Annotated in this window: 52 protein-coding genes and 2 tRNA genes (1 of these 54 running past the window's edge); 34 read left to right on the top strand and 20 right to left on the bottom strand. The window is 60.7% G+C overall.

Going from position 1 to position 57,212, the window contains the following annotated elements; all coding sequences use genetic code 11:
- A protein-coding gene (gene radA / locus AC07NR_RS26290) for a DNA repair protein RadA (protein WP_085712215.1) crosses the window boundary here: on the top strand, positions 1-268 show its 3' end. The gene continues 1,100 nt to the left of window position 1, outside the view; the window shows 268 of its 1,368 coding nt (coding positions 1,101-1,368); the start codon falls outside the window, past its left edge; its stop codon occupies positions 266-268.
- Here radA and AC07NR_RS26285 read toward each other — a convergent pair whose 3' ends face one another.
- On the bottom strand, positions 269-637 hold the full coding sequence (locus tag AC07NR_RS26285) for a PilZ domain-containing protein (protein WP_085712214.1): 369 nt from the start codon (positions 635-637) through the stop codon (positions 269-271). It abuts the gene before it with no gap.
- Between the two features lie 158 nt (positions 638-795).
- On the opposite strand from AC07NR_RS26285, the gene AC07NR_RS26280 reads away from it, so the two are divergent.
- From AC07NR_RS26280 to yjiA, 3 genes are all read left to right on the top strand, one after another.
- Positions 796-2,862: a carbon starvation CstA family protein gene (locus tag AC07NR_RS26280; protein ID WP_114885654.1), complete on the top strand. Its 2,067-nt coding sequence runs from the start codon at positions 796-798 to the stop codon at positions 2,860-2,862.
- A gap of 15 nt (positions 2,863-2,877) precedes the next feature.
- Positions 2,878-3,075: a YbdD/YjiX family protein gene (locus AC07NR_RS26275; protein ID WP_003228401.1), complete on the top strand. Its 198-nt coding sequence runs from the start codon at positions 2,878-2,880 to the stop codon at positions 3,073-3,075.
- A gap of 89 nt (positions 3,076-3,164) precedes the next feature.
- Positions 3,165-4,136, top strand: a complete 972-nt coding sequence (gene yjiA, locus AC07NR_RS26270) for a GTPase (RefSeq protein ID WP_495079789.1) — start codon at positions 3,165-3,167, stop codon at positions 4,134-4,136.
- Positions 4,137-4,149: 13 nt separating this feature from the next.
- On the opposite strand, the gene AC07NR_RS26265 is transcribed toward yjiA, so the two are convergent.
- The 5 genes from AC07NR_RS26265 to AC07NR_RS26245 all read right to left on the bottom strand — a co-directional run bounded on the left by AC07NR_RS26265 (position 4,150) and on the right by AC07NR_RS26245 (position 12,541).
- Entirely contained in the window at positions 4,150-4,845 is a 696-nt protein-coding gene (locus AC07NR_RS26265) for a GntR family transcriptional regulator (protein WP_495079788.1), read from the bottom strand.
- Positions 4,846-4,869: 24 nt separating this feature from the next.
- The gene (locus AC07NR_RS26260; RefSeq protein ID WP_305835581.1) at positions 4,870-5,574 is read right to left on the bottom strand and encodes a FadR/GntR family transcriptional regulator; all 705 of its coding nucleotides are present in this window, start codon (positions 5,572-5,574) and stop codon (positions 4,870-4,872) included.
- Between the two features lie 49 nt (positions 5,575-5,623).
- The gene (locus tag AC07NR_RS26255) at positions 5,624-6,937 is read right to left on the bottom strand and encodes a C4-dicarboxylate transporter DctA (RefSeq protein ID WP_085732867.1); all 1,314 of its coding nucleotides are present in this window, start codon (positions 6,935-6,937) and stop codon (positions 5,624-5,626) included.
- Between the two features lie 276 nt (positions 6,938-7,213).
- Positions 7,214-8,467, bottom strand: a complete 1,254-nt coding sequence (glyA, locus tag AC07NR_RS26250) for a serine hydroxymethyltransferase (protein WP_007950978.1) — start codon at positions 8,465-8,467, stop codon at positions 7,214-7,216.
- Positions 8,468-8,692: 225 nt separating this feature from the next.
- Positions 8,693-12,541, bottom strand: a complete 3,849-nt coding sequence (locus AC07NR_RS26245; RefSeq protein WP_495079787.1) for a bifunctional diguanylate cyclase/phosphodiesterase — start codon at positions 12,539-12,541, stop codon at positions 8,693-8,695.
- Positions 12,542-12,835: 294 nt separating this feature from the next.
- Here AC07NR_RS26245 and ettA point away from each other — a divergent pair, with 294 nt between their 5' ends.
- A complete protein-coding gene (ettA, locus tag AC07NR_RS26240; RefSeq protein WP_007950976.1) occupies positions 12,836-14,500 on the top strand; it encodes an energy-dependent translational throttle protein EttA in 1,665 nt (554 codons plus the stop codon).
- Positions 14,501-14,693: 193 nt separating this feature from the next.
- On the top strand, positions 14,694-16,031 hold the full coding sequence (gdhA, locus tag AC07NR_RS26235; protein WP_134828165.1) for an NADP-specific glutamate dehydrogenase: 1,338 nt from the start codon (positions 14,694-14,696) through the stop codon (positions 16,029-16,031).
- Positions 16,032-16,041: 10 nt separating this feature from the next.
- On the opposite strand, the gene AC07NR_RS26230 is transcribed toward gdhA, so the two are convergent.
- From AC07NR_RS26230 to AC07NR_RS26215, 4 genes are all read right to left on the bottom strand, one after another.
- Positions 16,042-16,536, bottom strand: a complete 495-nt coding sequence (locus AC07NR_RS26230) for a GreA/GreB family elongation factor (protein WP_495079786.1) — start codon at positions 16,534-16,536, stop codon at positions 16,042-16,044.
- 70 nt (positions 16,537-16,606) lie between these two features.
- Positions 16,607-16,963, bottom strand: a complete 357-nt coding sequence (locus AC07NR_RS26225) for a hypothetical protein (protein ID WP_114885642.1) — start codon at positions 16,961-16,963, stop codon at positions 16,607-16,609.
- A gap of 84 nt (positions 16,964-17,047) precedes the next feature.
- Entirely contained in the window at positions 17,048-18,901 is a 1,854-nt protein-coding gene (locus tag AC07NR_RS26220; RefSeq protein ID WP_495079785.1) for an Lnb N-terminal periplasmic domain-containing protein, read from the bottom strand.
- 94 nt (positions 18,902-18,995) lie between these two features.
- Positions 18,996-19,484: a DUF3015 domain-containing protein gene (locus tag AC07NR_RS26215; protein WP_007950971.1), complete on the bottom strand. Its 489-nt coding sequence runs from the start codon at positions 19,482-19,484 to the stop codon at positions 18,996-18,998.
- A gap of 322 nt (positions 19,485-19,806) precedes the next feature.
- Here AC07NR_RS26215 and AC07NR_RS26210 point away from each other — a divergent pair, with 322 nt between their 5' ends.
- A complete protein-coding gene (locus AC07NR_RS26210; protein ID WP_119430135.1) occupies positions 19,807-22,245 on the top strand; it encodes a Lon protease family protein in 2,439 nt (812 codons plus the stop codon).
- Between the two features lie 243 nt (positions 22,246-22,488).
- On the top strand, positions 22,489-22,818 hold the full coding sequence (locus tag AC07NR_RS26205; RefSeq protein ID WP_085712201.1) for a PA4575 family protein: 330 nt from the start codon (positions 22,489-22,491) through the stop codon (positions 22,816-22,818).
- Between the two features lie 6 nt (positions 22,819-22,824).
- Here the strand turns inward: AC07NR_RS26205 and AC07NR_RS26200 are convergent, their stop codons facing one another.
- Positions 22,825-24,657, bottom strand: a complete 1,833-nt coding sequence (locus AC07NR_RS26200) for a hypothetical protein (protein ID WP_495079784.1) — start codon at positions 24,655-24,657, stop codon at positions 22,825-22,827.
- A 164-nt stretch (positions 24,658-24,821) separates the two neighbouring features.
- Between AC07NR_RS26200 and AC07NR_RS26195 the strand changes: the two genes are divergently transcribed.
- From AC07NR_RS26195 to bamJ, 3 genes are all read left to right on the top strand, one after another.
- Positions 24,822-25,310, top strand: coding sequence for a TIGR00645 family protein (locus tag AC07NR_RS26195; RefSeq protein ID WP_065257512.1), 489 nt, complete (start codon positions 24,822-24,824; stop codon positions 25,308-25,310).
- A 135-nt stretch (positions 25,311-25,445) separates the two neighbouring features.
- Positions 25,446-25,751: a DUF6482 family protein gene (locus AC07NR_RS26190; protein WP_085712199.1), complete on the top strand. Its 306-nt coding sequence runs from the start codon at positions 25,446-25,448 to the stop codon at positions 25,749-25,751.
- A gap of 126 nt (positions 25,752-25,877) precedes the next feature.
- Positions 25,878-26,495 carry a BamJ family beta-barrel-assembly machinery protein gene (gene bamJ, locus AC07NR_RS26185; RefSeq protein WP_085712198.1) on the top strand — a complete coding sequence of 206 codons (618 nt, stop codon included), beginning with the start codon at positions 25,878-25,880 and terminating at the stop codon, positions 26,493-26,495.
- A 49-nt stretch (positions 26,496-26,544) separates the two neighbouring features.
- Here bamJ and AC07NR_RS26180 read toward each other — a convergent pair whose 3' ends face one another.
- The 3 genes from AC07NR_RS26180 to AC07NR_RS26170 form a co-directional block, all read right to left on the bottom strand.
- Complete coding sequence (locus AC07NR_RS26180) at positions 26,545-26,802, bottom strand: PA4570 family protein (protein WP_085712197.1); 258 nt, start codon at positions 26,800-26,802, stop codon at positions 26,545-26,547.
- A 207-nt stretch (positions 26,803-27,009) separates the two neighbouring features.
- Entirely contained in the window at positions 27,010-27,351 is a 342-nt protein-coding gene (locus tag AC07NR_RS26175) for a zinc ribbon domain-containing protein YjdM (RefSeq protein ID WP_007950963.1), read from the bottom strand.
- 125 nt (positions 27,352-27,476) lie between these two features.
- Positions 27,477-28,445 carry a polyprenyl synthetase family protein gene (locus tag AC07NR_RS26170; RefSeq protein WP_085712196.1) on the bottom strand — a complete coding sequence of 323 codons (969 nt, stop codon included), beginning with the start codon at positions 28,443-28,445 and terminating at the stop codon, positions 27,477-27,479.
- A gap of 241 nt (positions 28,446-28,686) precedes the next feature.
- Between AC07NR_RS26170 and rplU the strand changes: the two genes are divergently transcribed.
- The 5 genes from rplU to AC07NR_RS26145 all read left to right on the top strand — a co-directional run bounded on the left by rplU (position 28,687) and on the right by AC07NR_RS26145 (position 32,440).
- Positions 28,687-28,998: a 50S ribosomal protein L21 gene (rplU, locus tag AC07NR_RS26165; RefSeq protein WP_003228361.1), complete on the top strand. Its 312-nt coding sequence runs from the start codon at positions 28,687-28,689 to the stop codon at positions 28,996-28,998.
- A gap of 35 nt (positions 28,999-29,033) precedes the next feature.
- A complete protein-coding gene (gene rpmA, locus AC07NR_RS26160) occupies positions 29,034-29,291 on the top strand; it encodes a 50S ribosomal protein L27 (RefSeq protein WP_003228360.1) in 258 nt (85 codons plus the stop codon).
- A gap of 193 nt (positions 29,292-29,484) precedes the next feature.
- Entirely contained in the window at positions 29,485-30,708 is a 1,224-nt protein-coding gene (gene cgtA / locus AC07NR_RS26155; RefSeq protein ID WP_085712195.1) for an Obg family GTPase CgtA, read from the top strand.
- Between the two features lie 137 nt (positions 30,709-30,845).
- Positions 30,846-31,964, top strand: coding sequence for a glutamate 5-kinase (proB, locus tag AC07NR_RS26150; RefSeq protein ID WP_085712194.1), 1,119 nt, complete (start codon positions 30,846-30,848; stop codon positions 31,962-31,964).
- An 11-nt stretch (positions 31,965-31,975) separates the two neighbouring features.
- Positions 31,976-32,440 (top strand): CreA family protein, encoded by a 465-nt coding sequence (locus AC07NR_RS26145; protein WP_085712193.1) that lies wholly within the window; start codon positions 31,976-31,978, stop codon positions 32,438-32,440.
- Between the two features lie 115 nt (positions 32,441-32,555).
- On the opposite strand, the gene rpsT is transcribed toward AC07NR_RS26145, so the two are convergent.
- Positions 32,556-32,828, bottom strand: coding sequence for a 30S ribosomal protein S20 (rpsT, locus tag AC07NR_RS26140; protein ID WP_003228351.1), 273 nt, complete (start codon positions 32,826-32,828; stop codon positions 32,556-32,558).
- 252 nt (positions 32,829-33,080) lie between these two features.
- Here rpsT and murJ point away from each other — a divergent pair, with 252 nt between their 5' ends.
- The 6 genes from murJ to ispH all read left to right on the top strand — a co-directional run bounded on the left by murJ (position 33,081) and on the right by ispH (position 40,500).
- Positions 33,081-34,619, top strand: coding sequence for a murein biosynthesis integral membrane protein MurJ (murJ, locus tag AC07NR_RS26135; RefSeq protein ID WP_248740451.1), 1,539 nt, complete (start codon positions 33,081-33,083; stop codon positions 34,617-34,619).
- Between the two features lie 129 nt (positions 34,620-34,748).
- A complete protein-coding gene (gene ribF, locus AC07NR_RS26130) occupies positions 34,749-35,687 on the top strand; it encodes a bifunctional riboflavin kinase/FAD synthetase (protein WP_007959537.1) in 939 nt (312 codons plus the stop codon).
- Between the two features lie 13 nt (positions 35,688-35,700).
- On the top strand, positions 35,701-38,532 hold the full coding sequence (gene ileS / locus AC07NR_RS26125; protein WP_495079783.1) for an isoleucine--tRNA ligase: 2,832 nt from the start codon (positions 35,701-35,703) through the stop codon (positions 38,530-38,532).
- Positions 38,525-39,037 carry a signal peptidase II gene (gene lspA / locus AC07NR_RS26120; protein ID WP_085712189.1) on the top strand — a complete coding sequence of 171 codons (513 nt, stop codon included), beginning with the start codon at positions 38,525-38,527 and terminating at the stop codon, positions 39,035-39,037. Before ileS ends, lspA begins: the two co-directional genes overlap by 8 nt.
- A gap of 7 nt (positions 39,038-39,044) precedes the next feature.
- Positions 39,045-39,482, top strand: coding sequence for an FKBP-type peptidyl-prolyl cis-trans isomerase (gene fkpB, locus AC07NR_RS26115; RefSeq protein WP_170931652.1), 438 nt, complete (start codon positions 39,045-39,047; stop codon positions 39,480-39,482).
- A gap of 73 nt (positions 39,483-39,555) precedes the next feature.
- Positions 39,556-40,500 (top strand): 4-hydroxy-3-methylbut-2-enyl diphosphate reductase, encoded by a 945-nt coding sequence (gene ispH, locus AC07NR_RS26110; RefSeq protein ID WP_495079782.1) that lies wholly within the window; start codon positions 39,556-39,558, stop codon positions 40,498-40,500.
- Here the strand turns inward: ispH and AC07NR_RS26105 are convergent.
- Positions 40,472-41,026, bottom strand: a complete 555-nt coding sequence (locus AC07NR_RS26105) for a GspH/FimT family pseudopilin (RefSeq protein WP_495079781.1) — start codon at positions 41,024-41,026, stop codon at positions 40,472-40,474. The two genes, ispH and AC07NR_RS26105, sit on opposite strands and share 29 nt — an antisense overlap.
- A gap of 130 nt (positions 41,027-41,156) precedes the next feature.
- On the opposite strand from AC07NR_RS26105, the gene AC07NR_RS26100 reads away from it, so the two are divergent.
- From AC07NR_RS26100 to thiO, 7 genes are read left to right on the top strand one after another with little or no spacing between them, the layout of a single operon-like run.
- Complete coding sequence (locus AC07NR_RS26100; protein ID WP_495079780.1) at positions 41,157-41,630, top strand: GspH/FimT family pseudopilin; 474 nt, start codon at positions 41,157-41,159, stop codon at positions 41,628-41,630.
- Positions 41,627-42,076, top strand: coding sequence for a type IV pilus modification protein PilV (gene pilV, locus AC07NR_RS26095; protein ID WP_305835569.1), 450 nt, complete (start codon positions 41,627-41,629; stop codon positions 42,074-42,076). Before AC07NR_RS26100 ends, pilV begins: the two co-directional genes overlap by 4 nt.
- Positions 42,073-42,786 carry a PilW family protein gene (locus AC07NR_RS26090; protein WP_305835568.1) on the top strand — a complete coding sequence of 238 codons (714 nt, stop codon included), beginning with the start codon at positions 42,073-42,075 and terminating at the stop codon, positions 42,784-42,786. The genes pilV and AC07NR_RS26090 overlap by 4 nt, the downstream gene beginning before the upstream one ends.
- A gap of 10 nt (positions 42,787-42,796) precedes the next feature.
- On the top strand, positions 42,797-43,276 hold the full coding sequence (locus AC07NR_RS26085; RefSeq protein WP_495079779.1) for a pilus assembly PilX family protein: 480 nt from the start codon (positions 42,797-42,799) through the stop codon (positions 43,274-43,276).
- Complete coding sequence (locus AC07NR_RS26080; RefSeq protein ID WP_495079778.1) at positions 43,263-46,355, top strand: pilus assembly protein; 3,093 nt, start codon at positions 43,263-43,265, stop codon at positions 46,353-46,355. Before AC07NR_RS26085 ends, AC07NR_RS26080 begins: the two co-directional genes overlap by 14 nt.
- Positions 46,356-46,369: 14 nt before the next feature.
- Positions 46,370-46,771, top strand: a complete 402-nt coding sequence (locus tag AC07NR_RS26075; RefSeq protein ID WP_085712180.1) for a type IV pilin protein — start codon at positions 46,370-46,372, stop codon at positions 46,769-46,771.
- A 57-nt stretch (positions 46,772-46,828) separates the two neighbouring features.
- A complete protein-coding gene (gene thiO / locus AC07NR_RS26070) occupies positions 46,829-47,929 on the top strand; it encodes a glycine oxidase ThiO (RefSeq protein WP_495079777.1) in 1,101 nt (366 codons plus the stop codon).
- On the opposite strand, the gene AC07NR_RS26065 is transcribed toward thiO, so the two are convergent.
- The 4 genes from AC07NR_RS26065 to AC07NR_RS26050 form a co-directional block, all read right to left on the bottom strand.
- Positions 47,926-49,272 carry a sigma-54-dependent transcriptional regulator gene (locus tag AC07NR_RS26065; protein WP_495079776.1) on the bottom strand — a complete coding sequence of 449 codons (1,347 nt, stop codon included), beginning with the start codon at positions 49,270-49,272 and terminating at the stop codon, positions 47,926-47,928. The genes thiO and AC07NR_RS26065 overlap by 4 nt on opposite strands.
- The gene (locus tag AC07NR_RS26060) at positions 49,269-50,858 is read right to left on the bottom strand and encodes a sensor histidine kinase (RefSeq protein WP_495079775.1); all 1,590 of its coding nucleotides are present in this window, start codon (positions 50,856-50,858) and stop codon (positions 49,269-49,271) included. Before AC07NR_RS26060 ends, AC07NR_RS26065 begins: the two co-directional genes overlap by 4 nt.
- Positions 50,848-51,081, bottom strand: coding sequence for a PP0621 family protein (locus AC07NR_RS26055; protein WP_085712176.1), 234 nt, complete (start codon positions 51,079-51,081; stop codon positions 50,848-50,850). The genes AC07NR_RS26060 and AC07NR_RS26055 overlap by 11 nt, the downstream gene beginning before the upstream one ends.
- A 126-nt stretch (positions 51,082-51,207) precedes the next feature.
- Complete coding sequence (locus tag AC07NR_RS26050; protein WP_085712175.1) at positions 51,208-52,224, bottom strand: outer membrane protein assembly factor BamD; 1,017 nt, start codon at positions 52,222-52,224, stop codon at positions 51,208-51,210.
- Positions 52,225-52,376: 152 nt separating this feature from the next.
- Here AC07NR_RS26050 and rluD point away from each other — a divergent pair, with 152 nt between their 5' ends.
- The 5 genes from rluD (at position 52,377) to AC07NR_RS26025 (ending at position 57,210) form a co-directional block, all read left to right on the top strand.
- Positions 52,377-53,339: a 23S rRNA pseudouridine(1911/1915/1917) synthase RluD gene (rluD, locus tag AC07NR_RS26045; RefSeq protein ID WP_085712174.1), complete on the top strand. Its 963-nt coding sequence runs from the start codon at positions 52,377-52,379 to the stop codon at positions 53,337-53,339.
- A complete protein-coding gene (gene pgeF / locus AC07NR_RS26040) occupies positions 53,336-54,058 on the top strand; it encodes a peptidoglycan editing factor PgeF (RefSeq protein WP_495079774.1) in 723 nt (240 codons plus the stop codon). The genes rluD and pgeF overlap by 4 nt, the downstream gene beginning before the upstream one ends.
- A gap of 130 nt (positions 54,059-54,188) precedes the next feature.
- Positions 54,189-56,753 carry an ATP-dependent chaperone ClpB gene (gene clpB, locus AC07NR_RS26035; protein ID WP_114885605.1) on the top strand — a complete coding sequence of 855 codons (2,565 nt, stop codon included), beginning with the start codon at positions 54,189-54,191 and terminating at the stop codon, positions 56,751-56,753.
- Positions 56,754-57,051: 298 nt separating this feature from the next.
- Positions 57,052-57,127: transfer RNA gene (locus AC07NR_RS26030), tRNA-Asn, on the top strand.
- A gap of 9 nt (positions 57,128-57,136) precedes the next feature.
- A tRNA-Pro gene (locus tag AC07NR_RS26025) sits at positions 57,137-57,210 on the top strand.
- Positions 57,211-57,212: the final 2 nt, after the last annotated feature.

The following is a 57,212-nucleotide window of genomic DNA, read 5'->3' as shown; positions in this document are numbered from 1 at the left end:
CGCGTCCGACCTGGCATTGATGGCTGCCGTCATGTCGAGCCTGCGCAATCGGCCGTTGCCTCATGACTTGCTGGTGTTCGGTGAAGTCGGCCTGTCCGGCGAAGTACGCCCGGTGCCGAGCGGTCAGGAGCGTTTGAAAGAAGCCGCCAAGCACGGCTTCAAGCGCGCGATCGTGCCCAAGGGCAACGCGCCAAAAGAAGCGCCGGCAGGGTTGCAGATCATTGCGGTGACGCGTCTGGAGCAGGCGCTGGATTCACTCTTCGAGTAATCAGAGTTCCATCAATGCCCCAAGCTCCCGTTCGAGCTCGGCCTCATCCCCGAGGTTGAGTTCGATCAGGCGGCGCAGGCGCTGGATCGATTCCAGGCTGATGTGCCGGCACTGGAAGCCCAGTTGGCCGTGATCGTCGTGCGCCAGTTGCACGTCCATCTGGATGTCGGTGTCGTCGCTCAGGTGAATGTCGACGTTGAAGTCCTGCGTTTCATCTCCCAGCCACGGCTCCGGCCGTTCGATCAACAGCCCCTTGAGCGACAGGTCGATCAGCTTCACCGGCCAGATGTACTCGCCCTGGCTCAATTCGGTTCTGGCGTCGAACGCGATACGTTTGAAGCGGCGACGCTCGGACGGGTGCTCGCTCATGGCGCGATCCTCTTGACGGTACGCTGACTATAGACCCGCCACGTTAAACGCTGCCAGTCGGGCAGGGCGTCAGACCAATGTCGGGTATGGTCTTTGCCGCCAACAGCGCTAAACTCGAGGTGGCTGTCTTTCTTGTCCACCCTGGCTGGAATAATAAAATGAAAAATAATAATAGCCCGCTGCGCCACTTACCCTGGCTAGTGCTGGCAATCGTAGGAGCGTGCGCCCTGGGCGTAGTGGCATTGCGCCGAGGCGAGGCGATCAACGCCTTGTGGATCGTGGTCGCCGCCGTGGCCATTTATCTGGTTGCGTACCGTTACTACAGCCTGTTCATCGCAAACAATGTGATGCAACTCGATCCACGCCGGGCCACCCCCGCCGTGCTCAACAACGACGGTCTGGACTACGTTCCGACCAACAAACACATTCTCTTCGGACACCACTTCGCGGCCATCGCCGGCGCGGGACCACTGGTCGGCCCGGTACTGGCGGCGCAGATGGGTTACCTGCCCGGCACGCTGTGGCTGATCGCCGGCGTGGTGCTGGCGGGTGCGGTGCAGGACTTCATGGTCCTGTTCATGTCCACCCGTCGCAACGGCCGTTCCCTGGGCGACATGGTGCGTGAAGAAATGGGTCGCATCCCCGGCACCATCGCGCTGTTCGGCTGCTTCCTGATCATGATCATCATCCTCGCGGTGCTGGCGCTGATCGTCGTCAAAGCCCTGGCCGAAAGTCCGTGGGGCATCTTCACCGTGATGGCGACCATCCCGATCGCGATGTTCATGGGCATCTACATGCGCTACATCCGCCCGGGCCGCATCGGCGAGATCTCGGTGATCGGCGTGATTCTGCTGCTCGGTTCGATCTGGCTCGGTGGCCAGATTGCCGCTGACCCGGTGTGGGCCAAGGCCTTCAGCTTCACCGGCGTGCAAATCACCTGGATGCTGATCGGTTACGGTTTTGTCGCGGCCGTACTGCCGGTCTGGCTGATTCTCGCCCCGCGCGACTATCTGTCCACGTTCCTGAAGATCGGTACCATCATCGCCCTGGCGATCGGCATCCTGGTCACCATGCCCGAGCTGAAAATGCCGGCGCTGACCCAGTTCGTCGACGGCACCGGCCCGGTATGGAAGGGCGGTCTGTTCCCGTTCCTGTTCATCACCATCGCTTGCGGTGCGGTATCGGGCTTCCACGCGCTGATCTCGTCCGGCACCACGCCGAAACTGCTGGATAACGAAACCAACGCCCGCTACATCGGTTACGGCGGCATGCTGATGGAATCGTTCGTGGCGATCATGGCCATGGTTGCCGCTTCGGTGATCGAGCCGGGCGTGTACTTCGCCATGAACAGCCCGGCCGCCGTGGTCGGCGGTGATGTGGTGGCGGTGGCGACTGCGGTCAGCAACTGGGGCTTTGCAATTACCCCGGATGCGCTGCAAGCCGTGGCCCATGACATCGGCGAAACCACCATCCTGGCCCGTGCCGGTGGTGCACCGACCCTGGCGGTCGGTATCGCGCAGATCCTGCACAGTGTCCTGCCGGGTGAAAACACCATGGCGTTCTGGTACCACTTCGCGATCCTGTTCGAAGCGCTGTTCATCCTGACCGCAGTGGACGCCGGCACCCGTGCCGGGCGCTTCATGCTGCAGGATCTGCTCGGTTCCTTCGTGCCGGCGTTGCAGCGTACCGAATCCTGGACCGCCAACCTGATCGCCACCGCCGGTTGTGTGGCGATGTGGGGCTGGCTGCTGTATCAGGGCGTGATCGATCCGCTGGGTGGCATCAACACCTTGTGGCCGCTGTTCGGTATCTCCAACCAGATGCTGGCCGGTATCGCGCTGATGCTCGGCACCGTGGTCCTGATCAAGATGAAGCGCCAGCGCTACATCTGGGTCACCCTGCTGCCGGCGGCCTGGCTGCTGATCTGCACCACGACCGCAGGCTTCATCAAACTGTTCGACGCCAACCCGGCCGTGGGCTTCCTGTCGCTGGCCAAGAAGTACAGCGATGCACTGGCCGCAGGGCAAGTGATCGCACCGGCCAAGAGCGTCGAACAGATGCAGCACGTGATCTTCAACGCTTACACCAACGCAACGCTGACCGCGCTGTTCCTGTTCGTGGTATTCAGCATCCTGTTCTATGCGCTCAAGGTCGGTATCGCCGCCTGGGGCAAAAAAGAGCGTACGGATAAAGAATCGCCATTCCAGGCCCTGCCGGACGCGTAACCAGAGGATTGCACCATGTTCAATGACCTGAGTCGCCTCGGTAAATACCTCGGTCAGGCCGCGCGCCTGATGGTCGGCATGCCCGACTACGACACGTACGTCGAGCATATGCAAACCAAACACCCGGACAAACCGGTGATGAGCTACGAGATGTTCTTTCGCGAACGTCAGGAAGCCCGTTACGGTGGCAAGGGTGGGCCGAAGTGCTGTTGAGCCGCTGATCGCGGTTCACCAGACGTGAGGTGGGAGCAGGTCTTTCGGCCTGCTCCCATTTTTATTTGTGCAATTGAAGGAGATCGAGTTTGTCTTCTCCCATCCCGGTCACGGTGCTCAGCGGTTTCCTCGGCGCCGGCAAGACCACTTTGCTGCGTCATCTGTTGAAAGCCGAACACGGCCTGAAAATCGCCGTGATCGAAAACGAATTCAGCGACGCCGGCATCGACACCCAATTGCTGGGCGACGAGCCGGTGCAAGTCATGACCCTGGCCAACGGCTGCGTCTGCTGCACCATCCACACCGACCTGACCAAAGCCCTGTACCTGTTGCTAGAACGCCTGGACAGCGGTGAAATCGCTTTCGATCGGCTGGTCATCGAGTGCACCGGCCTGGCCGATCCGGCCCCGGTGGCGCAGACGTTTTTCATCGACGAAGAACTGCGCGAGCGTTACCTGCTCGACGGCATCATTACCCTCGTCGACGCGGCCCACGCCGAGTTGCACCTGACCCAGACCATCGCCCAGGCGCAGATCGGTTTCGCCGACCGCTTGCTGGTGAGCAAGACCGATCTGGTGGACGAGGCCGCGTTCTCCGCGCTCAGCGAACGCCTGACCCGCATCAACCGCCGCGCGCCGATTCGTGTGGTTGAACACGGCAATATCGATCTGGCTGAATTGCTCGATGTGCGAGGTTTCAACCTGAATGCCGATCTGGGCGGCGGGGTGAGTCTGCGCCCGGTTAGCAAGGCTCCGTCCATCGACCGGATTTCCAGTCTGGTGCTGCGTACCGATCAGCCGCTGGATATCGATCAGCTCAGCGAATTCATGAGTGAGTTGCTGGAAGAGCACGGCAAGCAATTGCTGCGCTACAAAGGCGTGCTGAACATTGCGGGCGAGGATCGGCGCCTGGTGTTTCAGGGCGTGCTGAAGCTTTACGGCTTCGACTGGGACACCGAGTGGGCCGAGGGCGAGGCGCGGGAAAGCGTGATCGTGTTTATCGCCGATGACTTGCCGGAAGAGAAGATCCGGGCGGGGTTTGCCAGGGTGGCGGCGAACTGAGTCCGCCGCTGTCTCAATGCGTGGAACCGCTGAGAATCGTCTGCTCCAGAAGATCCAGATGACGGTTCATCAGCGACACGGCCTCGACGGCGTCATCACGCTCGATCGCCTCGACGATCCGGGCGTGATCCTGCCAGCCGCAACAGCTGTGCGTGGTTTCAGTGCATCGCGCAATCGCCAGTGAGGTCAGCGGCACCAACGTGCCGAGAAAATGCGCCAACGGTGCATTCCCCGCCATTTTCGCCAACTGCAAATGAAACTCCCCGGACAGACGAATTGCCGCACCGCGTCGGTCTTTATCCACAGCCTGGCGCTCACGCTCGATCAGGGCGCGCAGGCGTTTCAGATCTTCAGCCTGCGCATGCTGACAAGCCAGCCGCACCAGCGTGTTCTCGGCCAGACGCCGGGCGTGCAAGGCCTGACGCGTCTGTTCGACGTCCGGCGCGGCAACGCGCGGTCGATGGTTGGCCCGCAGCACGATGATCTGCTCATGGGACAGTTGGGTCAGCACCCGGCGCACATCGGCGCGGCTGACACCGAACATGTGCTTCAGGCTCTCCTCGGTAAAGCGGCTGGCGGCATCGAGGCGCTGTTCGAGGATCGCGTCGAACAGTCGCGGATACAGATCCTCTACCGGCGCCTGCAGGCGGGAGAAGGGCAGGGCCGCCGAGGTCTGGCGAGGGTGCGACGGCGTGGCAAGACTGTTCATGGCCGGTCTCCAGTGTGAGGCGTTTCAGGTGTTCAGGTTGTCATCCGGAATGTTCAGTTCGATGCCCATGCGCTGGCCTTCACGCAGGATGTGTCGACGCATTTCGGCACTGGCCTGAGCGCTGTTCTTGCTGCGGATCGCGCGCACCACGGCTTCGTTTTCCTCAAGGCGTTCGGCCAGATGCTCCGGCGAATTGCGCAGCACTTCGGCGCTCTGCTTGAGGGCGTTGCTGGTCTGCTGCACCACGCTCTGGAAAATCGGGTTCGAGGTCAGGGTGAACAGTTCTTCGTGGAAGGCGATATAGGCGCTGACCCCGGCCTCGCTGTCACCCGCTTCGAGGGCTTCGCGCATGTCCATCAAGGTCAGGCGCAGTTGCCCGACTTCCTTGCTGCTGATCGACTGTGCCACCAGACCAACGATGAATGGCTCGAGGGTGTAGCGCAGTTGCAGCACGTCTTCGAGGCTGGCACCGGCCACGGCGCTGTCGTGGTTTTGGTTGTCGCTGGCCTGGGCGTCGAGCACCACCACGCCTTTGCCCGGCATCGAACGCACCAGACCGAGGGTTTCCAGCACGATCACCGCTTCACGCAGGCTCGGACGGCTGATGCCCAGTTGTTCGGCCAGTTCGCGCTGGCCCGGCAGCATCTCGCCGGAGCGCCACTGGCCACGGGCGAGGGCGGCCCGAAGTTTTTCTACCACTGAGTTGACGACGGTTGATGTAGTAATCACGTGTTCGCTCCATGCGCCGTGCCTGCATTTGCGCAGGCACGGCGGTCATTCAGAATTCTTTGGCCGCTGCTTGAGCGGCCGTTTTTCTCGGCTGAAAGTTATAGCCCTGCTCGCCGTTGAGCACCTTGTTCGCCCGCTGCACGTCGATGTCCTTTTCCCAGCGGGCGATGGCCACGGTGGCGACGCAGTTGCCAATCAGATTGGTCAGCGCCCGGCCGATGCCCATGAACCAGTCCACCGCCAGCACCAGCACCAGACCGACTACCGGAATTGCCGGGATCGCAGTCAGCGTGGCCGCCAGAATCACCAGCGCCGAGCCCGGAATGCCGTGGGCGCCTTTGGAGGTAATCAGCGACACCAGCAGAATCGTCAGCAGATCGGTCATGGCCAGCGGCGTGCCGGTGGCGTTGGCGATGAACACGATGGCCAGAGTCAGGTAGATCGAAAAGCCGTCGAGGTTGAACGAGTAACCGGTCGGAATCACCAGCCCGACGGTGGAGCTGCCGATGCCCAGATGTTCCAGCTTGCGCATGATCTGCGGCAGCACGGCGTCGGAGGAGGCGGTGCCCATGACGATCAGCAGTTCTTCGCGCAGGTACTTGAGCAGCGGCCACATACGCAGGCCGGAGGCACGCATCACCAGACCCAGAATCACGCTGACGAAAGCGATGCACGTCAGATAAAACAGGCCGACCAGACTGCCCAGGTGTTGCAGCGAATCGAGGCCATATTTGCTGGTGGTGAAGGCGATGGCGCCGAACACACCGATCGGTGCCAGACGCACGATCATGCCCATGATGCGGAAGATCACATGGCTCAGCTCGTTGATCAGCCGCGAGATCCCGGAAGCCGCTTCGCCCACCAGATTCAACGCGCTGCCGAACAGCACCGAGAACAACAGCACCTGGAGGATGTTGTTGTCGGCAAAGGCGCCAAGTACCGAGGTCGGGATCAGGTCCATCAGGAACTGGGTGGTGGTGTGCATGTGCTGGCCGCGTTCGGCGATGTCGCCCATGTCGGCGGCGGACAGCTGCTCCAGATGGATGTTGGCGCCGCTGCCGATCCCGGTGCTGAAGGCGAACACCAGACCGATCACCAGGGCGATGGTGGTCAGCACTTCGAAGTAGATCACCGACTTGAGGCCGATGCGTCCGACCTTCTTCAGGTCGCCGGCGCCGCTGATGCCGCTGACCACCACGCAGAACACAATCAGGCCGATAAGCATCTTGATCAGTTTGATGAAACCGTCGCCGAGCGGTTTGAGCTGGGCCGAGTATTCAGGAAGGGTCAGCCCGCAGACGATGCCGAGCACCAGTCCGAGAACCACTTGGAGGAAGATTGAACGCGAGCACCATCTGAGCATGGGAGGAATCCTGGTCGGTGTCCTGGCTGCCGTGCGCGGGGCGCATCAGATTCAGGACTTAATTATTGTGGTCTTACCGGTATGTCCAGTGCGGGTGCAGTCTAGGCGCTGTTTTTTACGGATCGCAAGTGAAAAATGACGAATTGGCATGACCGGTCTGACCAGTTGGGCGCAATGCCCCGACCTTGAGCCATTCGCAGTCCGAAACTTTTTTACGGGCGAAAAAAAACCGGCCATCACTGGCCGGTTTTTCATGCTGCGGTTTTAACGTCGCAATTAAGCGCCGTATACCGGCAGTTTCTTGCAGATGGCTTTGACTTTCTCACGAACGGCGTCGATCACCGCTTCGTTGTTCAGGTCAGCCAGGATGTCGCAGATCCAGCCGGCCAGCTCTTTGCACTCTGCTTCCTTGAAGCCGCGAGTGGTCACAGCCGGAGTACCGAAGCGCAGGCCGGAGGTGACGAACGGGGAGCGTGGGTCGTTTGGCACGGAGTTCTTGTTCACGGTGATGAACGCTTTGCCCAGAGCGGCATCGGCGTCTTTACCGGAGATTTCCTGCTTGATCAGTGACAGCAGGAACAGGTGGTTTTCAGTACCGCCCGAAACCACGTCGAAACCGCGCTCGATGAACACGCCGGCCATGGCCTGGGCGTTTTTCACCACTTGTTGCTGGTAAGCCTTGAACTCAGGCTGCAGTGCTTCCTTGAAGCAGATCGCTTTGGCGGCGATCACGTGCTCCAGCGGGCCACCCTGGGCGCCCGGGAATACCGCGGAGTTCAGCTTCTTCTCGATGTCGGCGTTGGCCTTGGCCAGGATCAGGCCACCACGTGGACCGCGCAGGGTCTTGTGAGTGGTGGTGGTCACGACGTCAGCGAATGGAACCGGGTTCGGGTAGACGCCAGCGGCGACCAGACCGGCCACGTGAGCCATGTCGACGAACAGGTAGGCGCCAACTTTGTCGGCGATGGCGCGGAAGCGTGGGAAGTCGAGGATCTGCGAGTAGGCAGAGAAACCGGCCACGATCATTTTCGGCTTGTGCTCAACCGCCAGGCGCTCGACTTCGTCGTAGTCGATCAGGCCGTTGGCGTCGATGCCGTACTGGATGGCGTTGTACAGCTTGCCGGAGGAGGAAACGCTGGCGCCGTGGGTCAGGTGACCGCCGTGAGCCAGGCTCATGCCCAGGATGGTGTCACCGGCCGACAGCAGGGCCAGGTAGACAGCGGCGTTGGCCTGGGAGCCGGCGTGCGGCTGAACGTTGGCGTAGTCGGCGCCGAACAGTTCCTTGGCGCGGTCGATGGCCAGTTGCTCGACAACGTCGACGTACTCGCAACCACCGTAGTAGCGCTTGCCCGGGTAGCCTTCGGCGTACTTGTTGGTCAGTACCGAGCCTTGAGCTTCCATCACCGCTGGGCTGGTGTAGTTCTCCGAAGCGATCAGCTCGATGTGTTCTTCCTGGCGCTGGGCTTCTTGCTCCATGGCGGCAAAAAGATCGGCGTCGTACTTGGCAATAGTCAAATCACGGCTGAACATGGCGGTCCTCAAGGATCGGGGGCAGAAAAGGGGGGCATTCTAACCCAACGGGTTTTGGATGGCATATGAAACGACATCATGTCGCAGACAAGTGGCGTTCATGACCAGATATGTGGCGTCCGTGCCGGCCTTTTCCTGGCCAGCCGGTTCGCACAATAGCCGGGTTGGCGGCAGGATTCCGTGATCGATATCAATCCCTGCTCGCGAAGGCCGCCCCGCCGATTTTCAGTCGAACATGAACAGCGCGTCATTGCTGAACTGCGCTTCGAAGCGGGTGGCCGGCATCGGTCGCCCGAACAGATAACCCTGAACCTCGTCGCAACCGTGCTCGCGCAGGAAGTCCAGCTGTTCATGGGTTTCCACACCTTCGGCGATTACCGCCAGATTGAGGCTGTGGGCCATGGCGATGATCGCCCGGGCAATCTGCGCGTCCTGCTCGCCGGACGGCAGGCCGTCGACGAAGGTGCGGTCGATCTTCAGCACGTCGATCGGGAATTGCTTGAGGTAGTTCAGCGACGAGTAACCGGTGCCGAAGTCGTCGACCGCGATGCTCAGGCCGAGGTTCTTCAGGCCGGCAAGGATCTGCATCGCCTCGCTGACTTCGCGCATCAGGATACTTTCGGTCAGCTCCAGCTCCAGGCACGCCGGCGGCAGGCCGGTTTCCTTGAGAATGGTGGCGATCCGCGTGCCGAGCTGGCCGTCGGAGAACTGCCGGGCGGAAATGTTCACCGAGACCTTCGGCACGCGCACACGGCTCTGGTGCCAGGTCTTGAGCTGACGACAGGCCTCGCTGATGACCCAGTCGCCGACGTCCACCACCAGCCCGAGTTCTTCGAGCACCGGGATGAAGTCCCCCGGCGGCACCAGCCCGCGACGCGGATGACGCCAGCGCAGCAGGGCTTCGGCGCCGGTCAGGCGTTTGCCGTCGCCGCTGAACTGCGGCTGGTAATACAGCACGAATTCGTTCTGCTCGAGGGCGTGGCGCAGGTCGCTTTCCAGCTCCAGGCGCTCCAGCGCACTGGCGTTCATGTCGGCCTGATAGAACTGGAAGTTGTTCTTGCCGCGCTCCTTGGCGTGGTACATCGCGGTGTCGGCGTTCTTCATCAACTGGCTGAGTTCGTTGCCGTCCTGCGGGCTCAGGGCGATGCCGATACTGGCGGTGACGAAGAACTCGCGACCCTCCAGCACGAATGGTCGCACCAGGCTGCCAAGAATCTGCTCGGCCACATGGATCGCACGGTTCAGCGCCATCTCGCGGCTGGAACGGTGTTGCAGAAGCAAAGTGAATTCGTCGCCGCCCATCCGCGCCACGGTGTCGTCATCGTCGACGCAGGCCAGCAGCCGGGTGGCCATGTCCTTGAGCATGCGATCGCCGGCGGCGTGGCCGAGGGAGTCGTTGATCGGTTTGAACCGGTCGAGGTCGAGGAACATCAGCACCACCCACGATTTCTGCCGGTCGGCCGATTGCAGCGCGGTATGCAGGCGATCCTGGAACAGCGTGCGGTTCGGCAGGTGGGTCAGTGCGTCGTAGTAGGCGAGGCGGTGAATCCGTTGTTCGCTGGCCTTGCGCTCGCTGATGTCGCTGAAGAAGCACACGTAGCTGGCGAGGTCGCCTTCATCGTCGAGCACCGCCGTGATGCCGACCCACGCCGGGTAATGCTCGCCGTTGCGGCGCTTGAGCCAGACTTCGCCTTCCCAGGTGCTGTGCTGATGCAATTGCTTGAGCACGTAGCGCAGGTGCGCGTCCTGTTGTTCGTCGACGGTGAGCATGTTCGGTAGCTGGTCGAGCACTTCGCTCACCGCGTAGCCGCTGACGCGACTGAACGCTTCGTTGGCCTGAACGATGTAACCGGCCGGGTCGGTGATCAGGATCGCCGAAGTCGAATGCTCGAATACCGTGGCCGCCATGCGCAGGTCTTTCTCGGCGCGGCGTTGCTGGCTGATGTCGCGACCGACCCCGAGCACGCCTTCGAAGGCACCGTGCTCGTCCCACACCAGCACCAAGCGCAATTCGATCGGGATCTTGCGACCGTCGGCGCGCAGGCAGTCGAACAGGAACATCTGGGTCTGCACCTGACTGCGCAGGATTGCCAGTTGCTCGGGCTTGTCCAGGGCTTTGCTGACCCGGTCCATCAGGTGATAGATGCCGTTCAGTTGCTGCGGGTTGGCGATGGTCGATTGCCAGCCGTTCTGGAAAATCCATTCGGCGTCGTAGCCCAGCACCGCTTGCACCGACGGGCTGACGTAATTGAGCGAGAGCTTGCTGTCGGTGGAGAAGATTACGTCACTGATACTTTCGGCGAGCATCCGGTAGCGCTGTTCACTGTCGCGCAGGGATTCGCTGGCCTCGATCTGCTCGGTGATGTCCTTGGCCACGCCGATGATCCGCGTCACCTGATCGTGCTTGTCCCGGGCCAGCGCCTGTTCGCGGATATCGAAACGCCGCCACTTGCCGTCGCGATGACGGAAGCGCAATTGGCATTGCAGCAACTGGCTGTAACCTGCGTGACGCTGCATCTGCCGCGAGCGGTGGTAATAGTCGGCGTCTTCCGGATGCAGGAGGATTTCCCAGAAGTACTCGCCCATCTGGTGCAGTTCGCTGCGGTTGTAACCGAGGGTCTGGCCCAGGTGGTGGTTGCTGAAGATCATCCGCTGGCTGATCACATCCTGCACGTACAGATGATCCGGCACGGTACGCACCACGTCCGACCAAAAGCCTTCGCGCTCCAGCAGCGACAGTTCGATCAGCTTGCGGCTGGTGATGTCGTTGATGCTCAGGATCACGGCTTTGTAGTCGTGTTGCTCATGAGGCAGGCGCAGCACCAGCCACAGGTGCTGGTCGCGGCCGTTGATGTCCGGCAGTTTGATTTCCAGTTCCAGCTGCTTTTGTTGCTGGAGTACGGCGTCGAGCACTTGATTGCCGATGGCGCACTGGCTGTGCGGGTGACCGTCGATCAGCAACTGCCAGGCGTGGTCGCAGGAGTTGACGTTGAGCAGTTGCAGCGCCACCTGATTGACCTCGGTGACTCGCAGTTCCTGCAGCAATTGCTGGCGTTGCTGCGGCTGGTCGAGCCAGGCCTTGAGCTGGTCGCTGGTCTGGATCTGGGCCTTTTCGAAAACCTGTTTCAGTCCCGAAAGATCCAGCACACACAGGGCCACACCGGTGCCTTCGAAAATATCCTGATAACGGCGGCGTCCCTCATGCACCTGGCGCTGACGGCGGCGCATGTTCAGCAAAGCAATGAACGGCAGCAGGGACAGCGCCAGGCCCAGCAGGCATTTGCCGATGAACGCCGGCAGCAGCTCTTCGAGCACATGTTGCCGGTCGAACAGTCCGCGCAGTTGCCAGTCGCTGCTGCTCAGGGGCACGGTCAGCACGCTGTTGGCCAGATCTTCGGGTGTCAGGGTGCTGGCCTTGGTGGAAGGCAGGCCTTCGTCACGGCTGATGATCTGGTGATTGATGCGGTTTTCCACCAGCCACAGCGGGCGGATGCCGGTCTCGCCCTGTTTGGTCAGGGAGGCAAAGAAAGTCGGGGTCAGGCGCAGTGCCCAGTAGCCGCGCGTGCTGCCGCTGGCCTGATGCAGCAACAGATGCACCACCGAGCCGTCATCGGCGTTGCTGAAATAATGTGCCTGGGCGTGGCTGCGGCGTACCAGATCGCTGAGGTAGTCGGCGTCCTTGCTGTCGGTAGCGCTGTCGCTGAGGATTTTTCCCGACGGGCTGAGCAAGGCCATGCTCTGCAGGTCAGGCAGGGATTTCTGCAGCTTGCGCAACAGCGCCTGCTGTTCGTCGGCAGACTGCGGCTGTTCGACGATCGGTAGCAGATTGAGCGCGATCTGCGCATTCAGCGACATGTTCAGGCTGACTTGCGAAGCGAGATCGGCGGTGTAATCGATGGTGTACTGACGCTGGGTTTTCTGGGTTTCTCGCAGTTGATCGAGCAGTTGCCAAAACAGTAATGCGAGCAGCATCAGCACCAGCGTCGCCAGCGCGCCTTTCAATGTTCCGCGCAGGGACGAGCCGGGCGCCGGTTGGGTGCTGCTCACAGAGGCTGGCGGAGTGACATTGGACAAGCTGTAATCCTGCGGTTTGGCTGGACTGGCGCGACGTGCACTATAAGCCGGACGCCCAAAGGGCGGCTAGCATGCCTTGAGTTGTGGCGAAGTGCCAGCCCCGCTCGGCTGGACTGCCTTCTGTCATTCAGGTAGCTTTGCCGGTTACGCGGGAGCGTTCCAGCTCCTAGACTCAGACTTTTTCAGCGCGCACGCATTGATGGCCATCAAGTGGTCAAGTGAACGACGCGCATCGGTCTGGCCGGGCATCGCCTGCGCTCCAATCATTCATCTGTCACTGACCCAAGGTTCTCCATGGCTCAATACGTCTTCACCATGCATCGGCTGGGCAAAGTTGTTCCGCCGAAGCGGGAAATCCTGAAAAACATTTCTCTGTCCTTCTTCCCGGGCGCCAAGATCGGTGTACTCGGCCTCAACGGTTCGGGTAAGTCCACGCTGCTGAAAATCATGGCCGGCGTCGACACCGAATTCGAAGGCGAAGCGCGCCCGATGCCGGAACTGAACATCGGTTATCTGCCGCAAGAGCCGCAACTTGATCCGACCAAGACCGTGCGTGAAGTGGTCGAGGAAGCGGTCAGCGTGATCAAGGACGCGCAAGCGCGTCTGGATGAGGTCTACGCCGCCTACGCCGACCCGGACGCCGATTTCGACAAGCTGGCCGCCGAACAGGCCAAGCTCGAAGCGATCCTGCAGGCCAGCGACGGTCACAACCTGGAGCGTCAACTGGAAGTCGCCGCCGATGCGCTGCGTCTGCCGGCCTGGGACGCCAAAGTCGAACACCTGTCCGGTGGTGAAAAGCGTCGTGTGGCCCTGTGCCGTCTGCTGCTGTCCGCCCCGGACATGCTGCTGCTCGACGAACCGACCAACCACCTGGACGCCGACTCCGTTGCGTGGCTCGAACACTTCCTGCACGACTTCCCGGGCACTGTGGTAGCGATCACGCACGACCGTTACTTCCTGGACAACGTCGCTGGCTGGATTCTGGAACTCGACCGCGGCGCGGGCATTCCTTACGAGGGCAACTACTCGGGTTGGCTGGAAGCCAAGTCCGATCGTCTGGCCCAGGAATCCAAGCAGCAATCGGCTCACGAAAAAGCCATGAAGGAAGAACTGGAGTGGGTGCGCAAAGGCGCCAAGGCCCGCCAGTCGAAATCCAAGGCACGTCTGCAGCGCTTCGAAGAAATGCAGTCGCAGGAATTCCAGAAGCGTTCGGAAACCAACGAGATCTACATCCCGGCCGGTCCGCGCCTGGGTGACAAGGTCATCGAATTCAAGAACGTCACCAAGGGCTACGGCGATCGCGTGTTGATCGACAACCTGTCGTTCTCCATGCCCAAAGGCGCCATCGTCGGCGTGATCGGCGGTAACGGTGCCGGTAAGTCGACCCTGTTCCGCATGCTGATGGGCAAGGAAACCCCGGACTCGGGCAGCATCGAGATCGGCGAAACCGTGCAGCTGGCCTGCGTGGACCAGAGCCGCGAAGACCTGGACGGCAGCAAGACCGTGTTCCAGCAGATCTCCGACGGTTCCGACCAGATCCGCATCGGCAATTACGAGATCCCGTCGCGTACCTACGTCGGTCGCTTCAACTTCAAGGGCGGCGATCAGCAGAAGTTCGTCAAGGACCTGTCCGGCGGTGAGCGCGGTCGTCTGCATCTGGCGCTGACCCTGAAGGAGGGCGGCAACGTCCTGCTGCTCGACGAACCGTCCAACGACCTCGACGTCGAAACCCTGCGTTCCCTGGAAGAAGCCCTGCTGGACTTCCCGGGCGCCGCCATTGTGATCTCTCACGATCGGTGGTTCCTTGACCGCGTCGCGACGCACATCCTGGCGTACGAAGACGACTCGCAGGCTGTGTTCTTCGAAGGCAACTACACCGAGTACGAAGCCGATCGCAAAAAGCGCCTCGGCGAAGCAGCGGCCCAGCCACACCGGGTACGCCACAAGAAACTGGCCTGATTTCAGGTGGGTTGCATGAAAGAGCGGAGCCTTCGGGCTCCGCTTTTTTTTGCCTGCAATCCGCCGTGATTTATAGCGTGTGTACTATTTGTTTTCATAAATGCGACATTTTTGTCTGTTGCTGTGTACAGATCGTTTGTTACAGTCCGGCTCAATCTCTTCCAACGACAACAAATTTGCCGAGACTTTTCCCATGATCGAATCCGTCGAATCCTTCCTCGCCCGTCTGAAAAAACGCGATCCGGATCAACCCGAATTCCACCAGGCCGTCGAAGAAGTCCTGCGCAGCCTGTGGCCGTTTCTCGAAGCCAATCCGCACTATCTGACCTCGGGGATTCTGGAGCGCATCTGCGAGCCGGAGCGGGCGGTGGTGTTCCGGGTGTCGTGGGTCGACGATCAGGGCAAGGTCCAGGTCAATCGTGGTTTCCGCATCCAGATGAACAGCGCCATCGGCCCGTACAAGGGCGGTTTGCGCTTTCATCCCTCGGTGAATATGGGCGTGCTGAAATTCCTCGCCTTTGAACAGACCTTCAAGAACTCCCTGACTTCGTTGCCCATGGGCGGCGGCAAGGGTGGTTCGGACTTCGATCCGAAGGGCAAGAGCGACGCTGAAGTCATGCGTTTCTGCCAGGCGTTCATGAGTGAGCTGTACCGCCACATCGGCGCCGACGTGGACGTGCCGGCAGGTGATATCGGTGTCGGCGCACGGGAGATCGGTTTCCTGTTCGGTCAGTACAAACGCCTGAGCAACCAGTTCACCAGCGTACTGACCGGCAAGGGCATGACCTACGGCGGCAGCCTGATCCGTCCGGAAGCCACCGGTTTCGGTTGCGTGTATTTCGCCGAGGAAATGCTCAAGCGCCGTGAGCAGACTGTCGAAGGCAAGCGCGTGGCGATCTCCGGCTCCGGCAACGTTGCGCAATACGCGGCCCGCAAAGTGATGGATCTGGGTGGCAAGGTGATTTCCCTGTCCGATTCCGAAGGCACGCTGTATTGCGAGGCCGGCCTGAGCGAAGAGCAGTGGCTGGCGTTGCTGGAGCTGAAAAACGTCAAGCGTGGGCGGATCAGCGAGTTGGCGGCGGCATTCGGCCTGGAATTCCGCGCCGGCCAGTTGCCATGGTCGTTGCCGTGCGATATCGCGCTGCCATGCGCCACCCAGAACGAGCTCGACGCCGAAGCTGCCCGCACCCTGCTGCGCAACGGCTGCATCTGTGTGGCCGAGGGTGCGAACATGCCGACCACCCTTGAGGCTGTGGATATCTTTATCGAGGCGGGCATTCTGTTCGCGCCGGGCAAGGCATCGAATGCCGGCGGCGTGGCGGTCAGCGGTCTGGAGATGTCGCAGAACGCCATGCGCCTGCTGTGGACGGCGGGCGAGGTGGACAGCAAACTGCACGGGATCATGCAGTCGATCCACCACGCCTGTGTGCATTACGGTGAGGAAAACGGCCGGATCAACTACGTCAAAGGCGCGAACATCGCCGGCTTCGTCAAGGTCGCCGACGCGATGCTGGCGCAGGGCGTGGTTTAAGCACTGTGCTTCAAGAACGATCGATGCGGATCACTTCGATCAGTTGATTGCCGGCCGGACGCTGCCACAGCACTTCGTCGTTGAGTCGCGCGCCAAGCAGCGCGCGGCCCAGCGGTGAGGCCCAGTTGATCAGGCCGTTGGCGGCATCGGCCTGGTCTTCGCCGACCAGTTGTACCCGGCGCTCGGTGTTGTGTTCGTCGGCGTAGGTCACCCAACTGCCGATCTGCACTTTTTCGTTGGAAGTCGGTGCGGGGGCGACCTGAGCGCTGCCGACCCGTTGATTGAAATAACGCATATCCCGCTCGAGATCGGCCAGCCGCTGTTTGTCGGCCTGTTCGCCCATGGCGGTCTGCTCGGCGTGCAGTGTCTGCAGCTCGGCGACTTTCGCCTGCAACTGGGCAAACCCTTGTGGCGTGACGTAATTGGGCTGCGTGCTGACCTGCCGTTCGACCGGCTGATCGGCTTGCGCAGCGGCGTTGTCTTCGTTGACGAAAGCACGGCTCATGGTGACCTCCTGTGACAACCGTTGGGCCATGGTCGCAGGCTGAAGGTTTCGCCGGATGTCTGGAAACGACCTACTGTGAACGATAAGCCCGCGCGGCGCCCTGATCCTTTTGTTGCTGCCAGGCCCGCTCGCGCTCGTCCCAGTGTTCGTTGCGATACTCCTCGCGATCCTTGTTTTCCAGCATCGCCTGACACTGGCGGAAACCGTCGCTCCAGCCCTCGGCGTATTGCGGATCCTTGAGATAGCGCGGCACGTTCTTGCGAAACTCGCCGCTGATCGAACCGGCCGCCTGACGACCGCTGATGCAACCGTCATCGAAACCGTCGGCGAACGCCGGTGGATAACCCTTGGCGATCAGATCTTCGTGGGTGCTTTGACAGCCACCCAGCAACAGCAACACACCCACAAAACCCGCACACCGCCACATCTGACTCTCCCGCGCCGTTCTCCGGCTGACAGGGAAAGTCTAGAAGCGGATTCGTCGACGGGGTGTGAAAGGAAGATCAAAACCTCAGTAGTGATACCACTTCACCTCAAGCATCACTTCGGTCTCGGGCGTGGCCAGATGGCTGAATTCACGCTGGGCACTCAGGCGCAAACCCAGGTTGCGGGACAATTCCCATTGCTGGTTCAGGCTCAGGCTGCGGCGCACTTCGCCGTTGAAGAAGTAATCGCCCTTGGCCTCCACACTGAGATTGCCCAGCGGGTTTTTCCACAACACGCCGGTATTGAAACCGCCTGCGGGGGAAACGAATCCGGCGAAATCATTGTTGTGTTCAACGCGCACGGTACCGAGGGCAAAACCCAGTACATCGTCACCCAGCGCCCAGGTTCCACCGCCGCCACCGTTGACATGGCTGACTAGCGTTTCGTCGTCATGCTTGCCCGGCACCCGCTCCAGACCTCCGGTGACTTGCCACGACAACGGCTGCAGCAGCGCATTGCGCGGCGTCAGCGAGCGGATGGTCGCCAGATCCAGTTGCTGGAACTGCCAGTGATTGCCTTCGTACTGACGCAGCTTCATCTGCAGGATTTCGATCTGCGCGCCGAGGGGGAAACTCTCGGCGTTGTCGTTGAGGTCGTGATAGGCCATGCGCAGACCGTACTCGCCAAACGCGCGGTCGCCACGGGTGCCGAGACCGGCCTGCCAGGTGCGCGATTCGTGCCCGTCTTCGGGCAGGCCCGGTTGTGGAATTTGCAGCTCCGGCGCCGGGTTCTTGTTGATCGCCCGCAGCAATTCGAAACTGCGCTGTGCCCGTTGCGGATCGCGCTCCTGGCCGTTGGCGCGGTAGCGTTCCAGTCGATACGCCGCGTCGACGATCAGTGCTTGTCGGTCCCGGGGCAGGGCCTTGAAGGCCGGGTCCTGCAATTGTTGCTGGTCGGCGCTGACTTTCAGCACCCAGTCCTGTTCTTCGCCGGTCAGGGGCTCGGCGCGGCTTAGCAATTCACGCTCGCGGGACGGGCGGTATTCGATGTGCTCGACCAGTCCGGCTTCTTTCACCGCTTTGACGGTGTCGGTGGGAATCGCGGTCAGCGGGAATTGTTCGGTCAGGCGCAGGCTCGGGCGCGCCACCTGCAACAGTTCGAGCAGGCGATAGGAGCAGTTTTCGTCGAAGAAGAAGTAGTCGAACTGAATCTGCTTCAGCTCCCACACATGCTCGACCATGCGTGCGGTTTCGGCTTGCGTCAGGTTGAGCCGGTATTCCCACAGGTCGCGGTTTTCCAGGCTGCGGTATTCCGAGAGTTTTTCCTGATAGGGCACCAGCGCGAACAATCCCGGATAGCCGCCCATCAGACCTTTCCAGGCATACAGGATGCTGTTGTCCGAGCCTTCGATGTAGGCGCCGAAGTTGATCGCGTAGCTGAGCAGCGAGGTCTTGTCGCTCTGCACATCGGCCTGATCGATACGCAGCAGGGTGTGACCGAACATCGACGACGGGCTGTTGAGGTAGGCCGCCGGGAAAATCATCACCGCGCTGTGGGGCGAGACATCCTTGAACCATTTCTTGAATTCGGCGCAGTCTGGCGTGGGCAGGTCGGTCAGGTTGAGCTGATCTTTCAGCCAGCGCGTACGCGCGGGGTAAACGCATTGGGCGTGTTGCTCACCGAGACTGGCCGGGGCGTACAGCGCCTGGACCGTGGCGGCCAGTTCGTGGTCGGGATGCTCGTTGCCGTCGGGGGCGAGGAAGAATTTTTTGTCGCTGACGTAGCTGCGCCAGCCGCCGAGCTTGGCGGTTTCGTAATGGCCGAGGGAAATCCAGAAGCGATCGTTGGCCAGTTGCTGCAAACGTTGAGGGTCGATGTGGGGCGCGGCGGACAGCGGGGCGCAGACACACAGCGCCAGCCAGGCAAGGCGTTTGAGCATAGGTGGCAACTTAAGTCGAAAGAAACAAAAGACCCAAGGAGGGCGGGCCGAAAAAACAAAACCCGCTTCCCGAAAGAAGCGGGTGGGGTCGAGCTTAAGCCTGAGTCGCGTACTTGGCCAGACGAGGGTCTGCTTTCAGCACGGCCAGGGTGTTGGTATGCACGTCTTCGGCGGTCACGTCAGCCTTGCTGAAGATCTGCTGGAAGTGCTCGTGAGTGACGGCGGCGAAGTGCGCACGGTCTTCCGGCGCCACGCCCAGTACCACGGCATAGGTCGTCAGCGCTTCGCCGTTGCCTTTTGCCATGTCTTCGGACAGCTCGTTCATCATGCCATTCATGGCAAACCAGGATTTGCCGCCGTAGGTCAGCGAGGCGTTGGTGGAGCAACCGTTGGTGCCGGACGTCATGCCGAATGTGGCGTTGCCCGAGGTGCCGTTTGTGGTGGATGCCAGGAAGTGAGCCGGGGTGCCACGCTGACCTTCGAACAGCATGTTGCCCCAGCCGCAATCCGGACCGCCCGGCGCCTGAGCCATGGCGTTGATGGATACAGCGGTGAAGAGAGTACCGAGAAGAATCCGTTTCATAGCTTTGTTCTCTTTTATGTGCGTACCAATGGACAGGGTTCTGGCCCCGCTCTCTACATCAAAACGCCACTTGGCGAGTTTTCGTACAGACCTTCTGGCGCCAGTGGGCCGGTATTAGTTCCAGCCGCGCAGTTTGGAGTTTAGGCAGGTTCCCGTGGTTCCGTGATTTTTTGCAGCATATTCGTGATCCAGCCCGGTTTTGCGGGGCCGGCCGCGGGGTTGGCCGGTTGTCTATGCTTTGTCGTATGGCGCGCCTTGCCAGTGGGGCACGGGCAGCGCCAGAATGCCGCTATCTGCCCCGCCTGATTGTTAAGGAAGCCCGATGCCTGATCCTGTTGCTGCCAGCTTGCGTTTAGCGCCCGAAGCGCTGACCCGTCCGTTTTCCGCTGAACAGTTCAGCTTCACTACCACCAATGATCTGGAGCCCTTTCGCGGTGTGCTTGGCCAGGAACGTGCGGTCGAAGCCTTGCAGTTCGGTGTGGCCATGCCACGCCCCGGTTACAACGTATTCGTCATGGGCGAGCCCGGCACCGGCCGTTTCTCGTTCGTCAAACGCTACCTGAAGGCCGAAGGCAAGCGCCTGCAGACCCCGGCGGACTGGGTCTACGTCAACAATTTCGACGAGCCGCGCGAGCCGCGCGCCCTGGAACTGCCATCGGGCAGCGCCGCGGCGTTCATCGGCGATATCAATGGCTTGATCGACAACCTGCTGTCGACTTTTCCCGCGGTGTTCGAACACCCGTCCTACCAGCAAAAGAAGAGCGCCATCGACCGCGCCTTCAACCAGCGCTATGACAAGGCACTGGACGTCATCGAGCGTCTGGCCCTGGAAAAAGACGTCGCCCTGTACCGCGACAGCAGCAACATCGCGTTCACCCCGATGCTCGAAGGCAAGGCGCTGGACGAAGCCGAATTCGCCCAGTTGCCGGAGTCCGAGCGCGAGCGTTTCCACGAGGACATTTCCGGCCTCGAAGAACGCCTGAACGAAGAACTCGCCAGCCTGCCGCAGTGGAAGCGCGAGTCGAGCAACCAGTTGCGTCAGCTCAACGAAGAAACCATTACTCTGGCGTTGCAGCCTTTGCTCGCACCGCTGTCGGAGAAGTACGCGGAAAACGCCGCGGTCTGCGGTTACCTGCAAGCGGTACAGGTTTATCTGCTGAAAACCGTGGTCGAGCAACTGGTCGACGACAGCAAGACCGACGCCGTTGCACGCAAGCTGCTGGAAGAACAATACGCGCCGAGCCTGGTGGTCGGCCATCCGGCCAGCGGCGGTGCGCCGGTGGTGTTCGAGCCGCATCCGACCTACGAAAACCTGTTCGGCCGCATTGAATACACCACCGATCAGGGCGCGCTTTACACCACGTATCGCCAGTTGCGTCCGGGTGCGTTGCACCGCGCCAACGGTGGTTTCCTGATCCTCGAAGCGGAAAAGATGCTCGGCGAGCCCTTTGTGTGGGATGCGCTCAAACGCGCCCTGCAATCGCGCAAGCTGAAAATGGAATCGCCACTGGGCGAGATGGGCCGTTTCGCGACCGTGACGCTCAACCCGCAGTTCATTCCGTTGAATGTCAAAGTCATCATCATCGGTGCGCGTCAGCTGTATTACACGCTGCAGGACCTCGATCCGGACTTCCAGGAGATGTTCCGCGTCCTGGTGGATTTCGACGAAGACATCCCGATGGTCGACGAAAGCCTGGAGCAGTTCGCCCAGTTGCTGAAAACCCGCACTTCGGAAGAAGGCATGGCGCCGTTGACCGCCGATGCGGTGGCGCGTCTGGCGACTTACAGCGCACGTCTGGCCGAGCATCAGGGGCGCTTGTCGGCGCGGATCGGTGATCTGTTCCAACTGGTCAGCGAAGCGGATTTCATCCGTCACCTGGCCAACGATGAAATGACCGACGCCGGCCACATCGAACGTGCCCTGAAGGCCAAAGCCACCCGTACCGGCCGTGTGTCGGCGCGGATTCTCGACGACATGCTGGCGGGGATCATCCTGATCGACACCGACGGCGCTGCGGTCGGCAAGTGCAACGGCCTGACGGTGCTGGAAGTCGGCGACTCGGCGTTCGGTGTGCCGGCGCGGATTTCCGCCACGGTGTACCCGGGTGGCAGCGGTATCGTCGACATCGAGCGCGAGGTCAACCTCGGCCAGCCGATTCACTCCAAGGGCGTGATGATTCTCACCGGGTATCTGGGCAGCCGTTACGCTCAGGAATTCCCGCTGGCGATCTCCGCGAGCATCGCCCTGGAGCAATCCTACGGTTACGTTGATGGCGACAGCGCGTCGCTGGGCGAGGCCTGCACGCTGATTTCGGCCTTGTCGAAAACCCCGCTCAAGCAGTGCTTTGCGATCACCGGTTCGATCAACCAGTTCGGCGAAGTGCAGGCGGTGGGTGGGGTCAACGAGAAGATCGAAGGCTTCTTCCGTCTCTGCGAAGCGCGCGGGCTGACCGGTGAACAGGGCGCGATCATTCCGCACGCCAACGTCGCCACGCTGATGCTCGACGAGAAAGTGCTGGCGGCGGTGCGCGCCGGGCAGTTCCACGTTTACGCGGTGCGTCAGGCGGATGAAGCGCTGAGTCTGCTGGTGGGTGAGCCTGCCGGTGAGCCGAACGAGGAGGGCGAGTTCCCGGAAGGCAGCGTCAACGCGCGCGTGGTGGAACGTCTGCGAGTGATTGCCGAAATGATCAGCGAAGAAGACCTGAAAGAAGCCGAGAAGGAACTGGCGCAGGAGGCACTGGCCGAGGCCAAACCGGCGTAAGCCAGGCTGCAGTCAGTAGAATGGGAGCCTTGTGCTCCCATTTTGTTTTGTCGCGAACGTCGGCAAAAGTGCCATCACTCTGGCGTCAATATTCACACAATGACCATTCGGCGCCTTCTGGTTCTGCGCGGTTGGCGCGGCGGACTTTTCTTCTATTCTCAGCTCAAGGACATCGACAGTATCACGGGATCGAAACAGTCCTTCAGCAAGGGCTGAACACCGGCTTTACCGAGGGTCGCCGCCATGTCGCGCAACCTCTGCCTCACCCGTCAGTGCCTGGGTCTCGTGACCCGAATCGAATGCGCCATCAAGCCGTTGGCCGGCGATACCGGCATGTGGACTTTACTCTTCGCCGCCGGCATGGCCGGTGAACAACCTTCCGCCATCAAGGCCCAGGGCCCGTTCCACGGGCCGGTCGCCGCCGAATCGATCCTCGATACCATCGTCGAAAGCCTGACGATGCACGGCTACGAACTGGCCAATGATCCGCAGATCTGGTCCTTGCACCTGCAAGCCCAGTTGCGGCAGATCAACGGCGGGCGCGGACGCAATCTCGGCGTTTTCGATCATTAGCACCGATCAAGGCGCAGCGCCCTGGGTCTGCGCCTTCTCGAGCTTGACCTCAAAGCCGTACTGCACGGTGGCGAGGTCGGTTCGCTGATAGGTTTCCACCTGCGTCGGGCGGCCGTAGAAATAGTGCACGCCGAACAGCGCCGGGCCTTCTGCGCTCGCGTCGTGGCTGACCGAAAGGATCTGCTTCAGGTAGTTGCCGCTGTCGTCCTTGACGAAGAATCGCCATTCGTTGGCCGGAAACAGTTTCAGGTCCACCACCAGTTCGTTGTTCCTGATTTCCAGGCCTTTGGGCAAAGCCCTGGCTTCGTAGGACTGTTTCGCCACGGTGGCGAGGAACAAGGGCATCGAACCAACGGCCACTGCCGGGGTTTCCGGAAACAGGTTCAAGTCATACGTGATGGTCGCTTGCAGCGGATCCACCTGATACGCCTCGGCCGGCAGTTCGATCGGCTCGTCCAGTTTACCGTTGTGTTTTTCGGTGAAGAACGTCACCGGGCTTTCGCCGGGCGCCAGGTCGTCGCCCAGCAGTTCGTCATTGAAGGTCTTGCGGTGATCGAACTCGATGCGCGCGGCGCTGGGTTCTTCCACTGACTGGCGGATATGGATGCTTTTCTTCAGGTCGTCCTCGGTCAATGACGCACCCTTGAGCCAGTTGGGGGCCTGATCGTCGTAGACGGTGATCGCCAGATCCAGCGGCTGCACGGTTTTCGCCGTGGTGTGCGAATCGAATTCGCGGATCGGCAGGTCCAGTGGCTTGCGGGTGACGGTCGCCTCGGAGAAGTCCAGCACGCTGACTTCAAGGGTGTCGATCGGGCCGTTGAAGTAAACCTTGTTGTAGCGGCGCGTATGCTGTTGTTCGAAAGTGCGCTGGTCGTCGTTCAGCTGTTTCTCGAGATCCTCGCTCCAGGCCTTTTGCTGTTGCAGGTGCGCCAGTTGTTTTTGATAGAAGGTGATCTGTTCGGGGCTTTCGTTGATAGCGCCGGCGCGCACCAGGTATTGCCCGGTCGTATCGCGGGCCTGGACGATCAGCGGATTGAGCGGCGTGCTGGCGACTTCCGGGGCAAGCGGCAGGTTGTTGCTGAATTCGACTTCGGCGTAGTTCTTTTCCAGCTTCAGCAGTTTCACGCTGAGGTTGGCGTCGGTTCTTGTCTGGCCGATATCCTTCTTGCCCAGATCGAAACTGTGCAGGCGTTTCGGGGCGATGACTTCCACCTGACCTTGCAGGCTCACAGGACGCGGTCGGGTTTTCTTGTCGACGTCCAGACCTTCGATGAACGGGTAGGTCACGGTCAGGTCATCGGGGTTGGTGACGTTGGAGCTGGACGGGCTCAGCTGAATGCCCGGATCGGTTTCCGACCATTCGGGCTGGTAGGCGATCACCCGTTTGTTGCTCAGGGTCACCGATTGCCATTCCACGCCATGGGGGAAGAGGAACCCGCCCGGAATGTTGAGATTGAAAGGAAATACCGGTTGCAGGTCGGTGAGGTAGTCGGAGCTGGCGTCCTTGTGCAGCACGAACAGACCGTTGATGAAGGTGTCGACCAGCGCTTGAGGCGTCGGGTAGTGCTTGAGGACGCCGAGGGCGTCTTCGCCGTATTCGGTCCTGGGCGGTTTGTTGTCGAGACGTTGTTGCGCGCGCTCCAGCAGCAGCAGCGAGCCGCCGAGTTCGGTCACGGCATCCTTGAGTTTCGGGTCGGTGATGGCGTCCAGCGACTGTTCGAACTGCGCGGTCTTCTGTTCGAGGCTGAGCGGGTGTTTTTTTTCTTCACCGGGCGAGCAGCCTCCAACCGATAAGGCGAGGCAAATTCCGGCAGTCATTAACGGCAATCGCACATCCATTTCCAGTCGTCCTGTCCACTGTCGCTGGGCTGTCAATGGTTTGGACACTAGCAGAAAAACTTTGACACACACACACGCAGGTGGCGGATTTTCGGGCGGTTTCTGGCTGTCATGGGGGGCTGGTATACTCGCCGCCGATTACAACCCCCCTTGTGTGAGAGTCAATGGAACGCTTTATCGAAAATGCAATGTACGCCACGCGCTGGCTGCTGGCGCCGATCTACATCGGGCTGTCCCTCGGGCTGCTGGCGCTGGCATTGAAATTCTTCCAGGAAGTGTTTCATGTCATTCCCAACGTGTTCTCCATGGCCGAGTCCGAGCTGATTCTGGTGCTGCTGTCGCTGATCGACATGGCGCTGGTCGGCGGCTTGTTGGTGATGGTGATGATTTCCGGCTACGAGAACTTCGTATCCGAGCTGAACATCGACGAAGGCAAAGAGAAGCTCAGCTGGCTGGGCACCATGGACTCTTCGTCGCTGAAGATGAAAGTGGCGGCGTCGATCGTGGCGATTTCTTCGATCCACCTGCTGCGGATCTTTATGGACGCCAAGAACGTCGATCCCCAGCATCTGATGTGGTACGTGATCATCCACATGACCTTCGTGGTCTCGGCGTTTGCCATGGGTTACCTGGACAAGCTCACCAAGCACTGATGAGTTGTCGAAAGCTGTAACAAAACCGCCCGTCTGTTGCGAAACAGACGGGCGGTGTCGTTTGTGGCTTGTGCTTTGGTGCGCCGAGGCATATCCCTGTAGGCGTCCCGGCTCGCCACAGCGTGAGGTGCGTTCATGAACCTGCAAGAGTTGAATGCGTTTGCCATCGCCAGGAAGGTCGATGAGCTGAACCTGATCTCCATGGAGGGTGGAATCTACCTGCTCGAGGCGCGGATGCACGGCGCGGCGTACCCGTTGAGCGATCCCCAGGGCAAGATGCTGATGCTGCGTTCGGTGGAGCATGCCCGGGATGTCCTGCACAACTTTCCGGTGCTGCCGTTCAATCTGGTCCACACCTCGGTGCACGATGAAATGTGCGGACTTGGCGCCAGCAGCGAAGAAAGCCTGAAAGTCCCGCTGGCCTGGCGCTCGGCACTGTAGGCCCGAGGGCCTGATCAATGGCGGAACATCTGTGCTAGTCTGCTCGCCCTTTTGGTTCCGGGCGCGCCGGGACGCGCTGTGCACGCACGGCATGTCCTGAGGCCGTCCGCACAGCGGAGCAGTGTCATGTCCGAAGTAAATCTGTCCACCGACGAAACCCGCGTCAGCTACGGCATCGGCCGTCAGCTGGGTGACCAGCTGCGCGACAACCCGCCACCGGGTGTCAGCCTGGACGCCATCCTGGCCGGTCTGACCGACGCATTCGCCGGCAAGCCAAGCCGTGTGGGTCAGGAAGAGCTGTCCGCCAGCTTCAAAGTGATCCGCGAAATCATGCAGGCCGAAGCCGCTGCCAAGGCTGAAGCCGCCGCTGGCGAAGGTCGTGCGTTCCTGGCTGAAAACGCCAAGAAAGACGGCATCACCACCCTGGCTTCCGGTCTGCAATTCGAAGTGCTGACTCAGGGCGAAGGCGCCAAGCCATCCCGTGAAGACAACGTGCGTACTCACTACCACGGCACACTGATCGACGGCACCGTGTTCGACAGTTCCTACGAGCGTGGCCAGCCTGCAGAGTTCCCGGTTGGCGGCGTGATCGCCGGCTGGACCGAAGCCCTGCAACTGATGAATGCCGGCAGCAAATGGCGTCTGTACGTGCCGAGCGAACTGGCTTACGGCGCTCAAGGCGTTGGCAGCATCCCGCCGCACAGCGTTCTGGTGTTCGACGTCGAGCTGCTCGACGTTCTGTAATCCCGTTACCCTGCACAAGCGTGGCTTGTGCAGGGTTTCTCCACCGTTCTCATACTTCGATCTTGTGATGCAGCTCACTGGTCGGGCGCAACGCCCGGGCATAGCAGAACAGGAACAGATTGCGCACCAGCTCCTTGAGCACCATCGGTTCGCTGGAACTCAGGCCGCTGACGTCCAGATCCCCTTGATCCTGCAATTCGTGCAGGGCTTCTTCTTCCAGTACCGCGCAGACTTCACCGGTTTCCCGATGCAGGATCCTGAGGTACGGGTGCGGGCGATCCAGCCAGGCGTCGATCAAATAAGTCATGGTTCTCATCTCCATTGAAAGGGTTTCAATGAGAATAATTCTTATTCGTCAAATAGCAAGCGCCTATTGGCGGTTCGTGATTTTTTATGGGTAAAGATTGCGTAAGGTCAAAACGGCTGGCGTTTGGCTACTGCGTGGTTTTGCTGGGGATAGCGGGGGAGGGAGAAGCTCCATCCCACGGCGGGCGCGGGATGGAGGACAGCAGGATCAGACTTTTCTGACGAACTCGGATTTGAGCTTCATCGGGCCGATGCCGTCGATCTTGCAGTCGATGTCGTGGTCGCCGTCGCACAGACGGATGTTCTTCACCTTGGTGCCAACCTTGACCACCAGCGAGGTGCCTTTGACCTTCAGGTCCTTGATCACGGTGATGGTGTCGCCGTCCTGCAGGACGTTGCCGACCGAATCTTTCTTCACGGCATCATCGGACGCCACTTCGGCTTCGCCGCCGGCAGACCACTCGTGGGCGCACTCCGGGCACACCAGTTGGGTGCCGTCTTCGTAGGTGTATTCGGAATTGCATTTCGGGCAGGGTGGCAACGTGCTCACTAAGGCTCCTTGGAGAGGGGATCGCTAAAAGTCGCACATTGTATAGGGTTTTAACCGTGGATGGCAGGCAACAAAAAACCGCAGGCTCCGAGGGAGGCTGCGGTTTCTTGATGGCGCGATGTTGATCAGTGCGTGCGGGCGACCGCGAACTCGCTCAGTTCAACCAGTGCATCGCGGTATTCGCTGGCCGGCAGCGCTTCGAGGCACTTGATCGCACGGGCCACATAATCGCGAGCCAGTTGCGCGGTGTATTCCAGCGAACCGGATGCTTCCACGGCAATGCGGATGCTTTCCAGGTCTTCGATCCCGCCTTTCTGGATCGCCTGGCGTACCAGTGCGGCCTGCTCTGGCGTGCCTTCGCGCATGGTGTAGATCAGCGGCAGGGTCGGCTTGCCTTCGGCCAGATCGTCACCGACGTTCTTGCCCAGGGTTTCGGCGTCGCCCTTGTAGTCGAGCAGGTCATCGACCAGCTGGAACGCCACGCCCAGGTGATCGCCGAAGGTGCGCAGGGCTTCGCTCTGCTCGGCGGTGGCACCGGCCAGCGCTGCGGCGCTGTGGGTCGAGGCCTCGAAAAGCATCGCGGTCTTGCCGCGGATGACTTCCATATAGGTTTCTTCGGTGGTGCTGGCGTCACGGACCTTGGACAGCTGCAGCACTTCGCCTTCAGCGATGATGCGCGTGGCCTGGGACAGGATCTTCATCACCGGCATCGAGCCCAGTTCGACCATCATTTCGAACGAGCGCGAGTACAGGAAGTCGCCGACCAGCACGCTCGGGGCGTTGCCCCACATGGCGTTGGCGGTCGAGCGGCCACGGCGCATGCCGGACATGTCGACCACGTCGTCATGCAGCAGGGTGGCGGTGTGCAGGAATTCGATGGTGGCGGCCAGCAGGCGCAAGTCGTCGCCTTCGCGACCCAGGGCCTTGCCACACAGCAGCACTAATAAAGGACGCAGGCGTTTACCGCCGGCCGACGTGATGTAATCGCCGATTTTCGATACCAGCGGCACTCGGGAAGTCAGCTGCTTCTTGATGATGCCGTCGACGGCGCTAAAATCGTCCGCCACCGCGCGGTAGAAAGCTTGGGGTTGCATCAGCGACAGGTGCTCCAGAAGGGTTGCGCGGCATGCTAGGACCCACGTCCGGGCCTGTCAAGGCGCGATGGACGGCCCCTTGCATGACTCTTGTAGCTTGCGTACAATCGCGCACCCTGAACTTCCTGGGCAGCACCTGCCTTACGCAATTGCACTTGGGCCGTTCCAGCCCCATGCAGCCATGCCAGCCAATACCTCTTCTTATAAAGAGCTGGGTGAGCAGGATTATCGGAGAAATACCATGTACGCAGTAATCGTTACCGGCGGTAAGCAATACAAGGTCGCTGAAGGTGAATACCTGAAGATCGAAAAACTGGAAGTCGCTACTGGCGAATCCGTGACTTTTGACCGCGTTCTGTTGGTCGCCAATGGCGACGACGTGAACATCGGCGCACCTGTTGTTGCTGGCGCAACCGTCAAGGCTGAAGTGATCTCCCAAGGTCGTCACGATAAAGTCCGCATCATCAAGTTCCGTCGCCGTAAGCACCACATGAAGCGTATGGGCCACCGCCAGTGGTTCACCGAGATCAAAATCACCGGTATTCAGGCTTAATTACAGCCTAATTCCTCACTAGGAGAATTGAACTCATGGCACACAAAAAAGCTGGTGGTAGTACCCGTAACGGTCGCGACTCAGAAGCCAAACGCCTTGGCGTGAAGATGTATGGCGGCCAGGTCATCAAGGCCGGCAACATCATCGTGCGTCAGCGCGGCACCCAATTCCACGCTGGCTACGGCGTTGGCATGGGTAAAGATCACACTCTCTTCGCGAAAATCGAAGGCGTGATCAAGTTTGAAGTAAAAGGCGCCTTCGGTCGTCGTTACGTGAGCGTTGTCGCAGCCTAACTGCGAGAGTGCTGGAGAAGCCCTGTCTTGCGACGGGGCTTTTTCGTTTGTGGGGTGAGTCTCTTGCAAAGCTGTTTGTATGGGCTGCCGGCGTGCGATGCAGGTCGTGGATTGGGGTCGCTGCGCTCATTTTTGCAAGAGTCTTATGTCTTGATTGTTTTTCGGCTCGTCCGTACGGCGAGAGGCGTTGGTTATGAAGTTTGTTGATGAAGTATCGATCCGCGTAAAGGCTGGCGACGGCGGCAATGGCTGCATGAGTTTCCGTCGGGAAAAATTCATTGAAAACGGCGGTCCGAACGGTGGTGACGGCGGTGACGGCGGTTCCATCTTCATGATGGCCGACGAAAACCTGAACACCCTGGTGGACTACCGCTACACCCGGCACTTCGATGCCGAGCGTGGCTCCAACGGTGGCAGCACCGACTGCACCGGCAAGAAGGGTGAAGATCTGGTCCTGCGCGTGCCGGTTGGCACCACGATCATTGACTCTGCAACCCAGGAAGTCATCGGCGACCTGACCAAGTCCGGTCAGAAGCTGATGGTGGTGCAGGGCGGCTGGCACGGTCTGGGTAACACCCGTTTCAAATCCAGTACCAACCGTGCACCGCGTCAGACGACGCCGGGCAAGCCGGGCGAGCAGCGTGACCTGAAACTGGAAATGAAGGTTCTGGCTGACGTCGGTCTGCTGGGTCTGCCGAACGCCGGTAAAAGTACCTTTATCCGTTCCGTTTCTGCCGCCAAGCCGAAAGTTGCTGATTACCCGTTCACTACCCTGGTGCCAAACCTGGGTGTGGTCAGCGTCGATCGCTGGAAAAGCTTCGTTATCGCCGACATTCCGGGTCTGATCGAAGGTGCTTCCGACGGCGCCGGTCTCGGTATCCGTTTCCTCAAGCACCTGGCGCGTACCCGTCTGCTGCTGCACCTCGTGGACATGGCGCCGCTGGACGAAAGCAGTGCGCCTGACGCTGCTGAAGTGATCGTCAACGAGCTGATCAAGTTCAGCCCGTCCCTGGCGGAGCGTGATCGCTGGCTGGTGCTGAACAAGTGCGACCAGATCCTTGAGGAAGAGCACGAAGAACGCGTCAAGGAAATCGTTGAGCGTCTGCAGTGGGAAGGTCCGGTCTATGTGATCTCGGCCATTGCCAAAGAAGGCACCGAGCGTCTGACGCGCGATATCATGCGTTACCTCGAAGATCGTGCCGATCGCCTGGCCAATGACCCGGCTTACAAGGAAGAATTGGCCGATCTCGATCAGCGCATCGAAGATGAAGCCCGCGCCCAGTTGCAGGCGCTGGACGACAAGCGTGCCCTGCGTCGCAGCGGCGTGAAGTCGGTCCACGACATCGGTGATGATGACTGGGATGAAGAAGATGTGGATGACGAAGACGGTCCGGAAATCATTTACGTGCGTGACTGATTCGTTGAAGTAAACTTAAGCGCCGCTCAATCGAGCGGCGTTTTGGTATCTGGAAATCGATTGTTGGTCACGAGTAACCACGAATAACGTCACGGGCAGCGCTGGGTCGCGCTGTCCTCAAGCTAAGGTTGAAGATGATGCGGAGCAAGGTGACAGGTGCGCAGCGTTGGGTCGTGAAGATCGGCAGCGCTTTGCTGACAGCGGATGGCAAGGGTCTTGATCGCAAGGCGATGGGCGTCTGGGTCGAGCAGATGGTGGCTTTGCATGAGGCTGGCGTCGAGTTGGTGCTGGTGTCCTCCGGGGCGGTGGCGGCCGGCATGAGCCGTTTGGGCTGGACCGCACGACCCAGTGCGATGCACGAGCTCCAGGCTGCCGCGGCAATCGGTCAGATGGGGCTGGTGCAGGCCTGGGAATCGAGCTTTGCCGAGCATGGCCGGCACACGGCGCAGATTCTCCTGACTCACGACGACCTGTCCGACCGCAAACGCTACCTGAACGCCCGCAGCACCTTGCGTGCGCTGGTCGAGCTGAAAGTCATTCCGGTGATCAACGAAAACGACACTGTGGTTACTGACGAGATCCGTTTCGGCGACAACGACACGCTTGCGGCGCTGGTGGCCAACCTAGTCGAGGCTGATCTGCTGGTGATCCTGACGGATCGCGACGGCATGTTCGACGCTGATCCGCGCAACAACCCCGACGCGCAGCTGATTTACGAAGCGCGTGCCGATGATCCGACCCTTGATGCGGTCGCGGGTGGCACTGGTGGTGCGCTGGGTCGTGGCGGCATGCAGACCAAGTTGCGTGCGGCACGTCTGGCGGCGCGTTCCGGGGCGCATACCATCATTGTCGGTGGGCGTCTGGAGCGGGTGCTGGATCGTCTGAAGGCGGGCGAACGCATCGGTACGCTGCTGTCGCCTGAGCGCGGCATGCTGGCGGCGCGCAAGCAGTGGCTGGCCGGGCATCTGCAGACCCGTGGCACGCTGGTGCTGGATGACGGCGCGGTTTCTGCGTTGTCGGAAGGTCACAAGAGTCTGCTGCCGGTCGGCGTCAAACTGGTCCAGGGCAGCTTCCGTCGCGGTGAAATGGTGGTTTGCGTGGCTCCGGACGGTCGTGAAATCGCCCGTGGCCTGGCCAACTACAGCGCGCTGGAGGCACAAAAAATCATCGGTCAGTCGTCGGATGCGATTGTCGGTTTGCTGGGTTACATGGCTGAGCCGGAACTGGTTCACCGTGACAACCTGATTCTGGTCTGAGGAAAAGCGCAATGCGCATGGCAAAAGGATTGTTGGGTCTGTTGATGGCGTTGCCATTGCTGGCCTCGGCCGAGGAAATCGGCCAGGTGTCGACGGTGTTCAAATTTGTTGGGCCGAACGACCGGATCGTGGTCGAGGCATTCGATGATCCTAAGGTCGAGGGTGTGACCTGCTATCTGTCGCGCGCCAAAACGGGTGGCGTGAAGGGTGGCTTGGGTCTGGCCGAGGATCGTGCCGAAGCGTCCATTGCTTGCCGTCAGGTGGGCCCTATCAACTTCAAGGGTGAGTTGAAGGATGGCGAAGAGGTGTTCAAGGAGCGCACTTCGCTGGTGTTCAAGACCATGCAGGTGGTGCGTTTCCTCGACAAGAAGCGCAATACCCTGGTGTATCTGGTCTATAGCGACCGCCTGATCGAGGGCAGTCCGCAGAATGCGGTGACAGCGATCCCGATTCTGCCGTGGGCGCCAGTTCATTGATTTGGGTGTAAATAAAAAGAGGAGCCGGTTGGCTCCTCTTTTTTTGCGTTGCTTTCGGCATATTGCAGGCAATAAAAAACCGACCCGGAGGTCGGTTTTTTAATGACTACGTCGCTTAGGCAGCTTCTTTCAGTGCCTTGACGTGGCCATTCAGACGGCTCTTATGACGAGCAGCCTTGTTCTTGTGGATGATGCCTTTATCGGCCATACGGTCGATAACTGGCACAGCCAGAACGTATGCAGCTTGAGCTTTTTCAGCGTCTTTTGCGTCGATGGCTTTAACTACATTCTTGATGTAGGTACGAACCATGGAACGCAGGCTGGCGTTGTGGCTGCGACGCTTCTCAGCCTGTTTTGCACGTTTTTTGGCGGAAGGTGAGTTGGCCACCGTCGAGCTCCTCGAAAGACTTTTTAGGAAATAGCAAACAAAATAGGCCGCGAATCATGCCGATGAAGAGATGTCTTGTCAAGGGCGCTTGAGACGTTCCGCTAAGTGGTAGGTATAAAGAGGCGGGATATTTATTTCCGGCGCTTGACCTGTAAACTCGCGAGCTTTGGCTCTGTGCTGTTGCGGCGCGGAGTATCGCACAAGTAGGCGCATTGTTCGCCTGCTGTTTATCGACAGGCACAAATTCCTTCAATGAATCTGCTCAAATCGTTGGCCGCCGTCAGCTCTATCACGATGCTTTCCCGGATTCTCGGGTTTGTCCGCGACACGCTCATTGCGCGCACATTCGGCGCCGGAATGGCGACCGACGCCTTCTTCATCGCCTTCAAACTGCCCAATCTCTTGCGGCGAATCTTTGCCGAGGGCGCGTTTTCACAGGCATTCGTGCCGATTCTTGCCGAATATAAAAGTCAGAAAGGCGAGGAGGCGACCCGTACCTTTATTGCCTATGTGACGGGGCTGCTGACGCTGGTTCTGGCGCTGGTCACTGCGCTGGGCATGATTGCTGCGCCCTGGGTAATCTGGGCCACGGCACCGGGTTTCACCGATACGCCGGAAAAATTCCAGCTGACCTCCGATCTGCTGCGAGTGACCTTCCCCTATATATTGCTGATCTCCCTGTCTTCCCTGGCAGGGGCGATTCTCAATACCTGGAACCGTTTCTCGGTGCCGGCGTTCGTGCCGACCCTGCTGAACGTCAGCATGATCGTGTTCGCGCTGTTCCTGACGCCGTACTTCGATCCGCCGGTCATGGCGCTCGGCTGGGCCGTGCTGGTCGGTGGCCTGGCGCAGTTGCTCTATCAACTGCCGCACCTGAAAAAGATCGGCATGCTGGTGCTGCCACGTCTGAACCTGCGTGACACGGGTGTCTGGCGAGTGATGAAGCAGATGCTGCCGGCGATCATCGGTGTCTCGGTCAGTCAGATTTCCCTGATCATCAACACCATCTTCGCCTCGTTTCTGGTGGCGGGTTCGGTGTCGTGGATGTACTACGCCGACCGATTGATGGAGCTGCCATCCGGCGTGCTGGGTGTGGCGCTGGGCACGATCCTGCTGCCGACCCTGGCCAAGACCTACGCCAGCAAGGATCGTCACGAGTACTCGCGGATTCTCGACTGGGGCCTGCGCCTTTGCTTTGTGTTGGTGCTGCCGTGTGCGCTGGCGCTGGGGATCCTGGCCGAGCCGCTGACGGTTTCGCTGTTCCAGTACGGCCAGTTCAGCGGCTTTGATGCGGCCATGACCCAGCGGGCGTTGATTGCCTATTCCGTTGGTCTGCTCGGCATTATCGTGATCAAAGTGCTGGCCCCAGGCTTTTATGCGCAACAGAACATCCGTACACCGGTAAAAATCGCAATCTTCACCCTGATAGTCACGCAGTTGTTCAACCTGGTGTTGATCGGGCCACTGGCCCATGCCGGTCTTGCACTGGCAATCAGTGCCGGTGCGTGCCTGAACGCCGGCCTGTTGTTCTATCAACTGCGCAAGCAGCAGATGTATCAACCGCAGCCGGGCTGGCTGAAATTCGGTTTGAAGCTGTTGCTCGCGGTGGCGGTGATGTCGGCCGTGCTGTTGATCGGCATGCATTTCATGCCGGCCTGGGATCAAGGCCACATGCTGGAGCGCTTCCTGCGCCTGGGCGTGCTGGTGGTTGCCGGCGTGGTCGCTTATTTCGGCATGTTGCTGCTGCTCGGTTTCCGTCTGCGTGACTTCAACCGCAAGGCGTTGAGCTGAGGTTTCACCCTTGAAAGACGTGCGCGGGCCGGCAGTTTTGTCGGCTCGTTCACTTTGGGTTACGGTGTTGCCTGTCGTCGGCCGTCGGGTGTGGTTATAATCGGCCACTTTATGAGCAAGAAGCGCGTTATGCAGCTGGTTCGAGGCCTTCACAACTTGCGCCCCCAGCATCGGGGCTGCGTCGCCACTATTGGCAACTTTGACGGTGTTCACCGTGGTCACCAGGCCATCCTGGCCCGACTGCGTGAGCGTGCGCTCGAGTTGGGCGTACCCAGCTGCGTGGTGATTTTCGAGCCGCAGCCACGGGAATTCTTTGCCCCGGAGACCGCTCCCGCGCGTCTGGCCCGGTTGCGCGACAAGCTGCAACTGCTGGCCGCCGAAGGTGTAGACCGGGTCTTGTGCCTGGCCTTTAACCAGCGCTTGAGCAAACTCAGCGCCAGTGAATTCGTCGATACGATTCTGGTGGATGGCCTGGGTGTGCAGCATCTGGAAGTCGGTGACGATTTCCGCTTCGGTTGCGACCGCCTCGGCGATTTCGATTTTCTGCTGCAGGCCGGGCAGGTTCACGGTTTTACCGTGGAAGCCGCGCAAACCGTCGAGCTGGATGGCATTCGTGTCAGCAGCACCCAGGTGCGCAACGCGTTGGCCGCCGCCGATTTTGCCCTGGCCGAACGCTTGCTTGGCCGCCCGTACCGGATTGCCGGTCGCGTGCTGCATGGCCAGAAACTGGCCCGCCAGCTGGGTACGCCCACGGCGAACATTCAACTCAAGCGCCGTCGCGTGCCGTTCACCGGGGTTTACCTGGTCGACGTCGACATCGACGGCAAGACTTGGCCCGGTGTCGCCAATATCGGCGTACGGCCCACGGTGCAAGGTGATGGCAAGGCCCACCTTGAAGTACATCTTTTGGATTTTGCCGGCGATCTGTATGACCGGCGTTTGACGGTGGTTTTCCACCAGAAGCTGCGTGAAGAGCAGCGTTTCGCCTCCCTGGAGGCATTGAAAACGGCGATCAGCGCGGATGTCGCCGCCGCCCGTGCACTAGCCGCACCTAGCGCCCATCGCTAATGAAGAGCCTTAAATGACCGACTATAAAGCCACGCTAAACCTTCCGGACACCGCCTTCCCAATGAAGGCCGGCCTGCCACAGCGCGAACCGCAGATCCTGCAGCGCTGGGACAGTATTGGCCTGTACGGAAAGTTGCGCGAGATTGGCAAGGATCGTCCGAAGTTCGTCCTGCACGACGGCCCTCCGTACGCCAACGGTACGATCCACATCGGTCACGCACTGAACAAGATTCTCAAGGACATGATCATCCGCTCGAAGACCCTGTCGGGCTTCGACGCGCCGTATGTTCCAGGTTGGGACTGCCACGGCCTGCCGATCGAGCACAAGGTTGAAGTGACCCACGGCAAGAACCTGGGCGCGGACAAGACCCGCGAACTGTGCCGTGCCTACGCCACCGAGCAGATCGAAGGGCAGAAGACCGAATTCATCCGTCTCGGCGTGCTGGGCGACTTCGCCAACCCGTACAAGACCATGGACTTCAAGAACGAGGCCGGTGAAATCCGCGCCCTCGCCGAAATCGTCAAGGGCGGTTTCGTGTTCAAGGGCCTGAAGCCTGTGAACTGGTGCTTCGACTGCGGTTCGGCCCTGGCCGAAGCGGAAGTCGAGTACGAGAACAAGAAGTCCTCGACCATCGACGTAGCGTTCCCGATCGCCGACGAAGCCAAACTGGCTGCCGCGTTCGGTCTGCCGTCGTTGGGCAAGCCTGCCTCGATCGTGATCTGGACCACCACCCCGTGGACCATCCCGGCCAACCAGGCGCTGAACGTTCACCCGGAATTCAACTACGCGCTGGTCGATATCGGCGACAAGCTGCTGGTTCTGGCCGAAGAGCTGGTCGAATCCTGCCTGACCCGTTACGGCGTTGAAGGCACCGTTCTGGCCACCGCACCGGGTTCGGCGCTGGAACTGATCAATTTCCGTCACCCGTTCTACGACCGTCTGTCGCCGGTGTACCTGGCCGACTACGTGGAACTGGGCGCCGGCACCGGCGTGGTTCACTCCGCCCCGGCCTACGGTGTGGACGACTTCGTGACCTGCAAGAAGTACGGCATGGTCAACGACGACATCCTCAACCCGGTACAGAGCAACGGCGTTTACGTGCCGTCGCTGGAATTCTTCGGCGGCCAGTTCATCTGGAAGGCCAACCCGGCCATCGTCGAAAAACTCACCGAAGTCGGTGCGCTGATGCACACCACCGTCATCGAACACAGCTACATGCACTGCTGGCGTCACAAGACCCCGCTGATCTATCGCGCTACCGCGCAGTGGTTCATCGGCATGGACAAAGAGCCGGTATCCGGCGACACCCTGCGTCAGCGCTCGCTCAAAGCCATCGAAGACACCAAGTTCGTTCCGGCCTGGGGCCAGGCGCGCCTGCACTCGATGATCGCCAACCGTCCGGACTGGTGCATCTCCCGTCAGCGTAACTGGGGCGTGCCGATCCCGTTCTTCCTGAACAAGGAAAGCGGCGAGCTGCACCCACGCACCGTCGAGCTGATGGAAGAAGTCGCCAAGCGCGTCGAAGTCGAAGGTATCGAAGCCTGGTTCAAACTCGACGCTGCCGAACTGCTGGGCGATGAAGCGCCGCAGTACGACAAGATCAGCGACACCCTCGACGTCTGGTTCGACTCGGGCACCACGCACTGGCACGTCCTGCGCGGTTCGCACCCGATGGGCCACGAGACCGGCCCGCGCGCCGACCTGTACCTGGAAGGTTCCGACCAGCACCGTGGCTGGTTCCACTCGTCCTTGCTGACCGGTTGCGCCATCGACAACCACGCGCCGTACCGCGAGCTGCTGACCCACGGTTTCACCGTGGACGAGTCCGGCCGCAAGATGTCCAAGTCCCTGGGCAACGTGATCGCGCCGCAGAAAGTCAACGACACCCTGGGCGCCGACATCATGCGTCTGTGGGTCGCGTCGACCGACTACTCCGGCGAAATGGCCGTGTCCGAGCAGATCCTGCAGCGCAGCGCGGATGCCTACCGTCGTATCCGTAACACCGCGCGCTTCCTGCTTTCCAACCTGACCGGTTTCAACCCGGCCACCGACCTGCTGCCGGCCGAAGACATGCTGGCACTGGATCGCTGGGCAGTGGACCGTACCCTGCTGCTGCAACGCGAGCTGCAAGAGCACTACGGCGAATACCGTTTCTGGAACGTCTACTCGAAGATCCACAACTTCTGCGTGCAGGAGCTGGGTGGTTTCTACCTCGACATCATCAAGGACCGCCAGTACACCACCGGCGCCAACAGCAAGGCCCGTCGTTCGTGCCAGACCGCGCTGTTCCACATCTCCGAAGCGCTGGTGCGCTGGATCGCACCGATCCTGGCCTTCACCGCCGACGAGCTGTGGCAGTACCTGCCTGGCGAGCGAAACGAATCGGTGATGCTCAACACCTGGTACGAAGGCCTGACCGAGTTGCCGGAAGGCTTCGAGCTGGGTCGCGAGTACTGGGATCGCATCATGGAAGTGAAGGTCGCGGTCAACAAAGAGATGGAAATCCAGCGCGCGGCCAAGGCCGTCGGTGGCAACCTGCAAGCCGAAGTGACGCTGTACGCCGAAGACGCTCTGAGCGCCGACCTGGCCAAGCTGAGCAACGAGTTGCGCTTTGTACTGATCACCTCGACTGCCAGCGTTGCGCCGTTCGTGCAGGCTCCGGCCGAAGCGGTGGCCACCGAAGTCGGCGGACTGAAGCTGAAGATCGTCAAATCCGCCTTCCCGAAATGCGCCCGTTGCTGGCACTGCCGTGAAGACGTCGGCGTGAACCCGGAGCATCCGGAAATCTGCGGCCGTTGCGTGGACAACATCGATGGTGCCGGTGAGGTTCGTCACTATGCCTAACGCCGTTGGCCGTTTCGGACGGCTGAGCTGGCTCTGGTTGAGCTTGCTGGTTCTGGTCATTGACCAGGCCAGCAAGTTCTACTTCGAAGGCAAGCTCGAGATGTACCAGCAGATCGTGATCATTCCCGATTACTTCAGCTGGACCCTGGCCTACAACACCGGCGCGGCATTCAGCTTCCTGGCTGACAGCTCCGGCTGGCAGCGCTGGCTGTTCGCCCTGATCGCGGTGGTGGTCAGTGCGGTGCTGGTGGTCTGGCTCAAGCGCCTGGGCCGCAACGAAACCTGGCTGGCCATCGCGCTGGCGCTGGTGCTGGGCGGCGCGCTGGGCAATCTGTATGACCGCATTGCCCTGGGCCATGTGATCGACTTCATTCTGGTGCACTGGCAGAACCGCTGGTACTTCCCGGCGTTCAACTTCGCCGACAGCGCCATCACCGTTGGCGCGGTGATGCTGGCACTGGACATGTTCAAAAGTAAAAAAACCGGAGAAGCCGTTCATGACTGAACAGGTATTGGCTGAGCAACGCATCGGCCAGAACACGGAAGTCACTTTGCATTTTGCATTGCGCCTGGAGAACGGCGATACGGTCGACAGCACCTTCGACAAAGCCCCGGCGACCTTCAAGGTCGGCGACGGCAACCTGCTGCCGGGTTTCGAAGCGGCGCTGTTCGGCTTCAAGGCGGGTGACAAGCGCACCCTGACCATCGAGCCGGAAAACGCATTCGGCCAGCCGAACCCGCAGAACGTGCAGGTCATTCCACGTTCGCAGTTTGCGGACATGGAGCTGTCGCCAGGTTTGCTGGTGATCTTCAACGATGCGGCCAATACTGAGCTGCCGGGTGTGGTGAAAGAGTTCGACGACGCGCAAGTGACCGTCGACTTCAACCACCCGCTGGCCGGCAAGACGCTGACCTTTGACGTGGAAATCTTCTCCGTCAAAGCGCTGTAAACGCTGTTCTGCAGGGGCCGGCCCGGCCCCTGCATTGATCTGAATTTTTCGCGCGCAAGACACGAGGCACAGCATGCAAATCAAACTCGCCAACCCCCGTGGCTTCTGCGCCGGCGTGGACCGGGCGATCGAAATCGTCAACCGCGCCCTGGAAGTCTTCGGGCCGCCGATCTACGTGCGTCATGAAGTGGTGCACAACAAGTTTGTCGTCGAGGACCTGCGCAGTCGTGGCGCGATCTTCGTCGAAGAACTGGATCAGGTGCCGGACGACGTCATCGTGATCTTCAGTGCCCATGGCGTCTCGCAAGCCGTGCGTACTGAAGCCGCCGGTCGTGGCCTGAAAGTGTTCGACGCTACGTGCCCGCTGGTGACCAAGGTGCACATCGAAGTCGCCAAGTACAGCCGCGACGGCCGTGAATGCATCCTGATCGGCCACGCCGGTCACCCGGAAGTCGAAGGCACCATGGGCCAGTACGACGCCAGCAACGGCGGCGCGATCTACCTCGTCGAAGACGAGAAAGATGTCGCCGAGCTGCAGGTGCACAACCCTGAAAAACTGGCCTTCGTCACCCAGACCACCTTGTCGATGGACGATACCAGCCGGGTTATCGATGCTTTGCGCTCGCGTTTCCCGGCTATCGGAGGGCCGCGCAAGGACGACATCTGCTACGCCACCCAGAACCGTCAGGACGCGGTCAAGCAACTGGCCGATGAGTGCGATGTGGTCCTGGTGGTAGGCAGCCCTAACAGCTCCAACTCCAACCGTCTGCGCGAGCTGGCCGAGCGTATGGCCACGCCGGCGTACCTGATCGACGGTGCCGAAGACCTGCAAAAGAGCTGGTTCGATGGCGTCGAGCATATCGGCATCACTGCCGGTGCTTCTGCGCCGGAAGTGCTGGTGCGCGGCGTGATCCAGCAGTTGCAGGCCTGGGGCGCCACCGGTGCCGACGAGTTGGCCGGGCGTGAAGAGAACATCACCTTCTCGATGCCTAAAGAGCTGCGCGTCCGCTCGATCTGACTGCTTTATCCTTTCGACACAGTGCCTGTTCAGCTTTTTCGCTGGCCAGGCGCACGCGACCGGTTGCCGCCAGCACCAGTTGAAGCTGGCTGACCGGTTCGCGGGTCGAACAGATGTGTAGTTTTCCTGCCTGAAATGCCCGCCCGGGCATCAGCGGTTGCCCCAGACTGCTGAACCGAATGTACCGACTGACGAACCAGTTACCGACAATGGGCACTTGCCCATCGCTGGCGTGCTCGACCAGCAGCGGATTGCTGCTGTCCTCCGCGCCCTTGCCACTGACATCCAGAATGATCCGCCAGCCCCGGCTCCAGTCCCCGTCGATGCCGTGAATCACTACGCTCTGATTGCGCGTGATCGCCTGGCTGCGGGCATTGCGTATCCCGCTGATCAGCGACTCAGCGGCCTGTTGCCGCTGGTTCGACTCCTTCAGCGTGGCGAGCGCCGGACTGACCAGTGACAGAACAATTGCGCCGATCGCCAGTCCCATGAGCAGTTCGACCAGACTGAATCCCTGTTGCGGCATGAGCATTTCCTCCTTGGAGCAGGGGGCTCGACGCGATCCGTGCGCCGGGCAGGGCAAATCAACCGACGCAAGCCGGCCGAATGTTCTAGGTTTACAGGGCAGGTATAGCCGACGGCAACGGAGGGCATCGATGGATCATCGTACAAAAGGTTTCACGCTGATCGAGGTGCTGGTGGCGGTCGCATTGGTTGTGATCCTGATCACGATGGCCGTCCCGGCGTTTACCCGATCGATACAGGGCAGCAAGGCCGATACCGAAGTCGGCGACCTGCAGCGGGCGCTCAACTATGCGCGACTGGAAGCCATTGATCGCGGGACCACCATCCGGTTGCGACCGACTGCCGGGGGCAGCGTCTGGACGGGCGAGTTGTCGGTCTACGACAGTACTGGCACTTCGGCCAATGTATTGCGGGTTGTTCCAGCGATGAGCAGTGGCGCGACTCTGACGCTAACCTCAGGAGTAACCACGCTGGATTTCAATAATCTGGGTGGTCTGGCCGCACCGTCCTCGGCGGTGGTGTTCAGTTATACGCTGGGAACGCAAAGCAGGACGCTGAACGTGTGTCTGAACGGACGAATTCAATCGGGTGGAAGCTGCGGATGAGGGCAGGGAGCAGAGTTGCACAGGAAGGCATGTCGCTGATCGAAATCCTCGTCGCGTTGCTGGTGCTGACGGTCGGGTTGCTGGGGGCGGCGGCGGTTCAGCTCAATGCGCTGAAATACACCGATAGCTCGCGGATGACCAGTCAGGCGAGTTTCATCGCCTACGACATGATGGACCGCATCCGCGCCAATTCCGGCGCCGACTACACCGTCACGCCACCGACCTCGGGCAACCTGAGCGTCACCCGTGATCAGGATCTCTACGACTTCACCACCAACATCGTCAATTTCGGCGGGCCGACTGCCACCGGCAGCATCACCCTCAACCAGCGGGTGTACACCATCACCATCAACTGGAGCGACTCACGGGCCGCCAACACCGCGAGCGCCCCGCGCAGTTTTGTCCTGACCAGTCGCGCCACGGTCGATCCGGTGGCCACGCCATGAAGCGGCATAACCAGGGTTTCGGTCTGATCGAAATGCTTATCGCCCTGGCGCTGGGGCTGATCATCGTGCTGGGCGTCGTACAGACCTTTCTTGCAGCGAAGAATACCTACGTCAGCCAGAACACCTCGGCGGCCATGCAGGAAGATGCACGGTTCGTGCTGAGCAAGATGATCCAGGAAATTCGCATGGTCGGGATGTTCGGCTGCCTCGGGACCATTATCGACGCCAGCACCAGCGGCGATTTCAATGCTGCGCAGATCACGCCGATCAGCTGGGACAACACCAATCTCAAACTGACGCTGGTCACTGCCGACGTCGGCAGTGGCGGTGGAACACCGACCTGGACGGTGGTTTCCGATTGCCGCAACAGCGCAACGGCCTACAGCAACCTGCAGACTCCGGCGGCCGGGCAAATCGCCTTCCCGATCCGCCGTCTGGTCTACAGCTTCAGCAACAACCAGATTCTGATGGGTACCGGTGGCGGAACGCCGACCCAGCAGGTCCTGGTGAACAACGTCAGTGCGTTTACGGTGATGTTCGGGCTCGCCACGTCGGCGACGGATGTCTCTGCTTCGACCTACAGCAGCAACCCCGGCGATCCGGCGCGCATCCGCAGCGTACGCCTGACCCTGACCCTCACCGACCCGAACAACCGGGTCGCCAACCAGACCTTCAACGTGGTTGCCGCTCTGCGCAACCGCTTGCAGTGAGGGCCGGCCAATGAATGTTTCTCTCCATCAACGACCAACCCAGCGTGGCATGGTGCTGCTGGTCAGCCTGGTATTTCTGTTGCTCCTGACGGTGATCGGCCTGTCATCGATGCAGAGCGCCAACCTGCAGGAAAAGATGGCCGGCAGCGTGAGCCTGCGCAATCAGTCGTTCCAGACTGCCGAGGCGGCACTGCGTATTGGCGAGAGTGCGGTGCAACTGAGCACATATACGTTGGCGGTGTGTGCCAATGCCACCCAGTGTGCGCCGCCGGCAGAATCGTCGGTAGTCAGTGCGGCGGGGTTCAATTCGACCTCCGGGGTGACCTGGATCGCTGCGGGCAGCGGCTTCTACGGGGTACAGAACATCGGCACCACGCTCACCGCGGTGAACGTTCCGAGCAACACCTCGGCGACGCTGTACCGGGTCACGGCTGTCGGGATCGTCGGCAGTTCACGCAGTGTGGTGGAGAGTGTCTATGCGAAGTACTGAACGACGCTCTGGCTGGCGGCCGTGGCTGGCGGGGTTTCTTGCGGGGTTGTATCTGGCCGCGCCGGCGTATGCGTTCACGCCGTCTGATTCGCCATTGCTCAGTGCCGCCGCCGTGCCGCCGAATGTCATCTTGCTGATCGACGACTCGGGCAGCATGAACAGCATCATTTACGCTGCGGGTTTCGATCCTACGGTCACCCGCACACCGGCCCGGCAGTGCAACGCGGTGCTCGGGTTGTGCCTGAGTTCGACGGCCATCACCGGCGATCCGGTGTTTCTGTCGAGCCTGCCGACTTCCGGCTGCTCCGGCGGTGCCTATGCGTTCTACAACAACAGTCTGGCACCGCTGTGCCTTAAACTGCCGGACCCGGTCGGCGGCGGCAATACCCGGTACTACGGGGATTACATCGCCTACGTGGTCGGCCTCGCCATCAGCAACGGCACCCGTGACTTCACCACCGGGGCGATTCCCAACGACTACCGGATCAACGTCGCCCGCAACGTTTCCACCGCACTGGTGACCAGCAACCGAAACCTGCGTTTCGGCCTGTCGACATTCAACCCGGCCACCAGCAGCAACCCGGGCAACGGCGGCTACATCGCCCGGTCCGTCAGCGACCTGGCGCCGGTCAGCGGCAGCGTGACCCAGGCCCAGGCCGACAGTAACTACAACGCGCTGATCTCGGCGATCAGCGGCCTGAGCGCCGTGGCCAATACGCCCTTGGCGGAAACCTATTACGAAATCACCCGCTACATGCGCGGCATGACGCCGTACTACAACACCACGCCGAGCACCTACACCAGTCCGATCCAGTACCGTTGCCAGAAAAATTACGGGGTGGTGATTACCGACGGCTTGCCGACCTACGACCGCACGTTCCCCACCAATGACCCGCTGGGCGGCAGCCGATTGCCGAACTGGGATGGCATCAACAATGACGGCAACAATCTCAGCGGCGATAACGAGGGCGACACGCTGTACCTGGACGACATCGCCAAGTTCGCCTTCGACATCGACATGCGTTCGACCGGTGTCGATGCGGCTGGCAAGAGCTGGAGCTCGCCAGACTTTCCCAAACAGAACATGAACACTTACACCGTTGGCTTCACCGCCGACAACGATATGTTGTCGGACGCGGCAAACTACGGCCAGGGCAAGTATTACCAGGCCACCGACAGTGCTGGCCTGAACACGGCGTTGTCATCGGCATTGAGCGACATCACCTCCAAGGCCGGTTCCGGAGGCAGTGGTGTGACCAGCGCTACGACACTGGTGAGCGGCAGCAGCTATTTCCAGACCAGTTACGATCCCCGGGACTGGCGCGGCACCATCAAGTCCTTCGGCTTCACCTCGAGCGGGACGGTCAACACCTCGACGGTGCTGTGGACGACCGACACCGCCATCGTCCCCGGCGCCACGGCACCGACCTATCAATCGTGGAATACCTTGAGCAACGCGGCGGTGACGCTGGCTTACGGCAACTTCTCTGCAGCGCAGCAGACAACGCTCGGCCAGAGCCTGCCCAGCGGCATCAGTGGCAGCGATCTGGTGGAGTGGAGCAAGGGCACCAACAAGACCGGGCTCAAGGTTCGCAGCGTATTGCTGGGCGACATCATCAACTCGCCGCTGGTGCTGGCCTCACCCACGGACAAGACTGCCTCCGACCTGTCGGGCGACACTACCTACACCAGTTACCTGACCACCAAGGCCGCGAACATGAATGCCAACCTGGTGGTGAACGGCAACGACGGTTTCGTCAGCGTCATCAACCCGGCCAACGGCACCCGGCGTTACGCCTACATGCCGTCGAGCGTGCTGCCGTCGTTGCGATTGATCGCCGACCCCAACTACATCAACGGCGTCAGCCACAAGTTTCTGGTGGACGGGCAGGTTGGTGTCTATGACGCGCAGTTCGGCACGGCCTGGAAGACCCTCGCCATCGGCGGCACCGGGGCCGGTGGCAAGACGTTTTATGCCTTGCAGTTGTTCGACGCTTCTGCGGGGAACATTCTCAATGCGTTGTGGGAAGTGAGTGCACCGGCCACTGCCAGCACTGCTAACGCATTCAATGATCTGGGTTATGCCTACGCCCGGCCGGAAGTGGCACGCTTGGCCGATGGTCGCTGGGCGGCTTTCATCGCCAATGGCTATGGCAGCAACTCGGGGGTGGCTGCGTTATATGTGCTGGATGTGCGCGACGGTTCGCTGATCAAAAAAATAGTTATCGACAGTACCGAAACCACCAACGGACTGTCGTCGGTGAAGCTCAAGGTCAATTCGCAGAACGTGGTGCAGGCCGCGTACGGTGGAGACTTGAAGGGGCGCCTGTGGAAGTTCGACCTGAGCGCGACCACTACCGACAGCTGGGGCGTGGCGTTTTCCGGAAAACCGCTGTTCACCACGGCGGGCGGCACGACGCAACCGATCACGGCGCAACCGCTGCTGGCGGACAACTCATTGGGGGGCAAACAGATTTTCGTCGGCACCGGCAAGTTCAACGAAACCGCCGACAAGACCAACAAGGATCTGCAGGCGTTCTATTCGGTGTGGGATGCCGATGGCGGCTCGGGGCAACTGACGGTCAGCAGTTTGCAAGCCCAGGCCATCACCGGTGTGTTCTCGGGCAGTACAGGGCAGTTCATTACCACGACCCAGAACGACACCACGTATCCGGCGGAGAAGGGCTGGTACCTGCCGCTGGTGTACAACAACGTATTGACCGGCGAGCGGGTGATCAATCAGGCCAGCCTGGTGCTGGGGCGCATCGTGTTCACCACGGCCAGTGTCGATACCACTGACCCGTGCTCCAGCTTCGGTACCGGCAAACTGGTCGAACTCGATGCATTCAGCGGTAAGATGCTCAACTATGCGGTGCTCGACACCAACGCCGACGGCGTGGTCGACACCAATGACACGATTTCCAGCGGTGTGGTGTTCAGTGGCGGCATTCCTACGCTGAACGCCATCGTCAACGGCGCATCGCGCAAGATCGTGAACGATTCCAGTGGCGGGATCACCACCCTGGTGGAAAAATCCGGCGGCGGCAGCCGTCGTATCATGTGGCGACAAATACAGTAAGCGAGAGTTGAGGCATGCGCAGATCCATCCGCGGGTTCACCCTGATCGAAATCATGATCGTGATAGCGATCATCGGGATCATCATCACCATTGCCGCACCGAGCTATACCGAATACCTGAAAAAGGGCCGCCGCGCCGAAGTGGCCTCGCTGCTGAACGAGCAGGCGCAGACCCTCGAACGCTTCTACACCCGCAACAATGTTTACACCGGTGTCACCGGGCTCAGCACGGGCAATGATTTCTACACCATCACCCCGACCATCGCTGACCAGACCTACCTGCTGACCGCGACCCGCAAGGCCGGCACGACCATGGCCGGCGACAAGTGCGGGGACTTCACCCTCACCAACACCGGTGTGCGCAGCATGATCAACGCGACTGCCGGGCTTGCCACCAAGGATTGCTGGGGCCGCTGAGCCGCTTTCATTCGGGCGCCTTTTGCGCCCACTGTCTTTTTTACGGTTGGAACAAACATGACCAGGCAACAGCAAGTGGTGATTGTCGGTGGCGGGGTGATTGGCCTGCTGACCGCGTACAACCTCGCCTCCGAAGTGCGCAGCGTGGTGCTGCTGGATCGCTCGAACGTCGGCCAGGAATCGTCCTGGGCCGGCGGCGGCATCGTTTCTCCGCTGTATCCATGGCGTTATAGCCCGGCGGTCACGGCACTGGCGCACTGGTCGCAGGACTTTTATCCACAGCTGGGCGAGCGGCTGTTTGCCGATACCGGTGTCGATCCTGAAGTCCATACCACCGGCCTGTACTGGCTGGACCTGGACGACGAAGCCGAAGCGCTGGCCTGGGCCGAGCGGGAAAACCGTCCGCTGCGGGCTGTGGATATCTCGGCGGCCCATGATGCGGTGCCGGTACTCGGCGGCGGTTTTTCCCGGGCGATCCACATGGCCGATGTGGCCAACGTACGCAACCCACGGCTGGTGAAGTCGCTGAAAGCCGCGTTGCAGGCGCTGCCTAACGTGACGATTCACGAGCAGTGCGAGGTCAGCGGGTTTGTCCGTGAAGGCGAGAAGGTTGTCGGTGTGCAAACGCCGAAAGGCGTGATCAACGGCGACCAGGTGGTGCTGACGGCGGGGGCGTGGAGCGGCGAGCTGCTCAAGACGCTGAATCTGTCGCTGCCGGTGGAGCCGGTCAAAGGCCAGATGATTCTCTACAAGTGCGCGGCGGACTTCCTGCCGAGCATGGTGCTGGCCAAAGGGCGTTATGCGATTCCGCGTCGCGACGGGCACATCCTGATCGGCAGCACGCTGGAGCACGAAGGTTTCGACAAGACCCCGACCGACAGTGCACTGGAAAGCCTCAAGGCCTCGGCGGTCGAATTGCTGCCGGCGCTGGCGGATGCCGAAGTGGTGGGGCACTGGGCCGGGTTGCGTCCCGGCTCGCCGGAGGGCATTCCCTATATCGGGCGGGTGCCCGGTGTTGATGGCTTGTGGCTAAACTGCGGGCATTACCGCAACGGGCTGGTGCTGGCACCCGCCTCCTGTCAGCTGTTTGCCGATGTGATGCTGGGGCGGGCGCCGATCATCGATCCGGCGCCGTATGCCCCGACCGGGCGCATTTAATCCAGGCCGAGCTTCTTGAGCCTGTAGCGCATCGAACGGAATGACAGATTCAACCGCTGGGCCGCTGCGGTACGGTTCCAGCGGGTTTCTTCCAGCGCTTGCAGGATCAGTTTGCGCTCGACGTTTTCCAGATAGTCTTCGAGGTTGTCGATCTGTGTGAGATCGGCAATGCCGCCCTCGGCTGCGCAATTGCCTTCGCTCAGGCGCAGGTCGTCGGCCTCGATCGTGCGGTTTTCGCACAGGGTGTGCGCGCGCTCGAGGACGTTCTCCAGCTCCCGGACATTCCCCGGAAAGCGGTAGTTCTTCAACGCCTCCAGCGCTTGTGGATGCAGGCGCGCCGCCGGCTGGCCAGTGCCATGGGCCAGACGCTTGAGCACATGGCTGGCCAATGCCTCGATATCGTCACGACGTTCGCGCAGAGAAGGCACCCGCAGTTCGATCACGTTCAGCCGGTAATACAGATCCTGCCGAAAGCGCTCGGCGGCGACTTCCGCGTCCAGGTCCTTGTGAGTGGCGCACAGAATACGCACATCGACCACGGTCTCCTGCTGGCCGCCGACGCTGCGCACGGCCTTTTCCTGAATCGCCCGCAGCAGCTTGACCTGCATCGACAGCGGCAAGTCCGCCACTTCATCGAGAAACAGCGTCCCGCCATGGGCAGCCTGGAACAGCCCCGGCTTATCGTCCACCGCGCCGGTGAAACTGCCTTTGCGGTGCCCGAAGAACTCGCTCTCCATCAATTCCGAAGGAATCGCCCCGCAATTCACCGGCACGAACGGCTGGCTGGCGCGTGGACCCTGCTCGTGAATCAGCCGGGCGACCAGTTCCTTGCCACTACCGGACTCGCCGCTGATATAGACCGGCGCCTGACTGCGGGCCAGTTTGTCGATCTGCTTGCGCAGGTTGCACATCGGCTGCGAATCACCGAGCAGGCGCCGGTCAATCGATGTGCAGACGCCGCCGGTCGCCGGCATGCGCAACGCGGTGGCGACCAGTTCGCGCAGTCGAGTGAGATCCACCGGTTTGGTCAGGAAGTCGAAAGCCCCGGCTTTCAGGGCGTTGATCGCTGTTTCCAGGCTGCCATAAGCGGTGATCATCGCCACCGGCAATTGCGGGTAGCGTTGCTGGATGTGCTGCACCAGTTCCAGCCCGGTGCCGTCCGGCAGGCGCATGTCGGTCAGGCACAGGTCGAAGGTGTCGCGGTTCAGCAGCGCCTGGGCTTCGCCGAGGTTGCGTGCGCTGAAGGTGTCGAGTTTCATCCGTCCCAGGGTGATTTCCAGGAGTTCGCGGATATCCGGTTCGTCGTCGACGATGAGGATTTTTTGCCGTGGGCTCGTGTTCAACTTTGTTTCCGTCCGTGAGCAAAGGTGATGCGAAAGCAGCCGCCGCCTTGGCGTGGTTTGAAGTCTAGGCGGGCCTGGTTGCTTTCGCACAGCTCACGGGACAGATAAAGCCCAAGGCCGGTGCCCTGGCTGCTGGTGGTGAAGAAAGGTTCGAACAGATGCGCCTGCTGATCCAGCGCCACGCCGGGGCCGTTGTCCTGGACTTCGAGCACAGCCAGCTGGCTCTCGGGGTCGATGAACAGCCGGAGCCAGACCTGCGCCGGATCGTGCAGCAGGGCGCTGTGCCGCCAGCCATTGCGCAACAGATTGTCGAGAATTTGCGTCAGTTGCCCCGGGTCCATCAGGGTCCGGAAATCCCCGGATTCGATGTTCAGATGAATCCGTTGGTGCTCGCTGGCCTGTTCGCGGCTTTCCTCGACGAAGTGCTCGAGCCATGGCTCGAGATCCAGCCGTTGCGGCGCGCTCTGCTGGCGGCGGGACAGTTGCAGGACATTTTCAATGACTCGGTTCATGCGCTGGGAGTGATCCTGGATGATCTGTGTCAGACGCCGGTCCGCGCCGTCGAGTTCCTCGGATTCCCGCAACAGCTGTGCGGCATGACTGATGGCGCCCAGCGGGTTACGGATCTCGTGGGCGATGCCGGCGGTCAGGCGCCCGAGTGCGGCGAGCTTCAACTGCTGGGCCTGCTGGGCGATTTGCGCGAGGTCCTCGAGAAACACCAAGGTCTGGCGGTTCGGGCTCTGTTCCAGGGCGATGAAGCTCGGCTGCAGTTCCAGGCCGTTGGCGGCGATTTTCAGGCTCTGCGGGCGCAGGGTCGGGTTGTTCAGCCACAGGTTCAGGCGCTCAACCAGCGCGGTCGAATAATCATCGATCAAATGGCCTTCAAGGGGCGACTGCGCCAGTAGCGTTCGGGCGCTTTGGTTGGCCAGTTGCACCCGGCGTTGTTCGTCTAGCACCAGAATACCGGTGCGCATGCGTTGCAGGATCAAGGCGTTGAGAGCCTCGAGACTGACCACCTCGCTGGCCCGTTGTTCGGCGAGGGTCTCGCTGACTTCGAGGCGGCGGATCAAGCCTTGCACCAGCAGCGCTCCGGCAAAACACAGGGCTCCGAGGGTGCCCGCCTGCAGGTATTCGTTGGCGCTCAGGGGATGGCTGAAGCTCAGCAGGAAGCTGAGACCGACAATGCCGAGTGCACCGATGGCCGCGATCAGCACGCCGATACGGCGTCTCAGCAGCGTGTTGCTGATGGCTATCGAGACGATCAGCAGATTGCCGACCGGGCTGGCCACGCCGCCGGCGGCGTAGAACAGGCCGCACAGCAGCAGGATGTCGACCAGGGCCAGGCCGAACAACTGGGCCGGACGGCGGATGTTCTCCAGGAACACCACCAGCAGGATATTCAGCACCAGGTACAACCAGCTGCCATTGCGCAGCAGCTCGTCGTCGGCCGACGTCAACAGGCGGTTGTCCATGTTGCTGGAAATCAGCAGCACCAGGGTGATGCCGACGCTCAGACGGTAGAGGTGATAGAGGCGCAGCAGTCGCTGGGCCTGTTTGCGAGTGGCGTCGGTCGCCTCAGCGATCACTGGAACCGGGGCCTTGCTCGAGATGAGCCTGGCTGCAATACCACTGTTGACGAAGGCTCAGCGCGCGGTCGCGTGGCAGGTGCACACCGCAATGGGCGCAACGCACCATCGGTGCTGCATCCTGTTCGCGGGGGGATTGCGTGGGTGCGACAGGCGCCTTGAATTTGCGCCAGAGCCAGACGGCGGCGGCGATCAGGGCGATCCAGAACAGTAGACGAAGCATGATGGGCGGCTTTTTGGCTGATGATCCGGCAGTTTAGCCAAGGTCTTGGCAGGCGCACAGCGCAATAAAACGCGGCAATAAAAAAGGGAGATCCGAAGATCTCCCTTTTTGGCATCACCGAAGTGATCAGTCGAACAGACCGAAGGTCAAGTAGCTGAAAATGGAGCGGTCGCTGTTGCTGGACTCCGGTTCCGGCGCTTCGATCACGTCGCCGTTTTCATCTTTAGGCTTGAGGTCGTTCGGGATCGCGTCTTTCGCGTCCTGGAACTGCTTCTGCACGTCCTGGTTGGCGCGGGTCTCTCCCGGCGGCAGCGGCGGACGGGATTCGATCAGGCCCAGAGTGGCCTTGCTCAGCCACGAACGGTTGTCGGCTTCGGCGACCGACGGTACGAACTGACCGTCTTTCAGGCTCGGGTGATTCGGGTAGTTGAGCTTCAGGGTTTCCAGGCTGGTAGCCGCCAGTTCGTCCAGGTGCAGACGCTGGTAGGCTTCGGTCATCACCGCCAGGCCGTCGCCGACCGATGGGGTTTCCTGGAAGTTTTCCACTACATAACGGCCACGGTTGGCGGCGGCGACGTAGGCCTGACGGGTCAGGTAGTAGTCGGCCACGTGGATTTCGTAGGCTGCCAGCAGGTTGCGCAGGTAGATCATGCGCTGCTTGGCGTCCGGCGCGTAGCGGCTGTTCGGGTAGCGGCTGGTCAGCTGGGCGAACTCGTTGTAGGAGTCGCGGGCAGCACCCGGGTCACGCTTGGTCATGTCCAGCGGCAGGAAGCGCGCCAGCAGGCCGACGTCCTGGTCGAACGAGGTCAGGCCCTTGAGGTAGTAGGCGTAATCGACGTTCGGGTGCTGAGGGTGCAGACGAATGAAGCGCTCGGCGGCGGACTTTGCAGCTTCCGGCTCCGAGTTCTTGTAGTTCGCATAAATCAGTTCAAGTTGTGCCTGATCTGCGTAGCGACCGAACGGATAGCGCGACTCCAGAGCCTTCAGCTTGGCAGTGGCACTGGTATAACTGTTGTTGTCCAGGTCCTTTTGAGCCTGCTGGTACAGCTCGGTTTCGCTCAGGTTTTCGTCTACGACTTCCTTCGATGAGCAAGCAGCGGTCAATGCGAGGATGGCGATCAGCAGCAGGTGTTTCACTTGCATGGCGGCTTGCGTCCCTATGACGGCCGCTGTCTTGGGCGGGGCCGTCCTGTTATGATGAGCGCCCCGTTGAAAAGCCCCGGGGCAAAAGACGCCGTATTTAACCACAAGCGCGCAGCCGAAACCAAAGGCTGTAGCCGACGCCCAGTCCGAGCATGTCCGATAAAATTGAACTTCGCGCAGAGGTGCCGTCCGAATTGGGCGGCCAACGCCTCGATCAAGTCGCCGCCCAACTCTTCGCAGAGCACTCCCGCTCGCGCCTTTCCGCCTGGATCAAAGAAGGTCGCCTGACTGTGGACGGGGCGGTCATCCGCCCGCGCGACATCGTTCATGGCGGTGCCGTCCTTGAACTGACCGCCGAGCAGGAGGCCCAGGGTGAATGGGTCGCCCAGGACATCGAGCTCGATATCGTCTATGAAGACGACGATATCCTGGTGATCAACAAGCCTGCGGGCCTGGTGGTGCACCCGGCTGCCGGCCACGCCGATGGCACCCTGCTCAATGCCTTGCTGCACCACGTGCCGGACATCATCAATGTCCCGCGTGCCGGCATCGTGCACCGTCTGGACAAGGACACCACCGGTCTGATGGTGGTGGCCAAGACCATCCAGGCGCAGACCAAGCTGGTTGCCCAGCTGCAAAGCCGCAGCGTGAGCCGGATCTACGAGTGCATCGTGATCGGCGTGGTGACGGCCGGTGGCAAGATCAATGCCCCGATCGGTCGCCACGGCCAGCAGCGCCAGCGCATGGCGGTGATGGAAGGTGGCAAGCCTGCGGTCAGCCACTATCGCGTACTGGAGCGTTTCCGTTCCCACACTCATGTCCGGGTTAAGCTGGAAACCGGTCGTACCCACCAGATCCGCGTACACATGGCGCACATCAACTTTCCGTTGGTCGGCGACCCAGCGTACGGCGGTCGTTTCCGCATTCCGCCGGCGGCGAGCCAGACCATGGTCGAGTCGCTGAAACACTTCCCGCGTCAGGCCCTGCACGCACGGTTCCTCGAGCTGGATCATCCGACCACCGGTGAGCGCATGAGCTGGGAATCGCCGTTGCCGGAAGATCTGGTGTGGCTGCTGACCCTGCTCAAGCAGGATCGCGAGGCATTCGTAGGATGAACTGGCTGACGCCGGACTGGCCTGCGCCGGCCAGCGTCAAGGCCTGCGTCACCACCCGCGAGGGCGGCGTCAGCGAGGCGCCGTTCGACAGCCTCAATCTGGGCGATCATGTCGATGATCGTCCTGAGGCCGTCGCCGAAAACCGTCGGCGACTGACCGATCACTTCTCTATAAAGCCTGCCTGGTTGCAGCAAGTGCACGGGATTGCCGTGGCGCATGCTGATCCGTCGGTTGTAGCCACGGCAGATGCCAGCTGGACGGCAACACCGGGTATCGCTTGTGCGGCAATGACCGCCGATTGCCTGCCGGCGCTGTTCTGCGACCGTGCCGGTACTCGCGTGGCAGCGGCGCATGCCGGTTGGCGTGGGCTGGCGGCCGGTGTGCTGGAAGCGACCCTCGACAGCCTGGATGTGCCTGCCGAAGACATTCTGGTCTGGCTCGGCCCGGCCATCGGTCCGCAAGCCTTCGAAGTCGGCCCGGAAGTCCGGGAAGTCTTCATCAATCAATTGTCCGAAGCCGCGACAGCCTTTGTCCCGAGCCATAACGCGGGCAAGTTCATGGCCGACATCTATAAGCTGGCGCGATTGCGTCTGGCGGTCCGGGGTGTCACGGCTGTTTATGGTGGCGGTTTCTGTACCGTGACCGATCCTCGTTTCTTCTCTTATCGCCGTGCATCGCGCACTGGTCGCTTCGCCTCCCTCGTTTGGCTCACCCGCTAAACTGTCTGATCTGCATCAACTGTCCCACGCTTGAATCTTCCAGAATCGACCGCATCTATAGCGGTATCTGGCAGGTTTCTTTATTCAGGATGGTTTTTTAGGTCCGGCCTGCTCAAAAGGAAGGTGACCCATGCGTATAGACCGTTTAACCAGCAAATTACAGTTGGCGTTGTCCGATGCCCAATCCCTGGCTGTCGGCCACGATCATCCGGCCATCGAGCCGGCGCATTTGATGCAAGCCATGCTTGAACAGCAGGGTGGTTCGATCAAACCCCTGTTGATGCAGGTGGGATTCGACGTCAACAGCTTGCGTAAAGAGCTGACCAAAGAGCTCGATCAATTACCGAAAATCCAGAACCCGACCGGCGACGTCAACATGTCGCAGGATCTGGCGCGCCTGCTCAATCAGGCCGACCGTCTGGCCCAGCAGAAGGGCGACCAGTTCATTTCCAGCGAACTGGTACTGCTCGCGGCGATGGACGAAAACAGCAAGCTCGGCAAGTTGCTGCTCGGCCAGGGCGTGAGCAAGAAGGCGCTGGAAAACGCCATCAACAACCTGCGCGGTGGCGAGGCCGTCAACGATGCCAACCACGAAGAGTCGCGTCAGGCGCTGGATAAATACACCGTCGACCTGACCAAGCGCGCCGAAGACGGCAAGCTCGACCCGGTGATCGGCCGTGACGATGAAATCCGTCGCACCATTCAGGTCCTGCAACGCCGGACCAAGAACAACCCGGTGCTGATCGGCGAGCCTGGCGTGGGTAAAACCGCGATTGCCGAAGGTCTGGCCCAGCGCATCATCAACGGCGAAGTGCCGGATGGCCTGCGCGGCAAGCGTCTGCTGTCCCTCGATATGGGTGCGCTGATTGCCGGTGCCAAGTATCGCGGCGAGTTCGAAGAACGCCTGAAAGCGCTGCTCAACGAGCTGTCGAAGCAGGAAGGGCAGATCATTCTGTTCATCGACGAACTGCACACCATGGTCGGCGCCGGCAAGGGCGAAGGCTCGATGGACGCCGGCAACATGCTCAAACCGGCCCTGGCCCGTGGCGAGCTGCATTGTGTCGGTGCGACCACGCTCAACGAGTACCGCCAATATATAGAGAAGGACGCGGCCCTCGAGCGGCGCTTCCAGAAAGTGCTGGTGGACGAGCCGAGCGAAGAAGACACCATCGCGATCCTGCGTGGCCTCAAGGAGCGTTACGAGGTTCACCACAAAGTGGCGATCACCGACGGTGCGATCATCGCGGCAGCCAAGCTCAGCCATCGCTATATCACTGACCGGCAGTTGCCGGACAAGGCCATCGACCTGATCGACGAAGCGGCCAGCCGCATCCGCATGGAGATCGACTCCAAGCCGGAAGTGCTGGATCGTCTGGAGCGGCGCCTGATTCAACTGAAGGTGGAATCTCAGGCGTTGAAGAAAGAAAGCGACGACGCGGCGAAGAAGCGCCTCGAGAAACTCCAGGAAGAAATCGACCGCCACGAGCGTGAGTACTCGGATCTGGAAGAAATCTGGAATTCGGAAAAAGCCGAGGTACAGGGTTCTGCGCAGATTCAGCAGAAGATCGAACAGTCCCGTCAGGAACTGGAAGCCGCGCGCCGCAAAGGCGATCTGAACCGCATGGCCGAGTTGCAGTACGGGGTGATCCCGGATCTGGAACGCAGCCTGCAAATGGTCGACCAGCACGGCAAGAGCGAGAACCAGTTGCTGCGCAGCAAGGTGACCGAAGAGGAAATCGCCGAAGTCGTTTCGAAGTGGACCGGCATTCCCGTGTCGAAAATGCTCGAAGGCGAGCGCGACAAGCTGATGAAGATGGAAAGCCTGTTGCACCAGCGCGTGATCGGTCAGGACGAAGCGGTGGTGGCGGTAGCCAACGCGGTGCGGCGTTCCCGTGCCGGGTTGTCCGATCCGAATCGTCCGAGCGGCTCGTTCATGTTCCTCGGCCCGACCGGTGTCGGTAAAACCGAGCTGTGCAAGGCACTGGCCGAATTCCTCTTTGATACTGAAGAGGCGATGGTGCGGATCGACATGTCCGAGTTCATGGAGAAACATTCCGTGGCACGGCTGATCGGTGCACCACCGGGCTACGTCGGTTACGAAGAGGGCGGTTACCTGACCGAAGCGGTACGGCGCAAGCCTTACTCGGTGATCCTGCTGGACGAAGTCGAGAAGGCGCACCCGGATGTGTTCAACATCCTGCTGCAAGTGCTGGAGGATGGTCGCCTGACCGACAGCCACGGTCGTACGGTGGATTTCCGCAATACCGTGATCGTCATGACCTCCAACCTCGGTTCGATGCAGATCCAGGAACTGGTGGGTGACCGTGAAGCACAACGTGCAGCGGTGATGGATGCGATTTCCACCCACTTCCGTCCGGAGTTCATCAACCGGGTCGACGAAGTGGTGATCTTCGAGCCTCTGGCGCGGGATCAGATCGCGGGCATTACCGAGATCCAGTTGGGTCGTCTGCGCAGTCGTCTGGCCGAGCGCGAGCTGAAGCTGGAACTGAGTCCGGAGGCGATGGACAAGCTGATTGCCGTCGGTTACGACCCGGTCTACGGTGCACGGCCGCTGAAACGGGCGATCCAGCGCTGGATCGAGAACCCGTTGGCGCAGTTGATCCTGTCGGGACGCTTCCTGCCGGGCGAGACCGCGACCGGCGTCGTGGAGAACGACGAGATCACGTTCAACTGACAGCTTTGGGTGGTGAAGTAAGGAAGGCCTCGCAATGCGAGGCCTTTTTTTTCGTTAGGCTGTTGAACTCAAAGGAAAAGGCTTGTAAAGTGCGCCCCGCAGTCAGTCACCAACACGGTTTCAGCTCACTGGGCAGAAATCTGAAATAAGTTGCAAATCATTAACTTGAAAGCAATTTAGGGGGTTGACAGAGGTGTTCTAGGTTGTAGAATAGCGCGCCTCAGACACACGAACGCAGCGATGCGAAAACGATGTCGAGAAGCTGCAAGTTTCACCGTAGTAAATTGAAATGTGTAGTTCCGTGATAGCTCAGTCGGTAGAGCAAATGACTGTTAATCATTGGGTCCCAGGTTCGAGTCCTGGTCACGGAGCCAATTTCAAGCCGGGGTATAGCGCAGTCCGGTAGCGCGCCTGCTTTGGGAGCAGGATGTCAGGAGTTCGAATCCCCTTACCCCGACC

Source organism: Pseudomonas sp. GW821-FHT09C09 (genome assembly GCF_059418105.1).
The sequence above is the reverse complement of the archived record's forward strand: the minus strand, read 5'-3'. Positions and strand labels throughout refer to the sequence as shown.

Bases quoted from the DNA above. Each gene is read 5' to 3' on its own strand.
- ispH (WP_495079782.1), top strand. From the start codon at position 39,556: ATGCAAATCAAACTCGCCAACCCCCGTGGCTTCTGCGCCGGCGTGGAC.
- AC07NR_RS26195 (WP_065257512.1), top strand. From the start codon at position 24,822: ATGGAACGCTTTATCGAAAATGCAATGTACGCCACGCGCTGGCTGCTG.
- AC07NR_RS26205 (WP_085712201.1), top strand. From the start codon at position 22,489: ATGTCGCGCAACCTCTGCCTCACCCGTCAGTGCCTGGGTCTCGTGACC.
- gdhA (WP_134828165.1), top strand. From the start codon at position 14,694: ATGATCGAATCCGTCGAATCCTTCCTCGCCCGTCTGAAAAAACGCGAT.
- AC07NR_RS26085 (WP_495079779.1), top strand. From the start codon at position 42,797: ATGAATGTTTCTCTCCATCAACGACCAACCCAGCGTGGCATGGTGCTG.
- AC07NR_RS26265 (WP_495079788.1), bottom strand. From the start codon at position 4,845: ATGAACAGTCTTGCCACGCCGTCGCACCCTCGCCAGACCTCGGCGGCC.
- AC07NR_RS26280 (WP_114885654.1), top strand. From the start codon at position 796: ATGAAAAATAATAATAGCCCGCTGCGCCACTTACCCTGGCTAGTGCTG.
- AC07NR_RS26170 (WP_085712196.1), bottom strand. From the start codon at position 28,445: ATGCAACCCCAAGCTTTCTACCGCGCGGTGGCGGACGATTTTAGCGCC.
- murJ (WP_248740451.1), top strand. From the start codon at position 33,081: ATGAATCTGCTCAAATCGTTGGCCGCCGTCAGCTCTATCACGATGCTT.
- rpmA (WP_003228360.1), top strand. From the start codon at position 29,034: ATGGCACACAAAAAAGCTGGTGGTAGTACCCGTAACGGTCGCGACTCA.
- pilV (WP_305835569.1), top strand. From the start codon at position 41,627: ATGAGGGCAGGGAGCAGAGTTGCACAGGAAGGCATGTCGCTGATCGAA.
- AC07NR_RS26225 (WP_114885642.1), bottom strand. From the start codon at position 16,963: ATGTGGCGGTGTGCGGGTTTTGTGGGTGTGTTGCTGTTGCTGGGTGGC.
- ribF (WP_007959537.1), top strand. From the start codon at position 34,749: ATGCAGCTGGTTCGAGGCCTTCACAACTTGCGCCCCCAGCATCGGGGC.
- rluD (WP_085712174.1), top strand. From the start codon at position 52,377: ATGTCCGATAAAATTGAACTTCGCGCAGAGGTGCCGTCCGAATTGGGC.
- AC07NR_RS26090 (WP_305835568.1), top strand. From the start codon at position 42,073: ATGAAGCGGCATAACCAGGGTTTCGGTCTGATCGAAATGCTTATCGCC.
- AC07NR_RS26145 (WP_085712193.1), top strand. From the start codon at position 31,976: ATGCGCATGGCAAAAGGATTGTTGGGTCTGTTGATGGCGTTGCCATTG.
- AC07NR_RS26275 (WP_003228401.1), top strand. From the start codon at position 2,878: ATGTTCAATGACCTGAGTCGCCTCGGTAAATACCTCGGTCAGGCCGCG.
- AC07NR_RS26105 (WP_495079781.1), bottom strand. From the start codon at position 41,026: ATGCCGCAACAGGGATTCAGTCTGGTCGAACTGCTCATGGGACTGGCG.
- clpB (WP_114885605.1), top strand. From the start codon at position 54,189: ATGCGTATAGACCGTTTAACCAGCAAATTACAGTTGGCGTTGTCCGAT.
- AC07NR_RS26100 (WP_495079780.1), top strand. From the start codon at position 41,157: ATGGATCATCGTACAAAAGGTTTCACGCTGATCGAGGTGCTGGTGGCG.
- AC07NR_RS26285 (WP_085712214.1), bottom strand. From the start codon at position 637: ATGAGCGAGCACCCGTCCGAGCGTCGCCGCTTCAAACGTATCGCGTTC.
- bamJ (WP_085712198.1), top strand. From the start codon at position 25,878: ATGTCCGAAGTAAATCTGTCCACCGACGAAACCCGCGTCAGCTACGGC.
- lspA (WP_085712189.1), top strand. From the start codon at position 38,525: ATGCCTAACGCCGTTGGCCGTTTCGGACGGCTGAGCTGGCTCTGGTTG.
- ileS (WP_495079783.1), top strand. From the start codon at position 35,701: ATGACCGACTATAAAGCCACGCTAAACCTTCCGGACACCGCCTTCCCA.
- thiO (WP_495079777.1), top strand. From the start codon at position 46,829: ATGACCAGGCAACAGCAAGTGGTGATTGTCGGTGGCGGGGTGATTGGC.
- AC07NR_RS26190 (WP_085712199.1), top strand. From the start codon at position 25,446: ATGAACCTGCAAGAGTTGAATGCGTTTGCCATCGCCAGGAAGGTCGAT.
- AC07NR_RS26255 (WP_085732867.1), bottom strand. From the start codon at position 6,937: ATGCTCAGATGGTGCTCGCGTTCAATCTTCCTCCAAGTGGTTCTCGGA.
- AC07NR_RS26180 (WP_085712197.1), bottom strand. From the start codon at position 26,802: ATGACTTATTTGATCGACGCCTGGCTGGATCGCCCGCACCCGTACCTC.
- AC07NR_RS26210 (WP_119430135.1), top strand. From the start codon at position 19,807: ATGCCTGATCCTGTTGCTGCCAGCTTGCGTTTAGCGCCCGAAGCGCTG.
- proB (WP_085712194.1), top strand. From the start codon at position 30,846: ATGCGGAGCAAGGTGACAGGTGCGCAGCGTTGGGTCGTGAAGATCGGC.
- AC07NR_RS26215 (WP_007950971.1), bottom strand. From the start codon at position 19,484: ATGAAACGGATTCTTCTCGGTACTCTCTTCACCGCTGTATCCATCAAC.
- rplU (WP_003228361.1), top strand. From the start codon at position 28,687: ATGTACGCAGTAATCGTTACCGGCGGTAAGCAATACAAGGTCGCTGAA.
- AC07NR_RS26080 (WP_495079778.1), top strand. From the start codon at position 43,263: ATGCGAAGTACTGAACGACGCTCTGGCTGGCGGCCGTGGCTGGCGGGG.
- pgeF (WP_495079774.1), top strand. From the start codon at position 53,336: ATGAACTGGCTGACGCCGGACTGGCCTGCGCCGGCCAGCGTCAAGGCC.
- AC07NR_RS26055 (WP_085712176.1), bottom strand. From the start codon at position 51,081: ATGCTTCGTCTACTGTTCTGGATCGCCCTGATCGCCGCCGCCGTCTGG.
- AC07NR_RS26230 (WP_495079786.1), bottom strand. From the start codon at position 16,536: ATGAGCCGTGCTTTCGTCAACGAAGACAACGCCGCTGCGCAAGCCGAT.
- ettA (WP_007950976.1), top strand. From the start codon at position 12,836: ATGGCTCAATACGTCTTCACCATGCATCGGCTGGGCAAAGTTGTTCCG.
- AC07NR_RS26220 (WP_495079785.1), bottom strand. From the start codon at position 18,901: ATGCTCAAACGCCTTGCCTGGCTGGCGCTGTGTGTCTGCGCCCCGCTG.
- AC07NR_RS26075 (WP_085712180.1), top strand. From the start codon at position 46,370: ATGCGCAGATCCATCCGCGGGTTCACCCTGATCGAAATCATGATCGTG.
- glyA (WP_007950978.1), bottom strand. From the start codon at position 8,467: ATGTTCAGCCGTGATTTGACTATTGCCAAGTACGACGCCGATCTTTTT.
- AC07NR_RS26200 (WP_495079784.1), bottom strand. From the start codon at position 24,657: ATGGATGTGCGATTGCCGTTAATGACTGCCGGAATTTGCCTCGCCTTA.
- cgtA (WP_085712195.1), top strand. From the start codon at position 29,485: ATGAAGTTTGTTGATGAAGTATCGATCCGCGTAAAGGCTGGCGACGGC.
- AC07NR_RS26050 (WP_085712175.1), bottom strand. From the start codon at position 52,224: ATGCAAGTGAAACACCTGCTGCTGATCGCCATCCTCGCATTGACCGCT.